This is a genomic window from Burkholderia lata (assembly GCF_902499335.1).
Classification (GTDB): domain Bacteria; phylum Pseudomonadota; class Gammaproteobacteria; order Burkholderiales; family Burkholderiaceae; genus Burkholderia; species Burkholderia lata_B.
Window position 1 is genome coordinate 1 of the sequence record NZ_CABVQK010000012.1, and the last position, 56,090, is coordinate 56,090.

Here is a 56,090-nt window from a genome sequence, read left to right on the forward strand (position 1 = left end):
TTTTTAAAGAGCATTCTGCGAGGAACTTCGTGTTTCTCAGCAGCGCTGCGTTTTCAGCAGCAGAGAAGCGAGATTATCAACCGTTTTTTCAAACTCGTCAACAACTTTTTTAACTACTTCGTTGCGACGACTGCGGTTTAATTTCGTGTGCGCTGAAGTCATTAAAACCGACATCAACAGCACCGCTTCCCTTTTTCTTCCCGCGCTGCGTTTCCGTTAGCGCGAAAGAGGCGTGATTCTAAGCACCCGCCCCCAACTCCGCAACCCCTTTTGTGAAATTATTTTGACATGCAGTGCCGGGGGACGCTGAGCCTCTCCATTGTTCATATATAAGCGACGCGGCAGAAGCAGTCTCGGTCGCCCGTGAACAGCCCCCGCCGCATCGAACGCAACCCTCCGTCGCTCACCGGCCCACCATCGCCCTCACCACGCCGTCCCGCCGAATCAGCCCGTGATACAGCGCGGCAGCAAAGTGCGCGAGGAACGTCGCGAAGAACAGATACGCCAGCACCCGGTGCGCGACCCGGAGCCACGCGAACGTCACCGGATCAGCCGCCACGATCGCCGGCAGCTGCACACCGTCGCCCAGCGTCACCGGATACCCGCCCGCCGACAGCATCGCCCACCCGATCAGGGGCATCGCGAGCATCAGCGCATACAGCACGAGATGCGACCCGTGCGCGGCAACCTTCTGCCACCACGGCAGATCCTCGGGCAACGCCGGCGGTTTCGACAGGATCCGCACCACGATCCGCACGCAAACCAGCACGAGCACGGCAATACCCAGAGGCTTGTGAATCGCCACCAGAAGCGCATGCCGCTCAGAAACGGACGCCACCATCCCCACCCCGATGAACAACATCGTGATGATCATCGCGGCCATCACCCAGTGCAGCACCCTCGCCGGCAAACCAAACGTCGTCGAAGCCTTCATCACCGTCCCTCCCCACTCAATCGCGCCACGCCTGCCACCCCGGCCTCTTCACTCGTCCTGCGCAGATACGAATCCGCATAAGCAGCCGACCGCGCCGCCAGCAACGGATCCCCTGACGCCTGAATCCCCTGCGGCAGCACCGTCGGGTCGTAATTCACATCTCGGCACGGCCCGCTGTCCTGCGCCTCCACGCGGTCGAGCACGAGCGTGCCCGCATCGATCGTCGTGCGCTGCGCGGGCCAGACCTTCGTCGCGTCGTCCACCGGATCGCCGGGCTCCGCCAGCGTGACCAGCAGCTTCCACTTCTGCGGACCGGCCGCGATGCGCTGCGTCACGTCCTGCTGCAGCACGTTCGGGTCCGCGGCCGTCGCGACGTTCCCGGCGCCGGCCGTCTGCTCCGGCACGACGCGCCACCGCACCGCCTGGCGCTTACCCGCCGCGTCGACGAAGTAGAACGCGTTCAATCCGTAATAGCTTTCGGTGACGTAGCTCGCGCTCGGCTTCGCACCTTTTATCCAATCGCGGAACGCGGCCGTCTCCGGGTGCGCGCCGAAAAACGCCTTCACCTTCGCAGGATCGGGCTTGCCTGTCTTCGGATCGGCCCGGGTCGCCAGCAATTGCGCGTAGAACGCCTGCGGCGTCGCCACCGGAAACACCGGCATCGCATTCATCCCGGTTCGCCATTGCTCGCCATCGGGCGCGGTGAGCTTCAGCGCGAGGCTGCGGATCGGCACGCTGCTGTCTGGCGCATACGGATTCCCGCCCGGCAACGCGAACCGCCCGACCACCGGCGTGCGCACCGCCTTGAAGAACGGCGCGACCGAATACGCGCTCGCGGCACCGTTGCCTTCGAAGTAACCGGTCACGCACACGCCCTTCGCGTGATTGCGCCGGAAGCCAGGGTGAATGCCGCCGCCGGCCGTCTGTAACGCATCGACGATCCGGTGCGGGGTCAGACGCGCCGGCGCGAACCACCCGCCGGCATACCCGAACGCCACGGCCACGCCGGCCACCGCGCCGCCGATCGCGGCCCAGCGCCACCACCCGCGCCCGGGCTCGCGCTGCGGCGAAGAAGAGGAAGAAGATCGCTCCATATATATGCTCCCGACCGTCAGGTCATTGTCGAACCCGCGTAGGACGCCACCCGCGCCGCTTTATTCCACGAAAAAATTTTTCCTATGCTGGTGGAATAAGCGGCGCCGACCGGCGTCTTACGCGACATCTCGACCCATTCGGCAACCGGCCCGGCCATGCCCTCCACCGCCCTCGACGACGAAGCACTACGCGAACTCATCCCCAGGCTGCGACGCTTCGCGCTCTGGCTCGCGCGCGACGTCCACGCGGCCGACGATCTCGTCCAGTCGACGCTCGAGCGCGCGCTGTCGCGCTGGTCGAGCCGCCGCGACGACGCGTCGCTGCGCAGCTGGCTCTTCACGATCCTGTACCGGCAGTTTCTTGACGGCAAACGCAGCGCGAAGCGCTACGCGTGGCTGCTTGGGCGTATCCGCGATGACGACGAAGCGCACTGGCCGTCCGCCGAACGCGAATTCGCGGCGCGCGCAACGCTCGAAGCATTCGGCCGGCTGTCCGACGAACAGCGCAGCCTGCTGCTGCTCGTCGCGGTCGAGGGCTTCACGTATCAGGAAGTCGCCGACCTGCTCGACATTCCGATCGGCACCGTGATGTCGCGGCTCTCCCGCGCGCGCCAGGCGCTGCGCCAGCTCAGCGACGGCGAGCTTCCCGCTCCTTCCTTGCGATTGATGAAGAAATGAACACCCCTCCGAACGAACACGACCTTCAGGCCTACGTCGACGGCCAGCTCGACGATGAAGCGCGCGCCGCGGTCGAGCGCTATCTCGCGCTGCATCCGGAGCGCGCGGAACAGGTCAGGCAATGGCAGCAGGATGCGCAGCGGTTGCGGGCCGCGCTCGAGAGCGTGCGGATGCCGGCGGATAATCCCGCGCTCGATCCGGCGGCGATTCGGGGACGGCGCGTGGAGCGCACGCGGATGCGGTTCGCGATGGCGGCTTCGTTCGTGTTCTGCGTCGGGCTGGGGACGTTCGGCGGATGGCAGGCGCGCGGGTGGAACGCGCCGCCGCCGATCGCGCCGATGAGCGATGCGGTCGAGGCTTACCGGATGATGGTGGTCGATCAGACGGCGAAGGTGGATTACCGGCCGACGGGTGCGGGAGATTTGCAGGGATGGCTCACCAGGCGCGTCAGCGCATCGGCGAAGCTGCCGGATTTGAGCGCGGCGGGGTTCAGGCCCGTAGGCGGACGGTTGTTCACGACGGACCATGGGGGCACGGCCGCGATGGTGCTCTATGAAGACGATGCCGGGCGAACGCTGAGCTTCTATCTCCGGTCGCCGGAAGCGACACATCGGCTGCTGCCGGCCGGGCAACGCGTGGATGGCGCGCTGCTGGCGCGGTATGGGTCGGTGAACGGGCTCAACTACGCGGTGGTCGGGCCGGCCGGGAGCCTCGGGGAAAAAGCAATCGCGCAGGCGCTCGATCAGCAGACGTGAGTGGTACGATGCGCGCCGCGCTGGCGGTCCCTGGTGGCCGCCAGAGGTCCGAATGGTGCGGCTTCGCCGGCTTGGGCGTGCTCACGTTCACCGCTTGAATGCACAGCGTTTCGAGTGACTTTCCAGGTCTGTTGTCCACACTGGGACTCCTCCTGCACCCTCACCCGTTAAACACACAGGGTTTCGAGTTGCTGCGAAACAGGATGTCCACATCGATCATGACGATGCTGCATGCGGTCATTGGTCGGCACGCTCACTTTTGTTGGGCACAGCGTTTCGGGTTGTTTGGGGCTGCGATATCCACACCCGGTGACGTACCGCGAACACCTGCACCGAATTCGATTACCCTCACCCGCTGGGTGCACAGGCTTTCGAGTACGTTGGATTCTCGATATCCACACGGCATTCAAGCACGACGGATCGTGCAAAAATTATTCGCGTCATCTGCCATAGCCCGGCAAAGCCCCGCCAGGCAAGGCACTCAGGCTGATTCGTGTGATCGAGTGCTAGGTGCTCACCGATTCAATGCACAGAGATTCGACTGGTTGGCGTGCGGGTTGTCCACATGCGACCATGTCGAGCCTGACCAAGGCCGCACGAAACGCGATGTCCGTTGCGCATGTGGCCACGTCGTGGCACCAGCGACCTTCCGTTCGGTCGCAAGCTCATGCGCCCGGATTCGCTCGTCACTCTCCGATATCGCCTGGATCCGCGCCCAGCTGGCAATTCCGACGCACGCTCACCAACCGGATGCACAGCGCGCCGAGTCGTTTTGCACCCCGGTTATCCACACACGAAGCCGAGCACCTTCGCCACCGCCGAAGTCACTCGGTCAGATAGACGTTGGTTTACGCCGGTGTGGCATCGTCACCTAGACCGCTGCGCCTCAACGTTTCGCGCAGACAGCTTCGACAAACCCGTTCGCCCGCATTCCACAGCTTGTCGAACGTCTGCTCGTCATCGAGCCTGAACGTCGACCCGTCGATCGAGACATCGGCCCCGAGCACCTTGCGCAGAAACGCTTCGCTGAACCAGTACTTCGGTTCGTGCTTCTTCGTGCGGTCCGTCACCTGTACGACATGGCAATCGCGGATCACGTCGATAGACAGATTCGCTGCTTCGATATCCGGCGACGTGCGCGTCGGCATGATCAACCCATGAAGCTCGCAACGCGCGAAGCCGTGCGGCCATTTGGCATCCGCCGCGACGACGGACGTGTCGAACGCCTGCGCCTCCGATGTCGGCTCACGCGGCGTTTCGCCGGATCGCACCAACAACTCGTCGACACACGTCGAACAGCCATACGCGCGCAAACGCTCGAGCGCCGCGATTTTCGGGAATGCCGTGACATGGGCGACGTTCCCGATAAACGACGCTTCGACATCGAGTTCGTCGAACTCGGTACGTAGCACCCACATTTCGCGGCTGTACTTCGGCCGGTCGAGCGAGACCTTGAGCAGCTCGCCGGGCGCGAACTGGCCGCGCGTCCGAACGCGTGCATGGACGCCCTTCGACGTCACTCTGACAACGTCGAACCCATGCCGATGGCAAACGATCGGTCCCATTACCGGCCCTCGCACTGCATTTTCTTCGGCATCGCCACGTATGTGGAAAACATCGATCGATCGTCGCTTCAATGCCGCTCGATCACGTATTGCGCCGGCCCGCGCCATGCGATCGAACGGTAATCCTTTCGAATGACGCCAATTTCCCGGTAATACTCGACGAGCGCTTGAGGGCTCCAGTCACGGCCAGCGGAAAATAACGCGTCCAGGTCGACAAGCGCGGCAACGAGAGCACGTCGATCATGATCGTGCGCTCCCAACGATCGCCTTGCTGTGCAAACCCGAGGCGCATCAGTACATCCGCGACAGCCGCCACGTCAGTTACGACAACCGCAACGTGGCCGGCAATATCCGTCACCAGTATCTCGTCGACGGGTACCTTCACTGATCCCCTCGTCCGGTTTCGTCCTCTGTCATCACTCTGCTTCTTTCGTGAGCCATCTAACGATCTCCGCGATGTCCTCGTCGGACAGCTTCCCGACGCGATCGACAAACACCCCGTAGTCGAGATCGAACTTCACGTTGAATCGCTCGCCTTTGTAGCGGCAACACAGAACCTCGGCTTCCGGTATCGACACGCGCTGCTCGAACACGATGTCGCGGGGATGCTGCTGCATCCGGTGTACGACGGCATCGATATCGAGTGCGTCGAGCCGGGTCAACGATGAATCGGTCATGAGTCGCGAGCCTGTGCGCCAGGCCCTCGTATCCTGGATGCCGGCGATTCTACAGACATGACGGCTCACGGATCGCTCGAGCGCTTCACAGCCTTCCGCTTCGTTCATCCAATCACTGCACGCAGTGCATATCCTGCCCGGATCACAGTCGACGGACTGTGCTTATCCAAAGGTGTTAACAGAGTTCGTATACATACGTAGTGATAGTTAACAAACCCTGTGCCTCACAGTGGATAACGTCCCTAACCCCATGAATTCTCGACAGGAAGCGGAATGCATAACCTTGGGTGAGCCACGTGAACAGCTTCGGGAAGCACAGAACAACTTTTCGTCGATTCACAGCCGCGCCGACATATCCTCAATCGTTCCACTGTGAATCCAGAGGCTTGCCGGATGGTTATCCAGAGGGCAATGTGGATAACATCACAGCACATCGACGCGTTTTGCTGTGATGCGAACAGGTGAAGCCAACGTTCCCGGCATCGCCAGGCAACATCGATCGTCGACCGCCGCGCACCCCGATTCAAAAAATTTTCACGAAGGGGCTTGTGCTCCTCAAAAACCCTCTCTATAATTCGCGGCTTCTTAGGCTCGTAGCTCAGTTGGTTAGAGCACCACCTTGACATGGTGGGGGTCGTTGGTTCGAATCCAATCGAGCCTACCAACGAACAAATGAAGGGGTCTGGCAGCACACATCGCCTACAGGCAATGCGGCTCGCCAACATACAAACGCCACGCGGCAACATCGCGTGGCGTTTTTCTTTTTCAGTCCGAAACAACGCATGTCGCCCCGATGTGTTGCGCGATCCACGGCATCGCATCCTTCCTCACCGACACCTCGATCAGCCATACAACGGGCACTGCGCCGCGCGTAGAATCGTGTGCGCATCGAAGCGGCTGTTCCGACCGTCGCCCGATCTCCAACGCATCAAAACAACAACGCGCGATCCGCGCGACCGAGAGAACACGATCATGTCCGACGTCACGACCGCCACATCATCCACGAGCAACGACGAAATCGCCGCCTACGTCGGCAAGAAAGCCGCATGGTTCGAGAGGAAGTGGGAAATCGCCGCGTCGCGAAAGAACCGGCAGACCTGGAACTGGGCGGCCTGTTTCCTGGGCCCGGTGTGGATGGCGTATCGATGCATGTACTGGCAGGCGGCAGCCGTCCTTGGCGCGACGCTCGCGGTCACGATGGTCGAGGTGCTGTTTTTCCCCAAATACTTCGAATCGACCACGTTCGACCCGGTCACCGTCGGGATCGCTGTCGCGCTCGGCTGGTGCGGGAACAGCCTCTACAAGACGCACATCGAACGCCAGATCGAAAAGCTGCGCCCGAACGCGACGTCTCGCGAATCGTTTCTCGCGCTGCTGGAGGCGCAGGGCGGCACGAACTGGCTCGCGGCGACCGGTTTCGCTATCGCGACGCCGTTGCTCGGCATGCTGATGATCCTGGTTCACACCGTCGTGGTCGGGAAGTACTGATCGCGAGAACGGGCGCCGGCGGCCGGCAAAGCGGGCAACGGGACGAAGAATAGGGCGCATCGCCACCGTGCATGCGCACCGCACCCGACGCGCGTTCCATCGTCGTCAATGCAGATGCTTCAACTTGTCAGGATTCCGCACGACATAGATCGCGACGATCTTGCCGTCCTCGATCTCGAGCGCGGTGGTCTGCAGCTCGCCGTCCGCTTCCTGCGTGACGAAACCCGGCAGCCCGTTGATGAACCCCGCACGCACGAGCTTCGACGCATGCGTGGCGAACAGCCCGGCCAGGTACTCGTGCACCTTCATCACGCGCTCGAAGCCGAACACCGGCGTGCCCGCGGCCGAACGCTTGCCGCCGCCGTCCGCATGCAGGCTCACGTCCTCGGCGAGCATTGCGCCAAGCGCGCGCATGTCGCCGCTGCGTGACGCTGCGAAAAACGCTTCCGCCAGTTCGATCCCGCGCTGTTTCTCGACATGGAAGCGCGGCCGTGCCTCGCGCACATGCGTGCGGGCCCGCGCGGCGAGCTGCCGGCACGCGGCCGGGTCGCGCTGGATCGTCGTGGCCACTTCGTCGAACTCGAGGCCGAATACGTCGTGAAGCAGGAACGCCGCGCGTTCGAGCGGCGAGAGCCGTTCGAGTGCAAGCATCAGCGGCAGCGTGACGTCTTCCTGTTCATCTTCCTCGACGACCGGCTCGGGCAGCCACGGGCCGATATAGGTCTCGCGCTGGTGCCGCGCGGACTTCAGCTGGTCGAGGCACATGCGCATCACCATGCGGCGCAGGAACGCCTCGGGTACGCGCACCTCGGTGCGGTCGACGTCCATCCAGCGGATGAACGCCTCCTGCACCATGTCCTCGGCATCCGCGACGGAGCCGAGCATCCGGTACGCGACGCGGATCAGCGTGCGGCGCAGCGGGTCGAAACTCGCGGCCGCGTCGGCCCGTTCTTCAGCGCTGCCGTTGGCCGGGTCGAGGTTCGACATCAGGCCACCATCTTCGCGGCGGCGGCCTTCGCGTCGGCCGGCTCGATCCACAGCCCGAAGCCGACCGCGAGCCGGTTCCAGCCGTTGATCACGTTGATCATCAGCGTGAGTTTCACCTGTTCCTCCTGGCTGAAGTGGTCGTTCAGCGCCGCGTAGGCTGCTTCGTGCGCCGCGTGACCCTCCGACAGCTGCGTGAGTGCCTCGGTCCAGCCGAGCGCCGCGCGTTCGCGGTCGGTGTAGCAGGGCGCTTCGCGCCATGCGGACAGCAGGTAGATGCGCTGCTCGGTCTCACCTTGCTCGCGTGCCTCGGCCGTGTGCATGTTAATGCAGTTCGCGCACGCGTTGATCTGCGATGCGCGGATCTTCACCAGCTCGATCAGCGTCGGCTCGAGGCTCTGCGCGACGGCGACCGAGACGGTCATCCAGTTCTTCATCAGGGCGGGTGCGGCGGCAAACGGATTGAGTTTCGCAGTCATGGTCCTTCTCCTTTCGTGTGGGTTCCGGTGATATGACGAGCGAGCCCCCCGCGTGTGTGACATCGACGCGAAATTTTTTTCGAAGCCGGCGAGCGGATCGGCGCGGAAGGCCGCCGGGCCAAGGCGGGCAGGGTGCTCGTCGAACGCAAAAACGCGGCGAGCATGCTTCGTGCGCCCGTGCTGGTCAGACGATTCCCCGTTCAGTCATGGTGACGATCAAGGCCGCGTGAGCGTCCGCGGCGTGCATCTCCGCACGAACCTCTATCCGCGCTGATGTCAGCAATTGGCAGGTGATCGGTTGCTTTCATTTACATTTATCTGCCGTTTCGTCCGTATCTCGATCAGCAGCATTCACATTTCTGGACCATACTGTTCTGCACGGGCAGATGAAGTGACGCCGCATTCGCGGCCCGGCGCGCGCGCCGGCTGCCCGACGACGCAGCAGCAGGTCGCACGTCAGCCGCGCGCATCACGCGCAAGGCTTTCCCTTTTCCGGCAACGCAACGCAGCGAATCGCGACGTGGACGGTAAACCGATGAGCCTCCATGCATCACAGCTTCAGCGCCGTTACCAGGACGTGCGCGCCCATAGCGTCGCATTGACCGCGACGCTGTCCGCCGAAGACCAGGCCGTGCAGTCGATGCCCGACGCCAGTCCGACGAAGTGGCACCTCGCGCATACGACCTGGTTCTTCGAAACCGTCGTGCTGATGCGCCGCGTGCCCGGCTACGCGCCGTTCGACGCCGCCTTCCAGTTCCTCTTCAATTCCTATTACGAAGCGCTCGGCCCGCGCCATCCGCGGCCGCAACGCGGGCTGCTCACGCGCCCGTCGCTCGACGAGGTGCATGCGTACCGGCAATACGTCGACGACGCGATGCTGCGCGCGCTGGCCGGCGCCGATGCGGCGCTGCTCGATACGATCGCGCCCGAGATCGTGCTCGGCCTGCATCACGAGCAGCAGCACCAGGAGCTGATCGTCACCGACATGCTGCACGCGTTCTCGTGCAACCCGCTGAAGCCGGCGTTTCGGCCGCGCAACGGGACGGACGCGGGCGCGATGGCCGCGGGTGACGCCGGCGCGCAGCACTGGCTGCACCAGCCGGGCGGGCTCGTCGAGATCGGCCACGACGGCGATGCGTTCTCGTTCGACAACGAACGGCCGCGCCATACGGCGCTCGTGCGGCCGTACGAGATCGCGAACCGCCTGGTGACGAATGCGGAATTCGCGGCGTTCGTCGCCGACGGCGGCTATACACGCCCCGAGTTCTGGCTGTCGGACGGCTGGGCCACGGTGCAGCGGGAAGGGTGGCAAGGGCCCGCGTACTGGATGCCCGACGACGACGATGCGGCCGCCACGCGCGTACGGCGCACGTTCGGCCTGCACGGCGTCGAACCGCTCGCACCCGATGCGCCGGTGTGCCACGTGAGCTTCTACGAAGCGGCCGCGTACGCGGAATGGGCCGGCGCGCGTCTGCCGACCGAATTCGAATGGGAAGCCGCGTTCGGCGCCGAAGGCATCCGGCAGATGCTCGGGCACGTGTGGCAATGGACACGCTCGTCCTACGAGCCGTATCCGGGCTTTCGGCCGCTTGCGGGTGTGGCTGCCGAATACAACGGCAAGTTCATGGTCGGCCAGCAGGTCCTGCGCGGCAGCAGCGTCGCGACGCCGCCCGGGCACGAACGGCCGACGTACCGCAATTTCTTTCCGCCGGCCGCGCGCTGGCAATTCACGGGAGTGCGACTTGCGCGAGACGTCTGACCAGACGGCCACGAGCGGTGGCCAGCAACCCGCCCGCGATTCGCGGCCGAGCGCGTTCGAGCGCGACCTGATCGACGGGCTGTCGCGCACGCCGCGCAGCATTCCGCCGAAATACTTCTACGATGCGGCCGGCTCCGCGCTGTTCGATCGCATCTGCGAGTTGCCCGAGTATTACCCGACCCGCACCGAGCTCGGCATCCTGCGCGATCGCGCGGCCGAGATCGTGCGGCGCGTCGGCCCGCATGCGGAACTCGTCGAATTCGGTGCGGGCTCGCTCGAGAAGATCCGCGTGCTGCTCGACGCGTTCGCGGGCAACTATGCGAACGCGCCGGCGCGCTACGTGCCGGTCGATATCTCGGCCGACTATCTGCACGACGCTGCCGCGCGGCTGCGTGCCGCGTATCCGTGGCTCGACGTCGCGCCGATCGCGGCCGACTACACGAAGGCAGAGCAACTGGCCGAGCTGACCGCGACACCGGCGCGGCGCATCGGCTTCTTTCCCGGTTCGACGATCGGCAACTTCTCGCCGGAAGAGGCCGATGCGTTCCTGCGCGATGCGGCGCGGCTGCTGCGTGGCGGCGGCTTGCTGGTCGGCGCGGATCTCGTGAAGGACGAGCGTACGCTGCACGACGCGTACAACGATGCGCAGGGCGTGACCGCGCAGTTCAACCTGAACCTGCTGGTGCGCGCGAACGCCGAGCTCGGCGCGGATTTCGACCTCGACGCGTTCTCGCATTGCGCGTTCTACGACCGCGCGCGGCAGCGCATCGAGATGCATCTCGTCAGCGACATCGCGCAGACCGTGCACGTGCGTGGCCACGCGTTCCGCTTCGATGCCGGCGAGCGCATCCACACGGAGAACTCGCACAAGTTCACGATCGACGGCTTCCATGCGATCGCGCGCCGCGCAGGATTCGCGCCCGATACAGTGTGGACCGACGCGGACAACCTGTTCAGCGTGTACTGGCTGCGCAGCGTCGACGATATCCGCGCGTGATGCCCGCGCTTGCGAACCGCTCGCTTACGGTGCGGGCGGTTCGCTTTCGGCGCATTCCAGTTCCCGTACATGCCGGCGCGCTCCGATCGCCCGGTTTCGTGCCGAACCGCCTTTTTTGCCGGCCCGATGCACCTCTGCAACGGTGCGTAGAATGCCGCCTCTTCCTTGTTCCGCAAGGCTTTACGGACGGCTGTAAACGTCCGTTACCTGTCTCGCATACCCGTTTCACCTGTGTCTGTGTCCGGTGCCTAGACTCCGAACCGTATTCACATGACGCACGACACGTGCAGGGAGTCGCGAGATGAACAAGAAACTCATTCTCGGTGCAGTTCTCGGTGTAGCGGCGCTGGCAGCTTCGGGCGTCGCATCGGCCCACGTCGACCTGTCGGTCGGCATCGGTGTACCCGCGTATGCGGCACCGGCGCCCGTCTACGTGGCACCGCCGCCGCCCGTCATGTACGCGCCGGTCGGCTATCGCGATGACGGTTGGCGCGGCGACGGCTGGCGTCAGCGCGAATGGCGCGAACACGAGTGGCGCCGCCGTGAATGGCGCGAGCACGAGTGGCACGATCGCGGCGGCTGGCGCGGCGGCCGCTGGGATTAAGCGGTTCGATTGATCACAACAAGAGGAGATTGAAAACATGATGCCCATTCGACACATCAGGCTGTGCGCCACCGCCGCCATCGTTGCGCTTGCCACCATCGGCAGCGCGCACGCGGCGGGCTGCATGAAGGGCGCGGTGGTCGGCGGTGTTGCCGGCCACTATGCGGGCCACCATGCGGTCGTCGGTGCGGTCGGCGGCTGTATCGTCGGCCATCACATGGCGAAGAAGCAGGCGCAGGAGCAGGCCGCGCAGCACAAGGCCGCCGCGCAGGGCATGCAGCCGGCGCAGTAAGCAGCGGCAGGGCGGTGGCCGGCGGTCGCTGCCCTCACCACTTTCAGCCTCCGCATTGATCTGATCAATGCAAAAACTGCTCATAGTTACGATTTATTACAACGTCGCGCGTTGGCCGGTCGGCACCTTTCTACAATCCGGATCATCTACACGACTCGGAGTTCAAGATGAAACAACGACGCTATCTGTCCGTCCTCGTGACGGCACTCCTCGCGTTCGGCGCGGCTTCGGCCTACGCGGCAGCCGGCGGTAACGGCGGCGGCCACGGTGCGGGCGGCGCCGGCGGCAATGCGGGCGGCATGTCCGGCGGCCACATGAGCGGCGCGGCGATGTCCAGTTCGAACGGCTTCAAGTCGGGCGATCGCGACAAGGGCCTGGCGCGCGCGGCCGACCGCTCCGACACGATCGCCGACCGCGCCGGCGTCCAGCCCGGCCACATGCATGCGCACACCGCGCACCGCAGCACGCACACGCACACGCATCACGCGATGCTCACGCGCAAGCAGTAACGCCACGCATCGCTCGCATATGAAAAAGGGCTGGGCCCCCGTGCGATACGGGAGCCCAGCCCTTCGACCATCCGACGGCGCGATCGCGCCTCAGCAGTTGCCTTTCTTCGCCTGCCCGGGCGGACAGAAACCGTTGCCGGGGCCGCCTTGCGGCGCGACCATGACAGGTTCGCCCGGTACGTAGACCGCACACCCGCCCAACATCCCCAATACACCCGCCGCCGTCAGCAGCGTCATCATCCTTTTTTTCACTTCGTTCTCCAGATAGGGGAAAGGGCCGTGCAGCCCTTTCCGGTCAGGCCGACAAGACGCGCGCGATGCGCGTCAGAAGCTGAAATTGACGTTGACCGGGTTCGTCGTCGCATTGACGTTCGTCGACTGCGTCGCGCCCGATGCGGCATCCGCCTCGATCGTGTACTGCCCCGCAGCCGTCGGCACGGCCGCCATCGCGACCGGCAGCGCGCCCGACCAGGTGCCGACGACCGGCGCGGCGGCCGGCAGCGACAGCGCATACGCACCGGTATCGAGGTTCGCGTTGACCGATGCGATCTCATACGGGTTCGCGTCGATCGTCTGCTGCGCGCGTACCGTTGCGTTCGCGCTTGCCGTGACCGTCCCGCCGACCGTATTCATCGTCGATGCGGGCAGTGCGATCGGCGTGCCCGACGTCGACACGGCCGTGTCGGTGTTCACGACCACCGGCACCGAGCGCACGATCCCCGACGCGACGTTGTTCTGCACGATCACGACGTCGTAGTTGCCCTGCGTCGAGCTCTGGATCAGCGGCGACAGCACGAACTTGCCGGAGCCGTTGGCGATCGTGCCGCGCACGATCTTGCCGCCCTGTTCGGCGTAGACGGTTGCGCCGGCCTGCGCCGGCGCGACATAGCCCGAGATCTCGCCGCTGACGACGGTCGGCGTGGCCGTGACGACGGGCTTCAGCGCATAGGCGCCGTTGCCGCGCTGCACGATCGACTTGCACGCGTTGAAGTCGAGCACGAGATCGACGAGCGTGTTCGGCTGGACCGTGAACGGCGTGATGATCTTGTAGCCGCTTTGCGTCGCGCTCGGCGTCGCGAGCGCCTGCTCGGCGCCGCCGGTCGGCACGACCGAATTCGCGAGCGTGTTGCCCTGGTTCTGCGCGAGCACGAGGCGGACTTGCTGGTACTGGCCGGCCGGAAGCGCGGTCTGGCCGAGATCGGCGAGCGCGCCGTTGGTCAGCGACAGCAGGTCGATCTTCTGCGGCGTCGCGAGCGTGATCGTGGACCAGCCCGCGTCGTTGTCGCCGGCGTTCGAACTGGCGTTCACGCGAACCTGCGACACGGTGACGAAGACATGGTCGAAGCCGCACGATGGCGCGTCGGTCATCGCGACGTGCAGCGTGCCGGTTTGCGGGCTGGAACCACCGTCGCCGCCGCCGCCGCAACCGGCGAGGACGAACGAGGCGACGGACACACAGGCGAATGCCTTGAACAGCGTATTCACGGAGACCCCTCCTTCGAATTTCTTATGTGGGTGCCCGGAGCATAGTGTCGGCCGCTCGGCCCAGTATGTGGAATTTGCAACGAACCGTAACGCGCCGAGTCCGGCCGAGCCGGGCATCGACCCGATGTACGGGAAATGAAAGAGGTGCGCGGCGCACATGAGGGACGTTGTGCGCCGCGAAAAAGTGGTCGGGCGAACGGCACGTGGCCGTTCGCCGGTCAGCGGATCAGCGAGTCGCGCCCGCGCGCTCGAACAGCGCGTCGACCTGGCGCGTACGCATGAACTGCGCGCCGTCGCCGTCCACCAGCGCCCGGAAATGCGCCTCACCGCACGCGAGCTTCGCACGCTCGTGCTCGCTCGGCACGTTGCCGTCCGCATTCGGCGTATCGACGACGAAGTACAGCCGCTCGCCGCCGTCCTGTTCCGCGAGCACGGCCCAGTCCGGGTGATAGCTGCCGAGCGGCGTCTGCACGCGGAACCACGCGGGCAGCTTCGCGTACAGCTTCACGCCGTCATGCGCCTCGAGCGCATCGGCGAACGCGCGTTCCGCGTCCGTCTCGCACACGACCGCCTCGTGGATCGACTTCTGCGCATCGGGCCGCAGGTTGCGCAGGTAGCCGGTCAGCGCCTCGCTCTCGAACGATTCGAGCGCATGCACATGGCGCTCGCCGAGCTTGCGGTACGCGATGCCCGCGACGAGCGCGTGGCGCTTGCAGCGGTTGATCGCATCGGCCGCGACCGCGATGAACTGCTGCGGATTCACGCGGAAATCCTCGAGCCGGCCGCTGTCGGCCAGGATCGTCGCCAGCGAACGGCGCGTGAGCTGCGTGCGGTCCTGCAGCTCGGTGAGCAGGTCGGGCAGCGGCAGCTCGCCTTCGTCGAGCAGCACCGTGCCGGCGCCCGCCACCTCGATCGCCTCGATGCCGGCCTTGCCGATATCGATCTCGGCCTTGCGCCACTGCAGCCGTGCGCGCGCGATGTCCGGCGCGCCGTGCAGCGCGGCCGCGCAGTCGCGCACGAGCTTCGCGTTGTCGAACTCGACGCGGTACACGGTGCGATGGCGGATGCGGTCCCACAACGCGCGGAAATCCTCGCCGAACACGACGGCCTTGCCCGACGCATCGCGCCGCAGCGCGATCGCGCGGCGCTCGTCCGCGTTGCGCACGGCAAAGCGGCCCGACAGCTTGCGCAGCGTCGCGACGATCGGCGCGCGCAGCATCTCGAATGCATCCGGCAGCACCAGCGCGCTCTGGCGCAGCGCATCCTTCAGCCGGTCGAGCACCTTGCCCTGCGCGTCGACGTAGCCTTGCTCGTGCAGGTGGTTCCACAGCACGCGCGACAGCTCGACGCCGAGCGCGTGCGCGGGCCCGTCGCCTTCCTGCACGGGCAGCGCCGCGAACTGGTGTTCCTCGACAATCCCGAAACGGATGCCCGTATCGGCCTCGATTTCCTTCTGCAGGTTCTCCGCGAACGACTCGTAGCGCTCGGTCGCGATCACGGTGAGCGTGTTCACGCCCGCATCGCGTACGCGTTCGCCGTCCTGGTCGACGGCGAGGCGCAGCCCGCGGCCGAGCGTCTGGCGGCGCTCGCGTTCGGTCTGGATGTCGCGCAGCGTGCAGATCTGGAACACGTTCGGGTTGTCCCAGCCTTCCTTCAGCGCGGAGTGCGAGAAGATGAACTTCAGCGGCGTGTCGAACGACAGCAGCGCTTCCTTCTCGCGCATGATGAGGCCGTACGCGCGTTCCGCGTTCTCGCGGGCCGCGGCGCTGCTTTCGCTCGTGTCGGTCCAGCCGCCCTTGCGGTCGATCGAGAAGTAGCCGTTGTGCGCGCGCCCGACTTCGAGCGCGACGTCGACGCCGTCGAACAGCGCACGGTAGGCCGGCACGCGCGCCGCACGCGCATATTCCTCTTCGAAGATCAGCGCGTAGTCGCCCTTCGCGGGCATCCCGTTCTCGTCGTAGCGGCGATAGCGCTCGACCGAATCGACGAAGAACAGCGACAGCACCTTCACGCCGCGTTCGGCCAGGCGCAGTTCCTTGTCCAGATGCTCGCGGATCGTGCGGCGGATCATCTCGCGCTGCACGGCTAGCGTGTCGATGTCGCCGAACGCCTCGCCGAGCGACAGGAACGCCTCGCCTTCCGGATGGCGCAGCTCGACGTATTCGGCACCCTTCACCGCATGGACTTCACCGATCCGCAGTCCCGCGTACAGCGCGCGCTTGGTCAGGCGTTCGAGATCGTCGCCGTCGGTGGCCGACACGATCTGGCGTTTCACGCCGGCCGTCGTCGCGACGTCGAGCTCGACGCGCGCGCTGATCGCGCCGCGCCGGTTCGACACGCCCACGAGCCGCACGTACGGCTTGTTGTGCGCATCCTCGACGATCGCCGACGCGATCTCGATCTGCTTGACCAGCTTGCGCTCGTACGCATCGACTGCATCGAGCCGGTACACCATGTGGTGACGGTCGACGTGCGTGGCCGAATAGCGCAGCGTGCAGAGCGGCGCCATCGCGGAAAGCGCTTCGCGGCCACGGCCTTCGAGCCCGCCGTCGACGCTCTGCGGCTCGTCGACGATCACGATCGGCCGCGTCGCGCGGATCAGGTCGATCGGCTTCTCGCCGCCGGTCTTCTCGCTGTCCTTGTAGAGATTGTTGATTTCCTTCTTGTTGATCGCGGCAACCGTCATCACCATGATCTGGATCGCCGCGCTCGCCGCGAAGTGGCGCACCTGGCCGAGCTTCGCGGAGTCGTACAGGAAGTAGTCGTACGGCACGCCCGCATACAGCGCGCGGAAGTGATCCTCGGTGATCGCGAGCGTCTTGTGCACACCCTCCTTGATCGCGATCGACGGCACGACGATCACGAACTTCGTGAAGCCGTAGCGGCGGTTCAGCTCGAAGATCGTGCGCAGGTACACGTAGGTCTTGCCGGTGCCGGTTTCCATCTCGACGGTGAAGTCGCGCGAGCCGGGCAGGCCGGACGGCGGCAGCCCGCCGCGCAGCTGCACGTCGGCGAGATTGCGCGCGAGCGCGTCATCGGTCAGCGACAGCCGGTTGCCGACGCCCTGTTCCGACACCGCGAAGCCGAGCGAGCCTTGCGCGGCGGCCGTCGTGCCGGGCGCGGCGTTCGCGAGCACGCTGAAGTCGCCGCGATACGATTCCTGGCCGCGAAACAGGTCGCAGACGGCGTCGATCGCCTCGCGCTGGTAGTCGAGATCCGCTTCGAAATGCAGCCGCATCACAGGCTCCGCACGCGCTTCACGCCGTGCTGTTCGAGCAGCGCGGCGAGATTGAGCTTCGCGACGTCGTCGACGAAGCCGCTGTCGCGGAACAGGCACGTGACGTCGCGCGTCGTGCCGGTCGCATCGAGCAGGTCGACGATGCCGTCGGCCAGTGGCCCCGCGTCATCGCGCGCGATGCGCGCATCGAAGCACGCGACGATCGAGCGGCCGATCAGGTGCACGGTCTTGCCCGCCACCTGGTGATGCTCGACCGGCGTGCACAGGTCGAGGCCGAGCTTGAGCGTCAGCTCGGCGAGCAGGTCGTCCTCGGTGCGGCCGGTCTTCACGTGCTCGACGGACGCGAAGAGAGCGTGGTCGAAGTCGTCGCGGCGCGGATCCCACTCGATCACGTTGGTCGTGTCGAGCCGGTACACGCGGAAGCCGAGGTCGCCATAGCTTTCCGGGTAGTCGCGCGCGACCTGCTGCGCGGCGCGGCGCAGGCGCTCCTTCGTGATTTCGGCGAGCGTCAGCGGCTTCTTGAGCTTCGTGCAGAAGTCGGCCGCGCTCTGCTGCGTCTTGTCGCGGCGGTCGAGCGCTTCGGGCAACTGCACGAGCACGTAGCGGCGCGCGCCGCCGTCGGTCGCATTCACCTGCATCACCGCGTGGCCGGTCGAGCCGGAGCCGGCGAAGCAGTCGAGCACGATGTCGTCGCCGCGCGTGCACCAGCCGATCACGGCCGCCGCGAAATCGACCGGCTTCGGCAGATCGAACGGGATGCCGAGCGTCTTCAGCAGCGCGTCGTCGGAGCCGGCGAACGGCAGCACCGACGGCACGTTCTCGTACATGTTCTCGTCGAGGTAGTAGATCCGCTGCGGCTGCGTGCTTTCATCCGCGCCGAATTCGATCTGGCCGCGCTCGATCAGCGCCTGCATCGTCGCGGGCGGATTGCGCCAGCCGCGCGCCGGCATCGCGCACGGCTTGCCGGTGACCGGGTGGATCAGCGGCGTGAAATACTCTTCCGGCGCCTTCTTCTTGTTCGGCCAGGCCATCGACACGAGGCGGTAGACGCGGCCTTCTTCCGACAGCCGGTCGTACATCACCTCGCCGCCGGACAGGTTGGTCTGCGCCTTCATCCACGCGCGGTACGCCTTCTGCGCATCCTTTGCGTTGCCGCTGCGGTACACGGCGTCGTGCGCGGCGTCGAGCATGCGCTGCGCGTTGCGCTTCGGGCGCTTGAGCGGCGCCTGTTCGAGCAGCGTCTCGGCGTTGCGCGCGAACAGCACCAGCGATTCGTGCTGGTACGCGACGCCGCGTGCGTCGCCCTTCGGGTTGCGCTTGTCCCACACGGCGACGCCGAGCTCGTTCTCCTCGCCGAAGATCTCGCGCAGCATCAGCACCAGCGCGTGCACTTCATGCTCGTCGATGTGCACGGCGATCAGCCCTTCGTCGGACAGCAGCGCGTGCGCGAGCTTCAGGCGCGGATACATCATGTTCAGCCAGTCGGTGTGGAACCGGCCGTTCGCCTCGGTGTTGGTGCTGCGCTTCACGCCGCCCTGGGTCTGCCCGGTCATCGCCAGGTAGTGGCGGATGCTGTCGCTGAAGTCGTCCGGATAGACGAAATCGCTGCCGGTGTTGTACGGCGGGTCGATGTAGACGAGCTTCACCTTGCCCGCGTAGCTCTTGTGCAGCAGCTTCATCACGTCGAGGTTGTCGCCCTCGATCACGAGATGGCGCGTGTCGTCCCACGCGACGCTGTCGTCGGGGCAGGGCCGCAGCGTGCCCGTCGACGGCGTGAGCGCGGCCTGGCGCGCGCTGCGCTTGCCATGCCAGTGGAAGCCGTAGCGCTCGTCGGCGTCGCCGACCGTGCGTTCGCCGATCAGCGCCTTCAGCACGTCGACGTCGACCGACGCGCCGCCGGGGCCTTCGGTCACGAGTTCGGGGAACAGCGCCTTCAGGCGCGCGACGTTGTCGGCGGTGAAATCCGTCGACATCGCCTGCGGGCTGGCCGCATCGAGTTTCTGCATCGTCTTTTCCATCGGAGCCCGGCCGCGCGCGCCAGGACGTCGGGCGCGCTCGCGGCACCGGCGGCAATGGCCGCCCGGGCAAACCCGAAACGCTATCGAGTCGACCGGCCGAGGTCAAGCGCCGATGTGGGCCGATCGTGCGGGCATCGGCCGCGATCGCCCGCCGGACGGGCCGCAAGCGGCTTCGGGCCGGTTGTCGCACGACCGGCCGGCGGGCGCCCCCGGACGCGCTCGGGAAAGGACGAAAAAAAGGGCACGGTCGGCGCCAAGCGCCGGCGTGCCCGCATGGAGAATCCCGGACGGAGGGTGCGGCGGGGCCCGTCGGGCCCCGTTTCAGGTCAGAAACGCGTGCGGATGCCCGACGTCAGTTCGAGCTGGTTCTTCGCGCCGAACGTCGACGACACCGTGTAGCCGCCGTGCAGCTTCATGTAGTCGCCGGCGAGGTAAACCTCGGTGCGCTTGCTCAGGTGATAGAACACCGACCCGTAGATCGTTTCCTTGAAGCCGTTGCTGACGCCGTTGGTCAGGCTGAACGCGCCGAGGTTGGCGTTCGGGACGAAGCCGTCCGAGTTGTTCGCGGCGTTCTTGACACGCATCTGCTGGTAGCCGAGCTCGTAGTCGAGCGCGCCCTTCGGGGCGATCTTCATCGACACCGTCCACGAATCGTCGTGGCGCTGGCCGAGCGAGCCCTGGTCGCCGTTGTAGCGGAAGTAGCCGGCATTCAGGCGCACGATGCTGAACGTGTAGTTGCCGCCGACCGAGAACGTCTGGTTCGTGAAGCCGCCGTTGTTCACGTGGTTGTAGAAGCCCGACACGTTGAACGGCCCGCCGTTGTAGCCGAGCGCGACCTGGTACGCGGAGCCGGTCGCGAACGCGGTCGAGTTGCTGAACTGGTAGCCGGCGCTCGCGAAGATGCCGTTGTTGAACAGCTTCTTCCACGCGATGCCGTTGTTGTAGCGCGTGCCGGTCGGGCCGGCCGCGTAGAAGATCATCTGCTTGAAGTTGTTCGAGTTGGTCCAGCCGCCTTCTTCGGTCGACAGCTTCGCGGAACCGTACGGGTCGCCGTAGATCGCGGCCGCGTCGCGCGCGATCGTGTTCTGGAAGCCGGCCGTCAGCTTGCCGAAGCGCTCGTCCTCGACGCCGACCCACGCGTCGCGGTCGAAGATCTGGCCGCTGTCTTCCATCTGGCCGTTCGCGACCACGAATTCGCTTTCGAGGCGGAAGATGATCTTCGTGCCGCCGCCGATGTCTTCTGCGCCGCGCAGGCCCCAGCGGCTGCCGCTGAACCACGGCTCGCCTTCGTTGCCCATGCCGATCACGTGATTGCCGTTAGCATCGGCGTGGGTCCGGTAGGTCGGAAAGCTCAGGTCCATCAGGCCGTAGAGCTGCACGCTCGATTGCGCATGCGCCTGGGTGCCGGCGCACAGGCCAGCCGCCGCGATGGAAAGGGCAAGGGTTTTTCGTTTCAAGATCGTCTCCTCCGAGCTGCCGCATTGAAATCTGGTCGTTGGCAGTACGTAATGTATGCCGATTCTTGCCGGCCACAGCGAGAGGGCCGACGCATAGCATCGTAGAGGGGGCAATCCTTCACGACGCTTTCCCGGACGCAAGAATCGGATCGGTGAAAACACCGAACGCGCAACAATCACGGATCGGGCAGGCGTGTGGAAACAGGCAAGCCGGGGGCGCCGGCATGCGTCGATGCCGTTTCGTGCTACGAATCGGTATTCAGGGCTCGCAAAGGAGCGTGTCAGTCCTGCGCACTCTTCATGCGCAGGATGTAACCCAGCCCGCGCAGCGTGATGATCTCGGCCGTGCTGCCCGCGAGATGCTTGCGCAGCCGGTGGATGTAGATGTCGATCGCGTCGGCGCTCGGCTCGTCGTCGAGCGCGAACACGCTGTCCATCAGCCGCGTCTTCGACACCGTCTTGTTCTGCTGCAGCATCAGCGTTTCGAGGATCGCGTGCTCGCGGCGGCGCAGCGTGAGCACCGTTTCGCCGCAGCGGAATTCGCGCGTGCTGAATGCATAGACGAGATCGCCGCACACGAGCTGCGTCGTGCCGACGCCGGCCTGCCGGCGGATCAGCGCGCGAATCCGCGCGACCAGCTCGCGCGATTCGAACGGCTTCACGACGTAGTCGTCGGCGCCCGCGCCGAAGCAGTCGACCTTGTCGTCGACCGAGCCGTGCGCGGTCAGCATCAGCACCGGCACGTTGTCGTTGCGGCGCCGCAGCCGCGCGAGCACCTCCTTGCCGCTGATGCCGGGCAGGCGCATGTCGAGCAGCACGGCGTCGTAGCGTTCGGTCTTCAGCACCGTATCGGCGCGCTCGCCGTCGCCGACGGAGTCGACCGCGAAATCCTCGCCGCGCAGCAGGTTCACGATCCAGTGCGCGAGTTCGGCGTTGTCTTCGACCAGCAGGAGTTTCATGACGGCGTTCTCTTCAATCGTACGCGGGCAGCCGTACAGTCACAACGATACCGCGATTGCCGGGCCCCGGCGCGAGCGACGCGCTGCCGCCGTGCGCCTGTGCGATCTCGCGGACGATCGCGAGCCCCAGGCCCGAGCCCTCGGTATCGGCCGACACGCGGTAGAACCGCTTGAATACGTGCGGCCGCGCTTCGGCCGGGATGCCCGGGCCGTTGTCGACCACGTCGAGCACGATCGCGTCGCCGTCGCGGCGGGCGGCCACCGTCACGCAGCCGCCGGGCTGCGTGTAGCGCACCGCGTTGTCGACGAGGTTCATCACCAGCGCGGTCAGCAGGCTGTCGCTGCCCGCGACGTCGAGCCGCTCGCCGAGATCGGCGCCCAGGTCGATATTGCGCCGCTGCGCAAGCACGATCGTTTCCTCCAGCACGCTCGACACCACGGCCGCGAGATCGACGCGATGGGTCAGCAGCGTCGACGGTGTCGCCTCCGCATGCGCGAGCAGCAGCAGCTTGTCGGTCACGTCGGCCATCTTGCGGCTGCTGCGCTGCATGCTGTCGAGCACCGATGCAAGCTCCGGATCGTCGTGCCCGCGCCGCTGCGCGTACTGGATCTGCGTGTCGAGCACCGCGATCGGCGTGCGCAACTGGTGCGCGGCATCCGCGATGAAGCGGCGCTGCGTGGTCGTGTGCGTGTTGAGCCGCGCGATGCACTGGTTGATCGCGTCGACGATCGGCCGCAGCTCGTTCTGCAGCCGCTCGGGACGGATCGGCTCCAGCTCCATCGGCCCGCGGTCGGCCACGTCGTCCTTCAGCTTCATCAGCGGGCGCATCTCGAAGGTGAGGCCGAGGTACACGAGCCCCATCGCGAGCATCAGCATCAGCGACAGGCGCACGAGCTGCGGCCGCCAGATCGTGGCGACCATCGCGCGATGCGAGCGCGTTGTCTTCGCGACGACCACCGTGACCGTCTCGACGTGCCCCTCGTCGTACAGCTGGCGATCGTAGGCCACCGCGCGCAGCGGCACGCCGTCGAGCGACGTGTCGTACAGCGTCGGCTCGATGCCGTGCCGCGCGGGCACATCGAGCGCCGGCGTGCCCGCGAGCAGGCGCTCGCGTCCGTCGACCACCTTGTAGAACACCGAGTCGCCCGACGGCGATTCGAAGATCTCCAGCGCGGCCGGCGGCACGTCGGCGACAGGCAGCCCGTTGCGCCACTCGATGTCCTCGCCGATCGTGCGCGCGGACGCGACGAGCGCGCTGTCCTGCACGAGCGCGGCCGTGGTCCGCGCGGTGTCGTACGACATCGCGCCGGCGATCAGCATGAACACCGCGAGCGGCAGCAGCAGCCACCACAGCAGCCGCCCGCGCAGGCTGTGCGCCATCCTGTTGCGCTCCTTCTCCGAAATGCCGAACCGCGCCGGGGGCGCCGGCGCGGTCGGGGGTGTCATGTCAGGCGTCCGTCTGCGGCGTTCAGAACGCCGCGGGGCGCCACTTCAGCAGCCGCTTCTCGAGCCACGTCAGCAGATAGTCGGCGGCCAGCGCGACCACGGCCAGCACGATCATCGCCGCAAACACGCCGCTTGCGTTGAACGCGCCCTGGGCGGTGGAGATTAGCAAACCGATGCCCTGCTTGGAACCCAGGAATTCGCCGACGACCGCGCCGACCAGCGCGAAGCCGAAGCTCACGTGCAGGCTGGCGAGAATCCAGCTCAGCGCGGACGGGATCACGACCGCCGTGGTGATCTGCCGGCGCGACGCGCCCAGGATCTGCGCATTCGCGATCAGGTAGCGGTCGGCTTCGCGCACGCCCTGGAACGCGTTGCCGAACACGACGAAGAACACCATCACGACGGCCAGCGCGATCTTCGACGCCATCCCGAGGCCCAGTGCGATCACGAAGATCGAGCCGAGCACGACGCGCGGAATCGAGTTCGCGATCTGGATGTACAGGCCGAACACGTCGGCCATCAGCTTGTTGCGGCCGAGCACGATCCCGCAGATCACGCCGGCAACCGAGCCGATCACGAAGCCGATGCCGGTTTCCTCGAGCGTGACCCACACCTGCGTGAGCAGCGGGCCTTGCGATGTGCCGTTCACGAACCAGTCCTGGATCTGTTCGAAGATCAGCGACGGCATCGAGAAGAAGAAGGGATCGATCCACTTGAGGCGTGCGGCGAGTTCCCACCCGCCCAGTACGATCACGAGTACGGCGATCCGCAGCGTGACGATCAGGTTGCGCCGGCGGCGCAGCCGGCGTTGCGCGGCGCGCTCGTCGTCCTCGAGCGTCGTCGCCGGAATGGCGGTGGGGGGAAGCGTCATGTCGGTCATGCTCCTGTCCTTGCGGTCCTTGCCTTGAGCGTATGCGTCAGCCGATCTGCACTTCTTCGCGCAGGTCGTGCCAGATGTCCTTGGAAATTTCGATGAAGCGCGCGTCGTAGCGAATCTCCGACGTGACGCGCGGGCGCGGCAGGTCGATCTCGTACACGCGCTTGAGCGTGGCAGGCCGCGCGGTCAGCACGAACACGCGGTCGGCGAGTGCGATCGCCTCCTCGAGATCGTGCGTGACGAACACGACCGAGCCCTTGTTCGCGGACCAGAGCTGCAGCAGCTCGTCCTGCATCAGCGTGCGCGTCTGCATGTCGAGCGCGGAGAACGGCTCGTCCATCAGCAGGATTTCCGGCTGGTTGATGAAGGTCTGCGCGAGTGCGACACGCTTCCTCATCCCGCCGGACAGCTGGTGCGGGTAGTGCTTCGTGAACTTGTCGAGGCCGACCTTGCGGATCCATTCCTCGGCCTGCGCGTACGCGACGTCCTTCGAGCGGCCGCGAAACAGCGGGCCCGCCGCGACGTTGTCGATCACGTTGCGCCACGGGAACACGGCGTCGGCCTGGAACACGAAGCCGATGCGCGGATCGATCCCGTCGACCGGGCGGCCCATCACGCGCACCTCGCCCGACACGGGCTTGAGCAGCCCGGTGATCATGTTCAGCGTCGTCGACTTGCCGCAGCCGGTCGGCCCGACGATCGCGATGAACTCGCCGCGCGCGACGCTCATGCTGAAGTCGCGCAGCGCGACGGTAGCCTTGCCTTCCGGCGAAATGAAGCGGCACGACACGTTGCGAAACTCGATCGCCGGTGTGCTCGGGGAGACTGCCTGGTTCATCGCTCTTTGTCCTGCGGGTGAGGAGGGCGTCGCATCGTGGCGACGCCGGGCCGGTCAACCGGGCCGGGACGGGGCACGCACGGCGGCGGGATCGCCGCCGCCGGCGCCGCTACCGATATCGCTTACTTCGCGTTCACGAAATCGTTCGTGAAGGTGCGCGCCAGATCGATATGCTTGCCCTTCACCGACGGGTTGAACGCCGACAGCACCTTCAGCACGGTCGCCGGGCCGTCGGCCGGCATCTTGCCGTCGGCGGTGTACATCGGCAGCGACGCCTTCAGCGCGCTCACGTACAGCGCCTTGTCCTTCTGGTAGTCGGCCGGCATCTTCGCGGCGATTTCGTCGGCGCTGTGCGTATGGATGAACTGCATCGTCTTCGCGAACGCGTGCGCGAGCTTGGTCGCTTCCGCCTTGTGCGAATCGGCCCAGGCCGACTGCACGTACAGGCTCGCGGCCGGGTAGGTGCCGCCGAGCGCCGCGCGCGTGCCTTCGACGGTGCGCATGTCGACCAGCACCTTCGCGTCGCCCATCTTCTCGAGCGCGGACACGGTCGGCTCGGTCGTCATCCCGGCGTCGATGCGGCCCTGCTTGATCGCAGCGATGAAGCTCGCGTCGGCGCCGACCGGCAGCATCGTGTACTGGGTCGACTGCACGCCGTGCTGCAACGCGAGGTATTGCGTGAGGAAGCTCGTCGACGAGCCGAGGCCCGTCACGCCGAGCGTCTTGCCCTTCGCGTCGGCCATCGACTTGAAGGTAGGCGCGGCCTTGGTCGACACCATCTCGACTTCGCCCGGCACCTGGCCGAACACGGCGATCGCCTTCACGTCCTTGCCCTTGCTCTGCAGGTCGATCGTGTGATCGTAGAAGCCCACGACGCCCTGCACGGCGCCCGCGAGCAGCTCGTTCTCCGCGTCGACGCCGGCCGGTTGCGACAGCAGCTCGACGTCGAGCCCTTCGGCCTTGAAGTAGCCGAGTTCCTGCGTGAGCCGCGCGGGCAGGTAGATGAGCTTCGCGATCCCGCCGACCATGATCGTGATCTTGCCGCCGTCGTCGGCGAAAGCGGGGTGAGCGGCAAGCGCGCAGCTCAGGCTGGCTGCAACGGCGAGGGTGCGCAGGATGGGTCGCATCGGGTCGTCTCCGTTCGTTGTAATCGTGGCGCGATGCTTGCTGCATCGTCACGACGAGTATAGGGAGGCGAAACCTTCCGCTACCTTTCGCGGGCGGGCGATTCCTTTAGGGGTTTTCCAGCAACGGAGGGCTGGAACAGGCGGGGAACGGGGGCGGGATGCGCTCAGCGCCAGCCGGTCAGCACGCGCCCCATCGCGTCGAGCCCCATGTCGAACAGGTGCGCCACGAACGGCACGAGGTTCGGGATCATCAGTTGCATGAGCAACAGCCCGACGAGCATCGTCACGGGAAAGCCGACCTGGAACACGCCGATCTGCGGCGCCGCGCGGTTCAGGATGCCGAGCGCGAGGTTCGCGATCAGCAGCGCCGCGACCACCGGCAGCGCGAGCAGCAGCCCCATCTCGAACACCGTCGTGCCGAACGCGGCGAGCGTGCGCCAGCCGGGCGCGTGCAGCAGGTCGGCCGACACCGGCAGCGACTGGAACGATGCGGTGAGCGCGGCGAACACCTGCAGGTGGCCGTCCACCGCGAGGAACGCGAGCATCGCGACCGCGTTCAGGAAGCGGCCCATCACGGGCGTCGCGCCGCTCGTGTGCGGATCGAAGAAGGTGGCGAAGCCGAGCCCCATCGACAGCCCGATGAAGTCGCCGGCCGCTTCGACGGCCGCGAACACGATCTGCATCGTGAAGCCCATCGCGACGCCGATCAGGAACTGCGTGACGAGGATCCAGATGCCCTGCGCGGAGAACACGGTGACGTCCGGCATCGCGCCGAGCGTGGGTGCGACGACCAGCGCCATGAACGCGGCGAGGCCGATCTTCACGCGGACGGGCACCGCCGCGTGGCCGACGACGGGCGCGGTCGCGACGAGCGCGAGCATCCGCACGAACGGCCACAGGAATGCCGTGAGCCAGCCGTTGAGCTGCGCGTAGGTGACCGAGAACATCGCCGCCGGGTGGTGCGCGCGGCTCAGCCGACGCCGAGCGTCGCGACGTGCAGCAGCGTCTGCCGCAGGTAGTCGAGCATCGTCGTCATCATCCACGGGCCGGCGATCACGAGCGTCGCGGCGACCGCGAGCAGCTTCGGGATGAACGACAGCGTCGCCTCGTTGATCTGCGTCGCGGCCTGGAACAGGCTCACGACGAGGCCGACCGCGAGCGCGACCAGCAACAGCGGGGCGGCCAGCAGCAGGCCGACCATCATCGCCTGGTGCGCCAGGGTCATCACTTGTTCGGGCGTCATCGTGCGATTCCTCCGCGGCTTACGTAAAGCTCTGCGCGAGCGAGCCGATCAGCAGCTGCCAGCCGTCGACCAGCACGAACAGCATCAGCTTGAACGGCAGCGACACGGTGGACGGCGACACCATCATCATCCCCATCGACATCAGCACGCTCGCGACGACCATGTCGATGATCAGGAACGGGATGAAGACCGTGAAGCCGATCTGGAAACCCGTCTTCAGCTCGCTCGTGACGAACGCCGGCACCAGCAGCGACAGCGGCACGTCCTCGGGGCCCTGCATCGGCGCGGCCTTCGAGATCTTCGCGAACAGCGCGAGATCGGTCTCGCGGGTCTGCTTCAGCATGAAGGTCTTGAACGGCGCGACGCCGCGCTGCACCGCCTGTTCCATCGGCATCGAACCGTCGGAGAACGGCTTGTAGCCGTCGTTGTACGCGCGGTCGAGCACGGGCGACATCACGAAGAAGGTGAGGAACATCGCGAGGCCGACGAGCACCTGGTTCGGCGGCGTCGTCGAGGTACCGAGCGCCTGGCGCAGCAGCGACAGCACGATGATGATGCGCGTGAAGCTCGTCATCATCAGCAGCATCGCCGGCAGGAACGACAGCATCGTGAGCAGCAGCATCGTCTGCACGCTCAGCGAATAGGTGGTGCCGCCGTGCGGGCCCGGGCTCGCATTGAACGCGGGCAGGCCGTTCGCCTGCGCATGGGCGAGTGCGGGGGCGAGGCAGAGGATCAGCACGGGCGCGAAGCGCGCCGCGCGATGCAGGAATGCGTGTTTCATCGGAATGCGGGGTCGGAAAGAGGGCGCGGCGCCATGTCAGCGGTCCTTGCCGCGACCGAGGCGCTTCGCGGCTTCGCCCGCGAGCGCGTCGCGAAACCGCGAGCCGAACGTGCCGGGCAGGCCGCCTTCGGACGGTGCGGCGCCGGCGGGTGCGTCGGTCGAGGCCGTAGTCACTGTCGCGGTGGCCGCTGCCGAACCGGCCGGCAGCGTATGCAGCAGTCGCACGTTGCCCGGCGCGACGCCGAGCACGAGCCAGGTGTCGCCGATCTCGACGATCGTCGCGCTTTCCTTCGCGCCGACCGCGACGCTCGACACGACCTTCAGCGGGCCGCCGCGGCGCGCGTGCTGGAAGCCGAAGCGGCGCGCGAGCCATGCGCATGCGAACACGAGACCGATCACGACCGCGAGCCCGACCAGTGTCTGCAGCACCGCGCCGATGCCGAGCGACGGCGCGGCCGAGCCGACCATCACGCTCGACGCGATCGCCCCGGCGTTGTTCACCGCGTTCATGTCGGCAGCACCGGCCGGCGTGCAGGCAAGCGACGCCGCAATGGCCGCGGCAGCCGCCGCCACGCTCGCGACGCGCACGCGGCGGCCGGGCGCGACTACGTTCACCGGTTCAGCTTCCGGATGCGTTCGGCCGGCGTGATGATGTCGGTCAGGCGGATACCGAACTTGTCGTTGACGACCACCACCTCGCCCTGCGCGATCAGGCAGCCGTTCACGAGTACGTCCATCGGCTCGCCGGCCATGCCGTCCAGCTCGACGACCGAACCCTGCGCGAGCTGCAGCAGGTTGCGGATCGCGATCTTCGTGCGGCCGAGCTCCACGGTCATCTTGACCGGGATGTCGAGGATCATCTCGATGTCGTTGTGCGTCGAGCTTGCCGCAGCCTTCGACAGCGGCTGGAACACGCCGGCGCCCGTCGCGCCCGCCTGCACCGGCTGCTGGTTCTGCTCGGCGAGCGCGGCCGCCCAGTCGTCCATGCCCGGATCTTCTTCCGCCGCGGCAGGTGCCGCCTGCGCGGCGGCGGCCGATGCCGCGAGGGCCGCGTCGGCCATCGCTTGTGCGTCGTCCTCGGGCGTCTGGTTCAGCTCACTCATATCCACCTTCCTTCATCGAATCGCCCGCGCTGATCATCTTCTGCACGCGCAACGCATATTGACCATTGAAAATTCCGTAGCCGCATTCCATCACCGGCACGCCGTCGACCTTCGCGGTGATCGTGTCCTCGATTTCCAGCGGCAGCACGTCACCCGCGCGCAGGTTCAGGATCTTCTCGAAGGTCGACGAGATCTCCGCGAGATTCGCGGTCAGCTCGACCTCGGCGGCCTGCACCTGCTGCGACAGCACGCGCACCCAGCGGCGGTCGACTTCGAGCGCCTCGCCCTGGATCGGCGACGCGAGCACGTCGCGGATCGGCTCGACCATCGAGTACGGCATGCAGATGTGCAGCGTGCCGCCGGTCGGCCCGAACTCGATCGAGAACTGCGTGACGATGACGATCTCGTTCGGCGTCGCGACGTTCGCGAACTGCGTGTGCATTTCCGAGCGCACGAATTCGAACTGCAGCGGCCGCACGCTCTTCCACGCGGTCGTGTAGTGCTCGAACACGAGGTTCAGCAGCTTGCCGATGATCCGCTGCTCGGTGGCCGTGAAGTCGCGGCCCTCGACGCGCGTGTGAAAGCGCCCGTCGCCGCCGAACAGGTTGTCGACGACGAAGAACACGAGGTTCGGGTCGAACACGAACAGCGACGTGCCGCGCAGCGGCTTCACGTGCACCAGGTTCAGGTTCGTCGGGATCGGCAGGTTGCGTGTGAACTCGCTGTACTTCTGCACCTTCACCTGGCTGACGGAGATTTCCGCCGTACGCCGCATGAAGTTGAAGATGCCGATCCGCAGCAGGCGCGCGAAGCGGTCGTTGATGATCTCGAGGCCGGGCATCCGGCCGCGGACGATCCGCTCCTGCGTCGCAATGTTGTAGGGGCGGACGCCCGATGTGTCGCGCTGCTCGTCGACTGAATCGGTTTCGCCCGTGACGCCCTTGAGGAGGGCATCGACCTCCTCCTGGGACATGAACTCCTGGTGACCCATACGCGCTCCTTTCGCGGCCGCGTTACTGGACGACGAACTCGGTGAACAGCACGTCGTCGACCTTCGCGCGCTGGTTGCCCGGCTGCGTCGGCTGCTCGATCAGTTCCCGCAGTTCCTTCGCGAGTGAACGTTTGCCGTCCGGCGTCGCGAGATCCTCGGGATGCTTGTTCGACAGCGCGAGCAGGATCCGGCTGCGGATCTCCGGCATCCGCGCGGTCAGTTGCTCCTGCGCCTTCGGGTCGGTGAGCTTCAGCGACAGGCCGACGCGCAGGTAGTGCTGCGCGCCGTCGTCGGACTGCAGGTTCACGGTCAGCGGGTCGAGCGGGAAGAACACCGGCGCGGCGAGCGGCGCCGGCTCGGCGGGCGCGCTCGCGTGGCCCACGCCTTCCTTGCTCAGGAACACGTACATGCCGCCGGCTGCGGCGGCCGCCGCGCCCAGCGCGATGACGGCGATGAGCGCGATGCGCTTGAACTTGCCGGACGAAGCCGGCTTGTCGGCGGTCGGGTTTGCGGTCGTGGAGGCCATGTGAATGCGTGCGTGATGTCTCGTAGCATGCATTGTTCGGCATCCGGGCCGAGCCCGATGGGCGGAAAAGAGGGGGGAATTGCGGCTATCTCAGCCGATTGTCGGCCGGGTGTCGGCCGGATGCAGGGAAAGTGGGGGCGGAAAGGGGCGGCGGGCCGGCGGCCGGAGCGTGCGGGGCCGGGAGGGGGCGCCGTTCCCGCCGCACGGAGCCAGCCGCCCCGATGGCGGCAGGCAAGATTTCACGGGGCCGCGCCGGCGCCTGGCGGGCGTCCGCCGCCCGGTCAGATCGGCAGCAGCGTCAGGAGCGGCGCGATCAGCACCATCGCGACACCCGCGATCATCATCGTGAGGCTCGACACGACGCCTTCCTCGCTGCCGATCTCGCGCGCCTTCGCGGTGCCCACGCCGTGGGCGGCCGCGCCGAACAGCGCACCGCGCGCGAGCCGCGTGCGCATCGGCACCAGCGCGAGCACCAGCTCGCCGAGCAGCATCCCGCAGATGCCGGTCGCGATCACGAAGAGGGCGGTGAGATCCTTCGGCGCGTGGATCTTGTCCGACACGGCGAGCGCGAACGGCGTCGACACCGAGCGCGTCATCAGCGAGCGCTGCAGCTCGGGCGACAGGTGCAACAGCTTCGCGAGCAGCAGCGACCCGCACACGCCCGCGGCGATCCCGACTGCCACGCCGACCGACAGGGACAGCCAGTGGCGGCGGATCAGGTCGCGATAGTCGTAGATCGGCACCGCGAACGCGATCGTCGCCGGGCCGAGCAGCCACATCAGCCAGCGCGTGTCGTGGAAGTAGACCGAATACGGGATGCCGGTCAGCAGGACGAGCAGCACCAGCACGCCCGGCACGAACACGAGCGGCGAGAACAGCAGCGTCTTCTTGTACGCGTAGAGCCGCTTCGACGCGAAATACAGCACGACCGTCAGCACGAAGCAGCCGAACGAGATCGCGGTGTTCGCCTGGTCGGCGGACAGGTTCGACAATGCGGCAAGCATGGCAGGCTCCGGCTCAGTGGGCGGACGCGGCGCTCAGGCGCGTGCGGCGGCGTTCGGCGAACACGCGCTGCGCGGCGAGCCGGCGCTCGAGCTTCGCGGCGAGGTCGACCGCGACGGCCACCGCGACCATCACGAACGCGGTGCCGGCGAGCATCACCAGCGCGATGCGCCAGCCGTCCTCGCGGAACAGCCCGCCGTACTGCACGGCCGCGACGGCGGCCGGCACGAAGAACAGCAGCATGTCGGACAGCAGCCAGTTCGCGCCGTCCTTCACCCATGCGGGCGCGACGCGGCCCGAGAACAGCAGCACGAGGAGCACCGCGAGGCCGATCACGCCGGACGGAATCGGCAGCCCGATCTTGCGCACGGCCCAGTCGACCGCCATCCACAGCGCGCCGAGCGCGGCGGCCTGAAGCGCGATCCGGCCCGTGCGCGCCATGCCGCCCGAAGCGGCGGGGCGGTCGGCGAGTGCGGCGGTCGGCTTGGTCATGGCAGGCTCCCTACAGATATTCCGTTGATGGTGTGAGTATAGGGTTTCCCCTAACCATAAATAAAATGACTTGTCTCTATCCTTGTCATTCCAATTCGGAATTCACCTTTGATCGCCGCACCATTTTGGGGAGACATCGATGGAATTGCGCGCGCTGCGGTACTTCGTCGAGGTGGTTCGCCAGCAGAGCTTCACGGCGGCCGCCGACAAGCTGTTCGTGACCCAGCCGACCATCAGCAAGATGGTGAAGGCGCTCGAGGACGAGATCGGTTCGCCGCTGCTGCTGCGCGACGGTCGGCAGATGGTGCTGACCGACGCGGGGCGGATCGTGTTCCAGCGCGGCCAGGACGTGCTCGCCGCGCAGGCGCAGCTGCAGTCGGAGCTGAACGACCTCGGCACGCTCGGGCGCGGCGAGCTGACGATCGGGATTCCGCCGCTCGGCGGCTCGCTGTTCACGCCGATCATCGCCGCGTACAAGCAGCGCTACCCGAACATCGAGCTGAAGCTGTTCGAGCAGGGCGCGCGGATGATCGAGGCCGCGCTGACGTCGGGTGAACTGGAGCTGGGCGGGCTGCTGGAGCCGGTCGACCCCGGCACCTTCGAGCGGCTGCCGATGGTGCGCGCGCCGCTGTGGCTCGTCGCGCCGCGCGAGTCGCGCTGGGAGGATCACGCGGCCGTGCCGCTCGCGGATCTGGCGCGCGAGTCGTTCGTGTTCTACGCGGAAAGCCTCGCGCTGCACGACGCGGTGCTGGACGCGTGCCGGCAGGTCGGGTTCACGCCGTCGATCGTGAGCCGCAGCGGCCACTGGGATTTCATGGCCGCGCTCGTGCATGCGGGCGTCGGCATCGCGCTGCTGCCCGAGCCGTATTGCCGGCGGCTCGACGCGGGCCAGTTCACGTGCCGGCCGATCGTCGAGCCCGAGATCACGTGGGCGATCGCACTCGGCTGGCTGAAGAAGGGGTATCTGTCGCACGCGGCGCGCGCGTGGCTTGAAGTGGCGCGGGCGACGCTGCCGATCGCGCCGGGTGACGACCTGGCGTTCGGCGGGTTGCGGGCGAGGGAGTGACGCCCGCCGAGGCGGGCGGTAAAGCGAACGAGGCGGGCGCAACGGCCCGCCGCCGCACGGTCAATGCCCCATCGCCGGCCCCGCGCCCTTCCTCGGCTTCGTGATCCACACGAGCGCCGCGAGCGCGCCGAACATGAACGCCGACAGCAGGAAGAAGTCGTTGGTCGCCATCATGAAGCCTTGCTGCGTGACGAGCTGGTTGAGTTGCGCATTGGCCGTCTGGCCGACGATGCCGAGCTGCGACAGCGCGCCCTGGTAGTCGGTCGTGCTCTGCGCATAGATGCTCACCGATTCCGACAGCCGCGCGTGGTGGTAGATCGCGTCGTTCTCCCAGAACGTCGAGCTGGCCGCGGTGCCGATCGCGCCGGACAGCGTGCGCAGGAAGTTCGACAGCCCCGACGCGCTCGCGAGCCGGTCGTCGGAGATGCTCGACAGCGTGATCGTCGTCATCGGCACGAAGAAGCAGGCCACGCCGATCCCCTGCACGAGCCGCGGCAGGATCACATGGTTGAACGGCACGTCGAGCGTAAACGTCGAGTTCCAGATCGACACGCCGGCGAACACGATGAACGCGAAGCTCGCGACCATCCGCAGGTCGAGCCGGTGCATGTTGCGGCCGATCAGCGGCGACAGCACGAGCGCGAGCAGCCCGACCGGTGCAGTGGCGAGGCCGGCCTTGCCGGCCGTGTAGCCCATCACCGTCTGCAGCCACAGCGGGAAGATCACGACCGAGCCGAAGAACGCCATGAAGCCGAACGAGATGATCATCGCGCCGAGCGCGAAGTTGCGGTCCTTGAAGAGCGACAGGTCGACCACCGGCTCCTTCTCGGTCGCCTCCCACACGAGCATGAACGCGAGCGACACGACCGCGATCAGCGCGAGCGCGACGATGAACGTCGAGTTGAACCAGTCGCGGTCCTTGCCGAGGTCGAGCATCATCTGCAGGCACGACACGCCGATCACGAGCAGCGCGAGGCCGACCGCGTCGATCCGCTGCTTCGTCGTCTTCGTCTCGCGGCCGCGCAGCAGGAAATACGCGCAGACCGCCGAGAAGATGCCGATCGGCAGGTTGATGTAGAAGATCCACGGCCATGTGTAGTTGTCGCTGATCCAGCCGCCCAGCAGCGGGCCGAAGATCGGCGCGACGATCACCGTCATCGCCCATAGCCCGAGCGCGAGCCCGCGCTTCGCGGGCGGGTAGCTGCGCATCAGGATCGTCTGCGACAGCGGCACCATCGGCCCCGACACGAGGCCCTGCAGCAGCCGGAACGCGATCAGCGTCTCGAAGTTGGTCGCGAAGCCGCACAGCGCCGACGCGATCGTGAACGCGAGCACCGACAGCGTGAACAGGCGCACCTCGCCGACCCGCCGCGCGAGCCAGCCGGTGAGCGGCACCGCGATCGCGGACGCGACCGAGTACGACGAGATCACCCAGGTGCCTTCGCTCGTTGCGACGCCGAGGCTGCCCGAGATGGTCGGCACCGCGACGTTCGCGATCGACGTGTCGAGCACTTCCATGAAGGTGCCGAGCGCGAGCCCGACGGTGAGCAGCGCGAGCGCTCCGCCGGACAGCGGCGCAGGAGCGGCAGCGGGGGAGGCGGCGGATGCCGTGGTGGCGGACATCGGAATCTCCTAGACGCGGCGCGCGCGACGCGCCGGCACAACGCACGGGTGTGCGCCGCAGCGCAGCCCGGCCGGGTGGAACGGATAAAGGAAAAAGGGGAGCACGTGCCCTGTCATCTTCTGCCCAGACAGATAAATAAGCGAACGTTTAACCTAGACATGGGGCCTCCGCGCACATCAGCAGTCCGCTTCGTCGTCGGGTTTCGGGCAACCGGTCGTACCGGGCCCGTTGGCGATGAAGCGCTGCAGCAGGCCGGTGAGCGTCGCGAGCTCGTCGGCCGAGAAACCGTCGAGCTGCGCGTTGAGCGCGGTCGCGATCAGCGACGGCAGCGCACGGGCGGCTTCGGCACCGCGTTCGGTCAGCGTCAGCTCGATCATCCGGCGGTCCTGCTCGCTGCGCGAGCGCGCGACCAGCCCCTTGCGTTCGAGGCGGTCGAGCATCCGCGTCATCGACCCGCTGTCGTACGACATCTTGCGGGACAGTTCGAACGGCGTGCGCGCATAGCCGCGCGACAGCAGCAGGATCACGCCGATCTGCTGCGCGGTGAGGTCGAGCGGCTCGAGCGCGCGGTCCATCCGCTCGACGAGCGCCTGCTTTGCCTTCGACAGGTAATAGCCGAGGCTCGTTTCCAGCGCGATGTTCTCGGGATCGTAGAGGCCGCCGGTCATGCGATTGCGTGCGCAGCAATAGTGCGTTTCAGATTTAGACGCGCCCAGTATCTTGAAAATTGATTGCTTAGTCAATATTATTTGAGGCAACCAGTTACGACGTGCATGTTGCACTGCCGGAGACTATGTTCTGACCGATTCGCCCGCGCTGCGGGCACCCCGAGGATGTTCGCGATGCTGTTCCTGAAAAATGCCGCCGGCGCGCTGCGCCGCAACCTGACCGATACCGCTCACCATGTGTTTTCCGGGCCGCACCGCGGCTGGAAGATCGCGCTGTACGTGGCGATGCTGGTGGTGCCCGGCGGCTCGCTCGCGGCGCTCGGGGTCGCCTGGTTCGATCATCGCCGGCAGCGCAACGCGAAAGACGGCGCTCGCCGCACGGGCCAGCCGGCCGCAACGGAGCCGTCGACATGGCGGTCCGCCGCCGAACCGCTCCCGCTGCCCGCGCGCTGCCACTGACATCGCGCGTCTCCCGCCTGCCTGACCGCTCCGGCCGAGCGCCGGGCGGGCCCCCCCGGCCGGTGTCGCACGCCCGGCTTCCTGTCAGCGAGCCGTAATGGCCGGTAAACCGGCCGCTCGCGCCGGTAACACATTCCTGTCCCCGCGCACCGTACCCTTGGGGCTGCGCAGCTTTCCCGCCGTCAGTTACCATTTGTCCGCCAGCGGCACGACGACCGCATCGCGCGACGCCGCTCGCCGGACGTCGCGCCCAGACAGGAAAAAACCATGCCGTACGCCTCCCTCCCGCGCGCCCTTCGCCCGCTGAGCGCCGCCGTCGCCGTCGCGACGGCCGTGCTGCTCGCCGGCTGCGCCGTCGGGCCCGACTATCACCGGCCCGACACGTCGATCCCCGCCGCGTACAAGGAAGCGCCGGCCGGCTGGAAGGTCGCGCAGCCCGCCGACCGCACCGACCGCGGCACGTGGTGGACGGTCTACAACGATCCGCAGCTCGACGCGCTGATCGGCAAGCTCAACACATCGAACCAGACCATCGCGCAATCGGCAGCCGCGTACCGGCAGGCGCGCGCGCTCGTCACCGAGGCGCGTGCCGCGTATTTCCCGACCGTCGGGTTGACCGCATCAGGCTCGCGCGCCCGCACACCGCGCACGTCGGTGTCGTCGGGTTCGTCGTCGAGTTTCAGCAGCGGCTCGTCCGGCTCGATCAACAACAGCTACAGCGTCGGCCTCGACGCGAGCTGGGAACCCGACCTGTGGGGCAAGGTGAGCCGTACCGTCAGCGCGCAGCGCGCCGGCGAAGCGGCCGCCGCGGCCGATCTCGCGAACGCGCGGCTGTCGCAGCAGGCGCTGCTCGCGCAGACCTATTTCCAGTTGCGCACGTCCGATGCACTGCAGAAGCTGCTCGACGACACCGTGAAGTCGTACGGACAGTCGCTGAAACTCACGCAGAACCAGTACGCGCAGGGCGTCGCCGCACGCGCGGACGTGATCCAGGCGCAGACGCAGCTGCAGAGCGCGCAGGCCGCGTCGATCGACAATGGTGTTGCCCGCGCGCAATACGAGCATGCGATCGCGACGCTGATCGGCGAACCGGCGTCCACCTTCTCGCTGCCGCCGAACCCGCTCGCGGCCGAGCCGCCGATCACGCCGGTCGACGTGCCGTCCGCGATCCTCGAGCGCCGGCCCGACATCGCGGCGGCCGAGCGCCGTGCGGCAGCCGCGAACGAGCAGATCGGCGTCGCGATCGCCGCGTTCTTCCCGACGCTCACGCTGTCGGCCACCGGCGGTGTGCAGAGCTCGGTGTGGTCGCAGCTGTTCACGCTGCCGGCGCGCTTCTGGACGGTCGGCCCGCAGCTCGCGGCCACGCTGTTCGACGCCGGGCTGCGCGCCGCGCAGACCGACGCCGCACGCGCGACCTACGACCAGGACGTCGCCGCGTACCGCCTCGCGGTGCTCACCGCGTTCCAGGACGTCGAGGACAACCTCGCGTCGCAACGCATCCTCGCGCAGGAAATCGACGTGCAGCGGCAGGCCGTCGACAGCGCCGAGCATTCGCTCGCGATCGTCACGAACCAGTACAAGGCCGGCACGGTCGCCTACCTGAACGTGCTGACCGCGCAGACCACCGCGTTCACTGCGCAGCAGAAGCTCGCGACGATCGCCGGGCAGCGGATGACGTCGTCGGTCGGGCTCGTGAAGGCGCTCGGCGGCGGCTGGAACGTATCGGAGATGGCGCGCGAGAACGGCGACGTGGCGGCTCCTGCGCCCGTGCCGGCGTCCGGTGCGGCCGCGCCCGCGGCCAACTCACCGTCGGTCGCCGCACCGCTCGCGCAGAAGTAGGAAGGAAAGGGCGACGCGCACGTCAGCGCTGCGCGTCGCCGAAGATCAGCGACACCTCGTTGTTGCCGAGCGGGTGGCCGAGCAGGTTCAGCAGCCCCGCGAGGTTCGCCTGCTGCTCGGGCGCCGAATGCGCGGTGCCGCGGAACGAGCCCTGGCCAGGGCCGAAGTTGCCGTGGCCGTCGAGGAACAGCGGGCCCTGCGTCGTCGACAGGTCGAGATCGGCGCCGGCCCCCTTCGCCTGCAGCACCGCGCGGTACGAACCGAGCGGCTTCACGCGCGATACGCGCGAACTCATCGAATCGATCGTCACCGTCAGCTGGCCGAACGCGTTGTTGCCGATCAGGCGCCAGTCGCTCCAGCCGAGCCGCACGTCGCCCTGCAGGTCGAGCGTGTTGAACGGCGTGCCGAGCCCGGCGAGCAGCGATGCGGGCACGGCCATCGTGCCTGCCGACAGTACCGCGCCGCGCCACGTCGCATCGAGCGTGACCGCATCGGGCATCGCCTCGGTCTGCCGCATGCGCATCTGCACGCGCCCGGTCAGCAGCGGCCAGAAGCCCGTGGTCCATTCGACCCGGCCCGGCAGCAGCGTCGCCGCGCTCTGGTCGGCCCCCGGCGCGAGCATCAGCGTGCCCGAACCGTGCCACAGCGACCCGTCCGGATCGACGAGATTCACATGCCCGCCGGTCGCGCGCGCGAACTGCGGCGCGATCCATGCGGCCGGCGCGAGTGCGACGAGCGTCACCGCCGTCGCCAGGCCACCCGCCAGTACCCACGGCAATGCGGTGGCGAGCCGCTTGATCCCCGGCCTCATCGGCCGACCGCCACTTGCGTCATCCACTGCGTCATTTCTGCGTAGACGGTTGCATCACGGCCGTCAGGTCGACCTGGCCATCGTCCTTCAGCGCGGTGGCATGCGCCTCGCCGACCTGCACCTTGAATTGCCGGCGTGCATCGTCGAGCCACTGCGTCCACGCCGGGAACGACACGTTCTTCATCTGGACCTGCACGCCGTTGCCGACGATCTGCACCTGCGCGCCCTGCAGTCCGTGATCGGACAGCGACGCGGTCAGCGCGTCCTTCAGCGCGAGGCCGGTCGGTGCCACGCCCTGCGCGGCGGCAGTCAGCGACTTCGCCTCGTTCGCCTGCGCGGTCATCTGCGCAAGCTCGCGGCGCATCGTCGGCAGCTCGCGCTGGATCCGCGCGCGGCCTTCCTGCGCGGGCGACCACAGCACCGAATACGCGATCGCGACCGCCAGTACGGCGCCGCCCCAGCCGAGCAGCATCTTTTCGCGCTGGGAGCGCTCGCCCCAGAACTGGGCCAGCGTCTGGTTCAGTTGTTCCGTCTTCATGAGCGGCTCCGGATCGTCCATTTGCCCGTATTGCTGTCGACTTCGCCGGACAGTCCGTTACGCGCGAGGCGCTGCGTGAAATCGGGATCGACCTTGACCTCCGGCTTGAAGCCGACGTCGAGCCGCCGGTCGTGATAGTCGAGCGACGCGATGCCGTTCAGCGGCAGCGCGCCCATCGAACGCGACAGCCCGCTCGACAGCGCGAGGAAATCGTTCGGCGACAGCTCGCCGGCCGCCAGGCGCAACTGGTCGAGCTGGCGCTGCATCTGCGCGGGCGGATCGAGCACCGTCGTCGTCTTCGGGAACGCGGACAGCAGCGTCTCGGTGATCTGCGCGGACAGCGCATCGCGCTCGCGCGACAGCTTCCACCAGTGCAGGTTCATCCCGACCACCGCCACGCCGAGCGTTGCCGCGACGAGGGCGAGCGGCACGCGCAGGCGCTTCACCGTCGCGCGGTCGAAGCGCCACGGCTGCGATTCGAATTCGAACTGGCACAGGTCGAACTTCTCGGTCAGCGCGCGCCGCGCGAACGCATCGAACGACAGCGGCGCGGCGCCCGGCAGCAACGGGCCGCCGTCGGTGCGTCCGACCGATGCCAGGCGAGGCTCCGCACCCGGTTCGCCGAGTTCGTACAGTTCGACGTCGCCGCCGCGCGCGAGCGCGGCCAGCGTGCCGGCCGCGCGCGACGCGGGCGCCGCGAAGCCTTCGCCGAGTGCACCGCGCGCGACCGCGAGTTCGAGGCGTGCCGCACCGGCCGCAACCGGCTGCGCGCCGGCCTCGACGAGCACCTGCTCAACCGATGCCGCGAGGCCAAGCACCGCGGCCACCGTCGCCGGGCGGGCCGGCGGTTCCTCGACTGCGTCCGCGGCAACCGCAGCGGCGTCGACTTCGCCGTCGGCCGGTGCGGCGGTCGCGGCTGCCGATGCATGCGGCGCCGGCAGGCAGCGGGTCGCGGGCACCGCGCTCAGGTGCCGGTGGCCGGCCGCCGTGAACGCGTCGCAGATCGTGCGGAACCATGCGCGATCGACGACGGCCAGCACGCGGCGCCCGTCGGGCAGCGCGTCCGGATCGAGCGCGATATGGCAGCCGAGCGGATCCTGGATCAGCTGATCCTCGACGATGTTGGGCAGCGCCTGGCGCAGCTTCGGCCCCTTCAGCGGCGGCACCGTCGCGGCCAGCAGCAGCACGTCGCGCGCGGCGACGATCAGCACCGTCGCATTCGCGCGCGGCAGCAGCGCGAGCGCGGCGCGGCCGGCGCGCTGCACATGGCCGGCCTTGTCGACGAGCGTGAACGGCAGCTCGGGCCACTGCCATTCCTGCAACGGCACGGCAGGCTCGCGCGGCGGCAAAGAAACAATCAACGTGCTCACAAGAGCTCCTCTCCCGATTGGCGTCGTTATAGCTGGTCGCGGATGCGCACGACCCGTGTCGAGTGCGTGGTCGGATCACGATACACGAGCGAGGTGCGATCGACCTCCGCGCGGTCGTGCTGGATCCGGCCATGCACGATGAAATAGCTCGAATTGACGTCGATGACGCTCGAGTCGAGCGTCACGTTCGGCGCACCGGCGCCGCGCAGCGCGAGCTGCACGTCGCCGACGTTGCGGAAAAACACGGTCTCGCGACGCGACACGAGCGCCTGCGCGGACGATACGCTCATCCCCGGCATCAGCGCCGCGATCACCTCGGCCGGCGCGGTGTTCATGTTCACGGGCGTCGTGGTCGGCAGCACGGTGACGAACGGGCGCAGCCGCGCGACCATCTCGGGCGTCACGCCGTCGATGTCGAGCAGGCTGTCGACGCCCGTCATCATCAGCGGCGCGGGCCCGCGGTCGCCGCCCGTCATGCCGGGATCGTCGGTGAAGCCGCCGCCGCCCTGCTGATCGGTCGCCACCGGCGCGGTGATAGGCGGCGCCGTGCCGCCACCCGGCAGCGTCGGCATCTGGAAACGCGTCGCCGAATTGAGCAGGCTCGCGCGCACCTGCAACGCGATGCGCTTCGCCAACGCGCCGTCGTATCCGAGCGTCGTCAGCAGGCGCTGGAACGCCTGGACCTGCGTGACGTTCAACTGCAGCACGCCGGGCGCCGGCGACGCCACGAGGTTGCGCAGGTTGAACTTCGCCTGGGCGTCCTCGATCGAGCCGGAGATATAGGTGTCTTCGCCGCCGTTGTCGTTGGGCGCGCCGATCCGGCCGAGGAAGTCCGACAGCTTCGTCTTCGCGATCGGCACGCCCCAGATCCCGCCGAGATACGTGATGCCGGGCGCCGTGTCGCCTTCGGAGCGCAGGATCATCCGCGTCCAGTCGAGCGCGCCGCGCGCGACCCACTGCGCCTGCGCGATCACGCGCTGGTTCTCGATGCGGCGAATCTGTACCTGCTGGCGCCACAGCATCCCCGAGACGAGGATCGCCGACAGCGCGACGACGAGCAGCGCGGTGATGATCGCCGCGCCGCGCTGGCGGCCGCGTGCCGGTACGCGACCGGCGGCACGGGCGGCAAGCCATGAGCGGTGAGGGCGCGCGCGCATCGTCATTCCCCGACGAGGAAGATGCGCGTGACCGGCACGCGCAGCGACGTCGCGCCGATGCTGACCTGCAGCCCCGTCACCGCGCGCGCAGGCGGCGCGTTGCCGATCTGCGGCACCTTGAGCGCATCGTTGTTCTGGGCAAGCGCTTCGTCGGCCGTCTGCAGGTTGGTGGTCCAGCCCACGCGCGGTACGTACAGCTTCGCGTCGATCGCGCCGACGCCGCCCATCAGCGCGACCCAGTTCCAGCCTTCGACGCTGCTGTCCTTCAGCATGCTGCGCAGCCGGTTCGCGTCGTCGATCGGCGGCGACGCATAGCGCACGACGCGCCCGCCGGCGATCCGGTAGCGGACCACCTGCAACCGCGGCGCGGCGCCCGGCACCTCGAGTTCGCGCACGATCTGCAGCGTATTGCCGGCGACACCGATCGCCGGCTGGCCGGCCTCGTCGTCGGTCGCGGCGAGCCGCGCGTCGATGCGCATCTGGTCGAACATCTGCGCGAACACGCGCTCGTCTTCCATCGCGGCCGCGACCTTGTCGCGACCGCGCATGATCTGGTCGAGCCCGCGCCACGCGAGGATCGCGACCACCGCGAGGATCGCGATCGCGATCATCAGCTCGATCAGCGTGAAGCCGCGGGCGGGGCGGGCGAGCGGGCGTCGCATCGGCGAATCAGAGCGGACGGCTGGTTTCATTCGCGACCACCGTCACCATCTGCGCGAGCACACCGGACCGCCCGGGCATGCTCACCGAAATCCGGACGCGCCGGAACACCGGGTTGGGCGTGGTGCTCACACGCTGCGTGCAGACGAGCTGCACGTTGCCTTGCGAGCAGTCGAAACTTTGTTCGCCGATCTCCGGCCACGCGTGCGTGAGCCGTATCTGCGCGAGCGCGTTGTCGGCGCTCCAGCCGGCGAGCAGCCGGCGATGAAGATCGGACGCGTTGGTCGCCATCGTGCCGACCGCGCGGATCGACGCGGCGAGCGCAACCGCGATGATCGCGAGCGCGACCAGCACTTCGATCATCGTGAAACCACGGCCCGAAGGAAGTCCCCTTGAGGGGCGCGATGAAGAAACGGAAGAGGGCAGGCGACGACGCATCGTCATTGCACCTCGTAGCGGCCGTTGCCGGTGCCGACGATCGTCGCGCTGCCGACGGCCGAATGCAGCGTCACGCGCACCGGCGTGTCGATGCTCTCGGTACCGAACACCACACGATTCGCATGCGTGTCGGACCCCGGATAGTCGATGTCGGCGCCCGTGACGCCACCGTCCCAGTCGCGCGGGCGCAGCAGGTCGTCGCGCAGCGTGCGCCAGCCGTCGGGCGAGCTCACGTCGAAACGAAAGCCGTGCGCGGTCGGCAGCCACGCGATCGGCCGGGCACGCACCTGCGCTTCGTCGCCGGCCGTCTCGAACAGCAGCGCGATACGCTGCGCTTCCTCGCGCAGGTCGGTGCGCGGATTGCGCGTGAGCGACAGCGACGCGAGCGACACGAGCAGCCCCGCGATCACGAGCACGACCAGCATTTCGAGTAGCGTGAAGCCGCGCGCGCGATGACGCCGCGCACCGTGCAACGCCTGCCCGCCGTCGGCCCGCGCCGGCACGGACGAAGCCGCGCCGCGACGCACACGGCGATCGCGGCCGCAGCGGAAGGTCGTGCGAATGGCGAGCATGAAGAACGGGAACGAAGCGTCGGGCCGGTCAGTGAGCGCTTATTGCCACGAACCGATGTCGGTGTCGTTGCCTTCGCCGCCTTCCTTGCCGTCGGCGCCGTAGCTGAACACGTCGATCTCGCCGTGCACGCCCGGGTTCAGGTACTTGTACCCGTTGCCCCACGGATCGTTCGGCAGGCGCTCGAGATAGCCGCCGTCCTTCCAGTTGTTCGGGATCGGATCGGTGGACGGCTTCTGGATCAGCGCGTTCAGGCCCTGATCCTGAGTCGGGTAGCGGCCGTTGTCGAGACGGTACAGCTTGAGCGCCTGCATGATCGTGCCGATGTCCTGCTTCGCGGCGATGCGGCGTGCCTCGTCCGGGCGGCTCATGATCTTCGGCACGATCAGCGCCGCCAGGATCCCGAGGATCGCGACCACCACCATGATCTCGATCAGCGTGAAACCGCGCTGACGACGCACGGCCGCGTTGCGGCGAGTGATCCACGTTTGCATGACTGACTACCTCTTTCCAAAAAATGTCGTTGGTTGAGTGACGCACCCGGCGCACCGGACGATTGCCTGACGGCAACCTTCCGAACCCGCGGGCGCGGAGCACGCATTGTAAGGCGCGCATTGCCGAGGGCTTTCACCCAACGCAAATTTCACATACATCCGTACAATAGCGCGCATGAACGCGCTCTCGATCCGGATCCTCTCCCTAGCCCTCTTCGCGGGTTTGTGCGCGACGGCCACCTACTGGGTCGTCACGCTGTCAGCCCGCGAAGCGCCGCTGCCCGCCGCCGCCGCGCGGCTGCCGATCCGCACCGAGGACGCCGCGGCGCTCTTCGGCGGTCAGCTCGACAAGAATCCCGTGCAGGACATTCACCTGTTCGGCATCCTTGCGCTCGACCACGGGGGTGCCGCGATCGTCGGTATCGGTGGCGAACCGCCGCGCGCCGTGTCGCTCGGCGCGGACGTCACGTCCGGCGCGAAGCTCGCCGAAGTCCGCCCCCGCTCGATCGTCGTCGAGCGCAACGGTGCCCGCACCGAAGTCCAGCTTCCCGCCAACACGCCGTCCCCGGCGATCTACGTACGCTGAAGCAGAAGGCGACGGCCCGACCAACGGTCAGGCCGTCACTGCACCATGTTGTTCAGCTCGATGATCGGCAGCATCACGGCCAGCACGATCACGAGCACGATGCCGCCCATCGCCAGGATCAGCAGCGGCTCGAGCAGGCTCGTCAGGAACATCGTGCGACGCTCGAGCTCGCGCGCCTCGCCTTCGGCCGCGCGATCCAGCATCGTCGTCACGTCACCCGTCGCTTCGCCTGAACGGATCAGGTGCACGAGCACCGGCGGAAACGTCTTCACGTTGTTCAGCGCGCGCGACAGCGCGGAGCCTTCGCGCACGCGTACGATCGCGTCGTCGATGTTCGCGCGCATCGCGCGGTTCGACAGCGTCTCGCCGGCCGCCTGCAACGCGCGCAGGATCGGCACGCCCGCCGCGGTGAGGATGCCGAGCGTGCTCGCGAAGCGCACCGTGTTGTAGCCGCGCACGAGCTTGCCCGCGAGCGGCGCGGTCAGCACCCAGCGGTCGAACGCGAGGCGCGGCCCGTCGCGTGACAGCGTCGCCTTCACGAACCACACGACGAGCACGACCGCGATCAGGATCGCCCACCACCAGTGCCGCACGAAATCCGACAGCGCCATCATCACGATCGTCAGCACGGGCAGCTGCTGCTTCGTGCTCGCGAACACGTTGACGACCTGCGGCACGACATAGCTCAGCAGGAACGTGACGATGCCGAATGCGATCAGCGTGACGATCCCCGGATACGTGAACGCGAGCAGGATCTTCTGCTTCAGCGCGTTGCTCTGCTCGATGTAGTCGGCCAGGCGCGACAGCACGATGCCGAGCTTGCCGGTGTGCTCGCCCGCCGCGACGAGCGCGCGGTAGATTTCCGGGAAGTCGCGCGGATGCTGGCCCAGCGCATTCGCGAGCGAATGGCCGCCGAGCACCTCGGCGCGGATCGCGGCCATCAGTTCGCGGATGTAGTCGCGCTCGGCCTGCTCGGTCAGCACGCCGAGCGCCTCGTCGAGCGGCAGCCCCGCGATCAGCAGGCTCGCGAGCTGGCGCGTGAGGATCGCCTGTTCGCGCTGCGACAGCTTGCGGCCGAACGCGAGCCGCTGCGACCGCGCCCCGCGCGTCGCGCTGGCGGCCGGCTCGACGACGAGCGGCGTAAGACCCTGCGTGCGCAGCTGACCGCGCGCGGCACGCGCGCTGTCGGCATCGATGACGCCTTTCTGCGCGCGGCCCGCCGCATCGATTGCTTCGAAACGGAATGCCGGCATCGCGCTATGCGCCTCCCGTCACGCGCAGCACTTCCTCGAGCGACGTCGCGCCGGACGCGAGCCAGCGCTCGGCGTCGTCGCGCAACGTGCGCATCCCTTCCGCACGGCCGGCGGCGAGAATCTCCGCGTCGGCCGCGTTGCGGTGGATCAGCGAGCGGATCGACTCGTCGACCAGCAGCAGTTCGTACACACCGCGCCGGCCCGAATAACCCGAATGCCCGCACTTGTCGCAGCCGACCGGATGCCACACGGTGCGGCCTTCTTCCTCGCGTTCTTCCTTGCAGACGGGGCAGAGCTGCCGCACGAGCCGCTGCGCGAGCACGCCGAGCAGCGACGACGCGAGCAGATACGGCTCGACGCCCATGTCGGTCAGACGCGTGACGGCCGACGCCGCATCGTTCGTGTGCAGCGTCGCGAGCACGAGGTGGCCCGTCAGCGATGCCTGCACCGCGATCTGCGCGGTTTCGAGGTCGCGGATTTCGCCGATCATGATCACGTCCGGATCCTGGCGCAGGATCGAGCGCAGCGCACGGGCAAAGGTCATCCCGATCCGCTCGTTCACCTGCGTCTGGCCGATGCCGCCGAGGTCGTATTCGATCGGGTCCTCGACGGTCATGATGTTGGTCGTCGCGGTTTCGAGCCGCGACATCGACGCATACAGCGTGGTCGTCTTGCCCGAACCCGTCGGGCCCGTGACGAGCACGATGCCGTGCGGGCGCGCGATCAGCTTGTCGAACTGGCTGAGCGTGTCGCGGCCCATCCCGAGCGCTTCGAGGTTCAGCCGCGCCGCATCCTTTTCCAGCAGACGCAGCACCGCTCGCTCGCCGTGCCCGGTCGGCAGCGTGGACACCCGCACGTCGACCGGCCGGCCGCCGACGCGCAGCGTGATGCGGCCGTCCTGCGGCAGGCGCTTCTCCGCGATGTCGAGCTGCGCCATGATCTTGATCCGCGAGATCAGCGCACCGTGCAGCGCCTTCTTCGGCCGCACGACGTCGCGCAGCGTGCCGTCGACGCGAAAGCGCACGACCGATGCGTTCTCGAACGGCTCGATGTGGATGTCCGACGCCTGTTCGCGCGCCGCTTGCGTGAGCAGCGCGTTGATCATCCGGATGATCGGCGCATCGTCTTCCGATTCGAGCAGATCCTCGACTTCGGGGATATCTTGCATCAGCCGCGACAGGTCGACTTCGCCTTCGACCTCGCCGACCACCTGCGCGGCGCTGCCGTCCTGGCGCGCGTACGCATGGTTGATCGCCTGCACGAGCTCGTCGGCCGGCACGCGATGCACGGAGATCGAGCCGAAGTTGCGCGCGATCTCCGCAAGCGCGGCGTCGCTCGTGCGTTCGCTGATCCACACCTCGAGCGTGTCGTCGAGCTGATGCGCGATCAGCACCTGGCCGCTCTTCGCGAAGCCGTACGGCAACAGGCGCGCGGCGAGCGGCGATGGCGGCTGCCGTTCGCCCGGCGCGCCGTCGTGGGCGGAAGAGGCGAGCACGTCGCTCACTGCGACGCTCCCGGCGCGGCCGTCAGCGGCCGTTGCGGTACCGTCTGCTGTGGCACGCTCAGCGGCTGCGCGGGCGTCGCTTCCGGCAACGGCTGGGCCGGCACGGGCACGACCTGGCGCTGCAGCTGCTGGCGACGCATCTTGTCGAGATCGAACAGGTTGCCGGCCGGCGTGCCACCCTGGCTCGGCCCCAGCGGCATCGGCGGGACGATCGGATCGTCCTTGTCGCGGATCACGTTGTTGTCCGACTTGTATGCACCCGTCACGCCCTGAATATAGTCGTAGCGGTTGGACGTGACTTCCTGCGCGGTGCTGCGATCGGAGATGATCACGGGGCGCAGGAACACCATCAGGTTGGTCTTCTGGCGCACCTTCGATTCCGAACGGAACAGCTGGCCGATCCACGGAATGTCGCCGAGCAGCGGCACCTTGCTGTTCGACACCTGGTAGTTGTCCTGCATCAAGCCGCCGAGCACGATGATCTCGCCGTTGTCCGCGAGAATCGTCGACTGGATCGAGCGCTTCGTGAAGGTCGGGCCGGTCTGCGCATTCGTCGTGCCGCTGACGACCGCCGAATCTTCCGTGTAGAGCTGCAGCTTCAGGATCCCGCCTTCGGTGATCTGCGGCTTCACGTGCAGCGTCAGGCCGACGTCGCGACGGTCGTAGGTATTGAACGCATTGCTCGTCGTGCCGCTCGTCAGGTTCGAATACGAGCCGGTCGCGATCGGCACGTTCTGGCCGACGACGATCTTCGCTTCCTCATTGTCGAGCGTGACCAGGTTCGGCGTCGACAACACGTTCGCGTCGCTCACGCCCGCGAAATACTGCAGCAGCGCACCGAGCCCCTGCACGCCGAACATGTTGTGCAGCCAGCCGATGTTGAGCCCTTGGCTCAGCGCTCCGAGATTGTTGGCCAGCCCGCCGCCGGTGACGCCGCCCGTGGTGCTGGTTACGCCCGCCGTCAGGTTGATGATGCTGTTGCCCAGGCCCAGCCCGGGGTTCAGGTTCGTGCCGCCGAGGAACTGGCCGCTCGCCACCTGCCACTGGATGCCGAGGTTGCCCTGCGTCGTCGAGTTCAGCTCGACGATCAGCGCTTCGATATAGACTTGCGCGCGCCGCGCATCGAGTTGGTCGATCACCGAGCGCAGGTTCCGGTAGACCGGATCCGACGCGGTGATGATCAGCGAGTTGGTCGCCGCATCGGCCTGGATCATCCCGCCCGGCTGGTTGTCGTCGCCCTTTTCCTTGTCGCCGCCGAGCAGGCCGGCGCTGCCGAGGCTGCCGCCGGACGACGAACCGCTGCCGTACGACGATGACGACGAACCGCCGAGGCCGCCCGACGGCAGCGGCGGGGTGCCGGACGTGCCGGTCGAGAAGTTGCCGCTCGACGACGAGCCGCCGCTCTGGTTGAAGCTGTTCGCATCGTTGGACGACGCCGACGAGCCGCTGTCGCTGCCGCTGCCCTTGCCGAGCATCCCGCGCAGCGTCTTCGCGAGCTTCACCGCATCCGCGTTGCGCAGCGGCACGACGTGCATGTTGCCGGGCACCGCGCTCGGCGCGTCGAGCTGCTGCACGAGCCGCTTCGCGGCCGCAAGGCGCGACGCGCTCGATGCGCGCAGCATCAGCGAGTTGGTCCGCGGGTCGGCCGTGACCGACACCTTCAGCGTCGCGTCGCTGTTGCCGATCGCGCCCGGGTCGAGCATTTTCTGCAGTTGCGCGGCAAGGTCGATCGCGTTCGCGTTGCGCAGCGGAACGATCTGCACCTGCGCGCCCGCGGCGCTGTCCACGCCCGAGATGATCTGCGCGATGCGCCGCACGTTGTCCGCGTAGTCAGTCACGACGATCGTGTTGTTCGCCGGGTAGGCCGTCACGGTGTTGTTCGGCGAGATCAGCGGCCGCAGCACGGGCAGCAGGTTGTTCGCCGATTCGTTGTGCAGCTCGAACACCTGCGTGATCACTTGATCGCCGCGCGCCTGCGGCGCATTGCCGACGTAGGTCGGCACGCCCTGCAGTTTCGCGTCGGCCTCGGGCACGACCTTCAGCACGCCGTGATCCTGCACGAGCGCGAAGCCCTGCATGCGCAGCGCCGACTGCAGCGTCTTCAGCGCCTGGTCTTCCGGCACCGGCCGTTCGGCGACGAGGTTGAGCTGCCCCTTCACGCGCGGGTCGACGATGATGGTCTTGCCGGTTGCGGCGCCGATCGCCTTGGCGACCTGGTCGATATCCGCATTCACGAAGTTGAGCGTGACCTGAGCGTAGGCGGCCTGCGAGACGATGATGCCGGCGACGATCAGGGTCGTGGCGACACGCCGCATAACGAAGCGATTTCTTGTCATGGATGAATGGGTCGATGCCGGCTCAGGCCACTTCCGGCGGTAGTGCTGGGATCCAAGTCCGAAAGAGGCGACATTAGCAGTTTTTCATGTCCGAAATATCACATTGATCCGAGGACTGTCTCACATACGACATGTATCGGGCGAACCGTATGCAATATGTAAGCTTTAACGCTATTCTCGGCATACCGGCCATCGCCCCCGTTTCATGAAGAACCGACACGGAAATGCGGTATAACCGGGCTGCCGTATTCCTGTATGTCGCAAGCTGACGGACTGTCGGTATGATACGGGCGGCACGATTCTTGTCGCATGAATAACAGGCACGGGTTTTCCCGACCCTCACGCATTTTCTTGTCGATTTCGCACCATGAACAGACGGTTCGTTTCGATTGCGTTAATCGCCGCCGGCGTGTGTTTCGCCAGCGCGAACGCTCGCGCGGACTGTTTCGACGAGGCCGCTAAATATCAGCAGGTCAATCCGCTGATCCTGCGCGCAATCGCGTGGCAGGAGTCGCGCAACCGCCCCGCCGCGCTGAACAAGAACACGAACGGCTCGGTCGACTACGGCCTGATGCAGATCAATTCGATCCACCTGCCGACGCTGTCGCGCTACGGGATCGGCCGCGACACGCTGATGGAACCGTGCAAGAACGTCTACATCGCCGCGTGGCATCTCAAACAGAAGATGAACCGCTACGGCAATACGTGGCAGGCGGTCGGCGCCTATCATTCGGAAACCCCGTCGCTGCGCGACAAGTACGCGCGGCAGATCGCCGGCATCCTGACGCAGTGGAAGCTGCTGCCGCCCGTGCAATGACGCGGCGGCGCAGCGCGGCCTGACGCCGTACCGGCCGGCCGGCGCGCGTTTGATGCACAATGCGGGCTCACGCCGCAATTTCGCCCGTCCGCGGGACGATCGCGCCCCGGAAGGGCGCCACGGCCGCTTTTTCAATTTTTCCGTTGGTGCATATCGCTATGAATCCGGCAATGAACCAGCCGTTGCCCGTCACCGTGCTGTCCGGCTTCCTCGGCGCCGGCAAGACCACGCTGCTCAATCACATCCTCGCGAACCGCGCGGGCCTGAAAGTCGCCGTGATCGTCAACGATCTCGCGGCGGTCAACATCGACGCATCGCTCGTACGCGACGCGCAGGCGCTGTCGCACGTCGAGGAACGCCTCGTCGAGATGTCGAACGGCTGCATCTGCTGCACGCTGCGCGACGACCTGCTCGTCGAGATCCGCACGCTCGCGTCCGAAGGCCGCTTCGACGCGATCATGATCGAATCGACCGGGATCGCGGAGCCGATGCCGATCGCCGAAACCTTCACGTTCGTCGACGACGACGGCACGTCGCTGTCGGCAATCGCGCGGCTCGACACGCTCGTCACCGTGGTCGACGCCTACAACTTCCTGCGCGACTACGGCTCGGACGACGCGCTCGCGACGCGCGGCATCGCCGCATCGGAAGAGGACGACCGCACGCTCGTCGAGCTGCTGATCGAGCAGATCGAATTCTGCGACGTGCTGGTGATCAACAAGGCCGACCTCGTCGCCGCGGACGACCTCGCACGCCTGCAGCACATCCTCGCGCGACTCAATCCGCGCGCGCACCAGGTCGTGTCGACGTTCGGCAACGTGCCGCTCGACGAAGTGCTGAACACGGGCCGCTTCGATTTCGACGAAGCCGCGAACGCACCGGGCTGGCTCGCGTCGCTCGATCACGATCACACGCATTGCGACGACCCGGACTGCCATGACGAACATCATGCGCACGTGCACGGCGAAGCCGACGAATTCGGCATCGGCAATTTTGTTTACCGCGCGCGCCGGCCGTTTCATCCGGCGCGACTCTGGGCGCTGCTGCACCAGGAGTGGCCGGGCGTGCTGCGCAGCAAGGGCTTCTTCTGGCTTGCGACGCGCAACGACATCGCGGGCTCGCTGTCGCAGGCGGGCGGCGTATGCCGGCATGGCCCGGCGGGTCTCTGGTGGGCCGCGCAGGATCGCGCGGAATGGCCGGACGACGACGAGCTGCTCGGTGAAATCCGCGCGGAATGGCACGGCGATCTCGACGATCGCGCAGTAGGCGATCGCCGGCAGGAACTCGTGCTGATCGGCATCGCGCTCGACGCGGATGCATGGCGCGAGAAGCTCGATGCGTGCCTGCTGACCGATGCGGAATTTGCACTCGGCGCGGCGGGATGGCATGCGTTCGACGATCCGTTCCCGGCGTGGGATGTCGATTCGCACGATGACGACGATCACGGCGACACGCAGATCGTGCACGCGTAACGCGTTGTAAGAACAACCGTTAAATCTTGCAAGAGGGGCGCGGACTGTGGCGAAAATGCCGCGCGCGCCCAACAAAAAACCCGCCGAAAGGCGGGTTTTTCTTGGAACAGGCGCTGGTTTAACGCTTGTTGACGGCGTCCTTGAACGCCTTGCCAGCCGTGAACTTGACCGTCTTGGCTGCCGGGATCTTGATGGTTTCGCCGGTCTTCGGGTTGCGGCCCGTACGTGCTGCGCGCTTGCCCGAACCGAAGCTGCCGAAGCCGATCAGCTGAACCGCATCACCCTTCGACACGGCCTTCTTGATGACTTCGAGCAGCGTGTCCAGCGTTTCGCCGGTTTGAGCCTTGCTGGCGCCCGTTTGGGCGGCGACGGCGTCGATCAGTTCCTGTTTGTTCATTAAGGTTCCTTTATCAGGTTAGGTTGACACGAACAGCGCGAACGCGCCGATTATACGTGCGCGAACCGTGCCGTCGAGAGTCAGACTCCGACGACACAGCGCCGAATCCTGGCCCGCGCGACGCGCCTTCCGGTTAGCCGGCGGCCACCCCGCGGTACGGCGTTGCTATGATAGCGCAGCGCAAACCCAATAACGACAAGGGTTTCAAAGATTTTCATCGGTATTTCGCCGAATGAATCATCGACTGCCCGTTTTTTGACCAGCGCCAACCGGACAGGATACGCAGCGCGGTCCGCCCGAGCGCCGCCCCGTTGGCTTTTTCCAACGACCGGACGGACGGCCCCGCGCAATCCCTTGCCAGGCTTGGCTGCCACGTTTTTTGTTTCGCATGACCGACCGACTTGTTCCCGCCACATTCGCGCTTCGCGACGACGGCACGCTCGTCTCGCCCGAGTTCGGCGATCTCCATCGCGGCACATCAGGTGCGCTTGCGCATCGCGTGTTCGTCGCCGGCAACGGGCTGCCGACGCGCTGGCAGGGCCGCCGCACGTTCACGATCGTCGCGACCGGATTCGGCGCGGGCGGCAGCTTCCTCGCGGCCTGGGCCGCGTGGCGCGACGATCCCGCGCGCTGCGAGCGGCTGCATTTTGTCGCAGTCGAACCGCATCCGTTCTCGCGCGACGACCTGCGCCGCGCAGCTTCGCATATCGTTGCGGACACAACCATGTCGGCGAATGTCGATGCACTTGCCGACGCATGGCCGATGCTCGTACCGGGCCTGCACCGGCTCGAATTCGACGAAGGGCGCGTGGTGCTCACGCTCGCGTTCGGCGATGCGATCGACATGCTGGGGAAGATCGTTGCGCGCGCCGACGCGTTCTGCGTCGACGGCTTCGCATCATCGAGCGACGCGGATCTCCGATCGACTGACGTGGTTCGCGCGCTCTCGAAAATCGCCGGCGAACACGCGACGTTTGCAGCACATGCGAATTCCGACGTGTTGAAACACGCACTCGGCAAATCGGGTTTCACGTATCGCGAGGCCGACGATCTGCTCGTCGGCGAATATGCGCCGCGCTGGCGCGCGCGCCGGCACGAGCCGCCGCTCGCGCTGCCTGTTGCGACACGTCGCGCGATCGTTATCGGTGCGGGCCTGGCGGGCTGCGCGGTCGTCGAACGCCTGGCCGCGCGCGGCTGGGAAGTCACGCTGATCGAGCGGCACGACCGGATCGCGAGCGAAGCGTCGGGCAATCCGGCCGGCGTATTCCATCCGCTGATGACACGCGACGACAATGTCGCGAGCCGGCTCACGCGCGGCGGCTTCCTGCACGCGATCGCGCGCTGGCGCGCACTCGAACGTGCGGGCCACGCATTCGCGCGCAGCACGCACGGGATGATCCATCTCGCGGAATCAGCCGAGGATTTCGCACGGATGCGCGATGCATTCGATGCGTTCGGCGCACCGTCCGACTTTGTGTCGCTGCTCGACGCCGATGCCGCGCGCGCCCATCTGAACCTGCCGGTCACGCAGGGCGGCCTGCTGTTTCCGCACGGCGGCGCCGTCTGGCCGGCCGGCCTTTGCGCGGCCCAATACGCGGCGGCCGGCGAGCGCGTGCGCTTGCTCGCTTCCACCCGCGTTGCACGACTCGAACGGCGGGGCGACGCATGGCATGCGCTCGACGACGCGGGCGGCACGCTGGCCGAAGCGCCCGTCGTCGTGCTCGCGAATGCCGGCGACGCCGCGCGTCTCGCCGGGCTGCAGCATGTCGCGCTGCAACCGGTGCGCGGCCAGCTCACGTTGCTGCCGCCCGGCACCACGGCGCCGCTGCCGTGCCCGACGATCGGCGACGGTTACGCGGTGCCGCTCGACGACGGTACGCTGCTGATCGGCGCGACGTTCGAACCCGACGATGTCGATCCCGCGATGCGCGCGGCCGGCCACCTCGAAAATATCGAGCGCGTACGGCATCTGCTGCCGGGCCTGATCGGCGACCTGCCGGATCCCGACACACTGCGCGGCCGCGTCGCGTTCCGCTGGGTCGTCGGCGACCGCCTGCCGCTGCTCGGCCCGCTCGCGGACGAAGCGGGTGCCGTCGCCAATGCACGCGCGCTCAGCGGTGCGCAGGCGCGCGACCTGCCGCGCCTGCCCGGGCTCTACGGCGCATTCGGCTTCGGCTCCCGCGGCCTCGTGTGGGCCGCGCTCGGCGCCGAACTAATTGCATCGCAACTCGAAGGCGAGCCGTGGCCGCTCGAGCGCGAACTCGCCGATGCCGTCGATCCCGCACGCTTCCTGATCCGCGTGTTGCGCGCGCGCCGCGTCGGCCAGGACGGCTGACCGCTCACCCGAGCGACTCACAGTTTCCAGACTTTTTCACGCAAGGTTATCCACTCGATGCTGTGGATAACCGCGCGGAATCCGCACGCACTTCGTGTGCAATCACAGTGGACGTAAACTGGGCAACTCGGCACAGCTGTGAGACGGTCCGAAAGTTGCTCAACTCAAACCTCTGTGCACGAACAGTCTGTGCAACGGGTTATGGGCGCTCCAACACCTTGATCTGTCGACGTAAACCGAAGTTATCCACAGAACTGTGCGTCCTTTGTTAACTTCTACTACGTATATATACAAGTAAACCTTTGAAACCAAAGACCTGCGGTGCCGCACAGCGCCGCGAGTCGATTCAATGGGTTCCAGACCGAAAAAGCTGTGGCACAATCGGTTTCCTTCGCGTTCATCCGGCCAGGCGCCGGACATGCTTCAATGGAACGGTCGGCACGATTTCGAATCTGAATCTTCGAGACTGCGCAGTCCGTTCACACACCAGGCCGACAATCCAGATCGGCAACCTGAACGACTTTCCGCCCTGTGGCGGAAAAGGCGGATCCCATGTCCCGCCGTCGTCGACACAACAATCACATTCGGGGCGATACCCAGCCGGCGCGCATCCATTTCTGACGCTTGATCCCGTGTCGCTGGCGGTCGCTTCCAAAGGAGAAGTCACCACGATGAAGTCGGCGTTCTCATTCCTGCCCAACTGGCCGCTCACGCCGGATGCCGTGTTCTGGGCCGGGCTCGCGTTGTTCGCGGCCGGCCTGTGTGGCGAGCTTTGCTATCGCGCATGGCGCCTGCCTCGCATCACCGGTTATGCGGTGATCGGCCTCATCGCCGGATCGTTCGGATTCGGCGTGATCGATGCAAGCACCGACGAAACCTCGCGGCTGCTGATCGACGTCGCGCTCGGCCTGCTGCTGTTCGAGCTCGGCAGCCGTCTCGACCTGCGCTGGATCCGGCGCAATCCGTGGCTCGTCGCATCGAGCCTGGCCGAAGCCACGCTGACGTTCGTGCTGGTGCTGTTCGTGATGCTCGCGCTCGGCGTATCGGGGATGGTCGCGCTGGTGCTGTCGGCGATCGCGATCGCGACATCGCCGTCGATGGTGATCCAGCTGAAGACCGAGCTGCGCGCGGAAGGGCAGGTGTCGCAACGCCTCATCACGCTCACCGCGCTCAACAGCGTCTATGCGATCGTGCTGACCAAGCTCGTGACGAGCTGGCTCCACCAGGAAGCGTACGGCAACGTGTTCGCGACGATCCTGCAGCCGCTCTACCTGATCGCCGGTTCGTTCATCGTCGC

Annotated in this window: 56 protein-coding genes and 1 tRNA gene (1 of these 57 running past the window's edge); 17 read left to right on the forward strand and 40 right to left on the reverse strand. The window is 67.0% G+C overall.

The features are described from left to right. Positions 1-403: 403 nt before the first annotated feature. The gene (locus tag BCO18175_RS27175; protein WP_174985673.1) at positions 404-934 is read right to left on the reverse strand and encodes a cytochrome b; all 531 of its coding nucleotides are present in this window, start codon (positions 932-934) and stop codon (positions 404-406) included. Continuing rightward, on the reverse strand, positions 934-2,028 hold the full coding sequence (locus BCO18175_RS27180; RefSeq protein ID WP_174985675.1) for a catalase family peroxidase: 1,095 nt from the start codon (positions 2,026-2,028) through the stop codon (positions 934-936). The genes BCO18175_RS27175 and BCO18175_RS27180 overlap by 1 nt, the downstream gene beginning before the upstream one ends. A gap of 156 nt (positions 2,029-2,184) precedes the next feature. Here BCO18175_RS27180 and BCO18175_RS27185 point away from each other — a divergent pair, with 156 nt between their 5' ends. Both BCO18175_RS27185 and BCO18175_RS27190 read left to right on the forward strand, forming a co-directional pair. Continuing rightward, on the forward strand, positions 2,185-2,706 hold the full coding sequence (locus BCO18175_RS27185) for a sigma-70 family RNA polymerase sigma factor (RefSeq protein WP_047851530.1): 522 nt from the start codon (positions 2,185-2,187) through the stop codon (positions 2,704-2,706). Beyond that, the gene (locus BCO18175_RS27190) at positions 2,703-3,461 is read left to right on the forward strand and encodes an anti-sigma factor family protein (RefSeq protein WP_174970766.1); all 759 of its coding nucleotides are present in this window, start codon (positions 2,703-2,705) and stop codon (positions 3,459-3,461) included. Before BCO18175_RS27185 ends, BCO18175_RS27190 begins: the two co-directional genes overlap by 4 nt. A gap of 848 nt (positions 3,462-4,309) precedes the next feature. Here the strand turns inward: BCO18175_RS27190 and BCO18175_RS27195 are convergent. The 3 genes from BCO18175_RS27195 to BCO18175_RS40665 are packed head-to-tail and all read right to left on the reverse strand — an operon-like array spanning position 4,310 to position 5,811. Further along, positions 4,310-5,098 carry a hypothetical protein gene (locus BCO18175_RS27195; RefSeq protein ID WP_174985677.1) on the reverse strand — a complete coding sequence of 263 codons (789 nt, stop codon included), beginning with the start codon at positions 5,096-5,098 and terminating at the stop codon, positions 4,310-4,312. 10 nt (positions 5,099-5,108) lie between these two features. Continuing rightward, positions 5,109-5,411, reverse strand: coding sequence for a hypothetical protein (locus BCO18175_RS27200; protein ID WP_254608177.1), 303 nt, complete (start codon positions 5,409-5,411; stop codon positions 5,109-5,111). A 31-nt stretch (positions 5,412-5,442) separates the two neighbouring features. After that, a complete protein-coding gene (locus BCO18175_RS40665) occupies positions 5,443-5,811 on the reverse strand; it encodes a hypothetical protein (protein ID WP_254608178.1) in 369 nt (122 codons plus the stop codon). A gap of 479 nt (positions 5,812-6,290) precedes the next feature. On the opposite strand from BCO18175_RS40665, the gene BCO18175_RS27210 reads away from it, so the two are divergent. Further along, positions 6,291-6,367, forward strand: a tRNA-Val gene (locus BCO18175_RS27210). A gap of 308 nt (positions 6,368-6,675) precedes the next feature. Beyond that, on the forward strand, positions 6,676-7,191 hold the full coding sequence (locus BCO18175_RS27215) for a DUF2628 domain-containing protein (protein WP_174985679.1): 516 nt from the start codon (positions 6,676-6,678) through the stop codon (positions 7,189-7,191). Between the two features lie 105 nt (positions 7,192-7,296). On the opposite strand, the gene BCO18175_RS27220 is transcribed toward BCO18175_RS27215, so the two are convergent. Together BCO18175_RS27220 and BCO18175_RS27225 are read right to left on the reverse strand one after the other, a co-directional pair. After that, complete coding sequence (locus BCO18175_RS27220) at positions 7,297-8,178, reverse strand: sigma-70 family RNA polymerase sigma factor (protein ID WP_174985681.1); 882 nt, start codon at positions 8,176-8,178, stop codon at positions 7,297-7,299. Further along, positions 8,178-8,654 carry a carboxymuconolactone decarboxylase family protein gene (locus tag BCO18175_RS27225; protein WP_174985683.1) on the reverse strand — a complete coding sequence of 159 codons (477 nt, stop codon included), beginning with the start codon at positions 8,652-8,654 and terminating at the stop codon, positions 8,178-8,180. Before BCO18175_RS27225 ends, BCO18175_RS27220 begins: the two co-directional genes overlap by 1 nt. Before the next feature lie 535 nt (positions 8,655-9,189). Between BCO18175_RS27225 and egtB the strand changes: the two genes are divergently transcribed. From egtB to BCO18175_RS27250, 5 genes are all read left to right on the forward strand, one after another. Next, a complete protein-coding gene (gene egtB, locus BCO18175_RS27230; RefSeq protein ID WP_174985685.1) occupies positions 9,190-10,413 on the forward strand; it encodes an ergothioneine biosynthesis protein EgtB in 1,224 nt (407 codons plus the stop codon). After that, the gene (egtD, locus tag BCO18175_RS27235; protein ID WP_174985687.1) at positions 10,397-11,410 is read left to right on the forward strand and encodes an L-histidine N(alpha)-methyltransferase; all 1,014 of its coding nucleotides are present in this window, start codon (positions 10,397-10,399) and stop codon (positions 11,408-11,410) included. Before egtB ends, egtD begins: the two co-directional genes overlap by 17 nt. 301 nt (positions 11,411-11,711) lie before the next feature. Further along, a complete protein-coding gene (locus BCO18175_RS27240; RefSeq protein ID WP_089449610.1) occupies positions 11,712-12,014 on the forward strand; it encodes a hypothetical protein in 303 nt (100 codons plus the stop codon). Between the two features lie 37 nt (positions 12,015-12,051). Further along, a complete protein-coding gene (locus BCO18175_RS27245) occupies positions 12,052-12,306 on the forward strand; it encodes a hypothetical protein (RefSeq protein WP_174970750.1) in 255 nt (84 codons plus the stop codon). A gap of 167 nt (positions 12,307-12,473) precedes the next feature. Next, complete coding sequence (locus BCO18175_RS27250) at positions 12,474-12,815, forward strand: hypothetical protein (protein ID WP_174985689.1); 342 nt, start codon at positions 12,474-12,476, stop codon at positions 12,813-12,815. Between the two features lie 90 nt (positions 12,816-12,905). Here BCO18175_RS27250 and BCO18175_RS27255 read toward each other — a convergent pair whose 3' ends face one another. The 19 genes from BCO18175_RS27255 to BCO18175_RS27345 all read right to left on the reverse strand — a co-directional run bounded on the left by BCO18175_RS27255 (position 12,906) and on the right by BCO18175_RS27345 (position 32,399). Further along, a complete protein-coding gene (locus BCO18175_RS27255; RefSeq protein WP_122944016.1) occupies positions 12,906-13,067 on the reverse strand; it encodes a hypothetical protein in 162 nt (53 codons plus the stop codon). Positions 13,068-13,139: 72 nt separating this feature from the next. After that, positions 13,140-14,300 (reverse strand): DUF4382 domain-containing protein, encoded by a 1,161-nt coding sequence (locus BCO18175_RS27260; RefSeq protein ID WP_254608179.1) that lies wholly within the window; start codon positions 14,298-14,300, stop codon positions 13,140-13,142. A 226-nt stretch (positions 14,301-14,526) separates the two neighbouring features. Further along, entirely contained in the window at positions 14,527-17,538 is a 3,012-nt protein-coding gene (locus BCO18175_RS27265) for a type III restriction-modification system endonuclease (protein ID WP_174985691.1), read from the reverse strand. Next, a complete protein-coding gene (locus BCO18175_RS27270; protein WP_174917345.1) occupies positions 17,538-19,556 on the reverse strand; it encodes a site-specific DNA-methyltransferase in 2,019 nt (672 codons plus the stop codon). Before BCO18175_RS27270 ends, BCO18175_RS27265 begins: the two co-directional genes overlap by 1 nt. Before the next feature lie 326 nt (positions 19,557-19,882). Beyond that, complete coding sequence (locus BCO18175_RS27275) at positions 19,883-21,013, reverse strand: porin (protein WP_174985693.1); 1,131 nt, start codon at positions 21,011-21,013, stop codon at positions 19,883-19,885. 281 nt (positions 21,014-21,294) lie between these two features. Then, complete coding sequence (locus BCO18175_RS27280) at positions 21,295-21,972, reverse strand: response regulator (protein WP_174985695.1); 678 nt, start codon at positions 21,970-21,972, stop codon at positions 21,295-21,297. Between the two features lie 13 nt (positions 21,973-21,985). Further along, on the reverse strand, positions 21,986-23,353 hold the full coding sequence (locus BCO18175_RS27285; RefSeq protein WP_174985992.1) for a sensor histidine kinase: 1,368 nt from the start codon (positions 23,351-23,353) through the stop codon (positions 21,986-21,988). An 88-nt stretch (positions 23,354-23,441) separates the two neighbouring features. Next, positions 23,442-24,299, reverse strand: coding sequence for an ABC transporter permease (locus tag BCO18175_RS27290; protein WP_122944022.1), 858 nt, complete (start codon positions 24,297-24,299; stop codon positions 23,442-23,444). A 37-nt stretch (positions 24,300-24,336) separates the two neighbouring features. Beyond that, positions 24,337-25,134 (reverse strand): ABC transporter ATP-binding protein, encoded by a 798-nt coding sequence (locus BCO18175_RS27295; RefSeq protein WP_122944023.1) that lies wholly within the window; start codon positions 25,132-25,134, stop codon positions 24,337-24,339. Between the two features lie 122 nt (positions 25,135-25,256). After that, positions 25,257-26,261: an ABC transporter substrate-binding protein gene (locus tag BCO18175_RS27300; protein ID WP_174985697.1), complete on the reverse strand. Its 1,005-nt coding sequence runs from the start codon at positions 26,259-26,261 to the stop codon at positions 25,257-25,259. A 164-nt stretch (positions 26,262-26,425) separates the two neighbouring features. Further along, complete coding sequence (gene fliR, locus BCO18175_RS27305) at positions 26,426-27,208, reverse strand: flagellar biosynthetic protein FliR (protein WP_174985699.1); 783 nt, start codon at positions 27,206-27,208, stop codon at positions 26,426-26,428. A gap of 23 nt (positions 27,209-27,231) precedes the next feature. Then, positions 27,232-27,504, reverse strand: a complete 273-nt coding sequence (gene fliQ, locus BCO18175_RS27310; RefSeq protein ID WP_069746335.1) for a flagellar biosynthesis protein FliQ — start codon at positions 27,502-27,504, stop codon at positions 27,232-27,234. A gap of 19 nt (positions 27,505-27,523) precedes the next feature. Further along, positions 27,524-28,285, reverse strand: coding sequence for a flagellar type III secretion system pore protein FliP (gene fliP, locus BCO18175_RS27315; protein ID WP_174970723.1), 762 nt, complete (start codon positions 28,283-28,285; stop codon positions 27,524-27,526). 36 nt (positions 28,286-28,321) lie between these two features. Further along, positions 28,322-28,900, reverse strand: a complete 579-nt coding sequence (gene fliO / locus BCO18175_RS27320; RefSeq protein ID WP_174985701.1) for a flagellar biosynthetic protein FliO — start codon at positions 28,898-28,900, stop codon at positions 28,322-28,324. Beyond that, positions 28,897-29,388 carry a flagellar motor switch protein FliN gene (gene fliN, locus BCO18175_RS27325; protein WP_011350466.1) on the reverse strand — a complete coding sequence of 164 codons (492 nt, stop codon included), beginning with the start codon at positions 29,386-29,388 and terminating at the stop codon, positions 28,897-28,899. The genes fliO and fliN overlap by 4 nt, the downstream gene beginning before the upstream one ends. Beyond that, complete coding sequence (gene fliM, locus BCO18175_RS27330; protein WP_059687930.1) at positions 29,381-30,379, reverse strand: flagellar motor switch protein FliM; 999 nt, start codon at positions 30,377-30,379, stop codon at positions 29,381-29,383. Before fliM ends, fliN begins: the two co-directional genes overlap by 8 nt. Positions 30,380-30,401: 22 nt before the next feature. Beyond that, a complete protein-coding gene (fliL, locus tag BCO18175_RS27335) occupies positions 30,402-30,938 on the reverse strand; it encodes a flagellar basal body-associated protein FliL (RefSeq protein ID WP_049097223.1) in 537 nt (178 codons plus the stop codon). 248 nt (positions 30,939-31,186) lie between these two features. Next, positions 31,187-31,909 carry an LrgB family protein gene (locus tag BCO18175_RS27340; protein WP_174970715.1) on the reverse strand — a complete coding sequence of 241 codons (723 nt, stop codon included), beginning with the start codon at positions 31,907-31,909 and terminating at the stop codon, positions 31,187-31,189. Positions 31,910-31,922: 13 nt separating this feature from the next. Further along, positions 31,923-32,399 (reverse strand): CidA/LrgA family protein, encoded by a 477-nt coding sequence (locus BCO18175_RS27345; protein WP_174985703.1) that lies wholly within the window; start codon positions 32,397-32,399, stop codon positions 31,923-31,925. A 139-nt stretch (positions 32,400-32,538) separates the two neighbouring features. Between BCO18175_RS27345 and BCO18175_RS27350 the strand changes: the two genes are divergently transcribed. Continuing rightward, positions 32,539-33,465: a LysR family transcriptional regulator gene (locus BCO18175_RS27350; RefSeq protein WP_011350471.1), complete on the forward strand. Its 927-nt coding sequence runs from the start codon at positions 32,539-32,541 to the stop codon at positions 33,463-33,465. Between the two features lie 60 nt (positions 33,466-33,525). On the opposite strand, the gene BCO18175_RS27355 is transcribed toward BCO18175_RS27350, so the two are convergent. Both BCO18175_RS27355 and BCO18175_RS27360 read right to left on the reverse strand, forming a co-directional pair. Beyond that, positions 33,526-35,088, reverse strand: a complete 1,563-nt coding sequence (locus BCO18175_RS27355) for a DHA2 family efflux MFS transporter permease subunit (protein WP_174985705.1) — start codon at positions 35,086-35,088, stop codon at positions 33,526-33,528. 177 nt (positions 35,089-35,265) lie between these two features. Further along, entirely contained in the window at positions 35,266-35,757 is a 492-nt protein-coding gene (locus BCO18175_RS27360; RefSeq protein WP_174917324.1) for a MarR family winged helix-turn-helix transcriptional regulator, read from the reverse strand. Positions 35,758-35,931: 174 nt separating this feature from the next. On the opposite strand from BCO18175_RS27360, the gene BCO18175_RS27365 reads away from it, so the two are divergent. Together BCO18175_RS27365 and BCO18175_RS27370 are read left to right on the forward strand one after the other, a co-directional pair. Next, a complete protein-coding gene (locus BCO18175_RS27365) occupies positions 35,932-36,216 on the forward strand; it encodes a multidrug ABC transporter ATPase (protein ID WP_174917323.1) in 285 nt (94 codons plus the stop codon). 267 nt (positions 36,217-36,483) lie between these two features. Further along, positions 36,484-38,055, forward strand: coding sequence for an efflux transporter outer membrane subunit (locus BCO18175_RS27370; protein WP_174985707.1), 1,572 nt, complete (start codon positions 36,484-36,486; stop codon positions 38,053-38,055). 22 nt (positions 38,056-38,077) lie between these two features. On the opposite strand, the gene BCO18175_RS27375 is transcribed toward BCO18175_RS27370, so the two are convergent. The 8 genes from BCO18175_RS27375 to gspG are packed head-to-tail and all read right to left on the reverse strand — an operon-like array spanning position 38,078 to position 44,093. Next, positions 38,078-38,866, reverse strand: a complete 789-nt coding sequence (locus BCO18175_RS27375) for a type II secretion system protein N (RefSeq protein ID WP_174970706.1) — start codon at positions 38,864-38,866, stop codon at positions 38,078-38,080. A gap of 31 nt (positions 38,867-38,897) precedes the next feature. After that, positions 38,898-39,404: a type II secretion system protein GspM gene (gspM, locus tag BCO18175_RS27380; protein ID WP_174985709.1), complete on the reverse strand. Its 507-nt coding sequence runs from the start codon at positions 39,402-39,404 to the stop codon at positions 38,898-38,900. Next, entirely contained in the window at positions 39,401-40,774 is a 1,374-nt protein-coding gene (gene gspL / locus BCO18175_RS27385; RefSeq protein WP_174985711.1) for a type II secretion system protein GspL, read from the reverse strand. The genes gspM and gspL overlap by 4 nt, the downstream gene beginning before the upstream one ends. Positions 40,775-40,800: 26 nt before the next feature. After that, complete coding sequence (gspK, locus tag BCO18175_RS27390; RefSeq protein ID WP_174985714.1) at positions 40,801-41,931, reverse strand: type II secretion system minor pseudopilin GspK; 1,131 nt, start codon at positions 41,929-41,931, stop codon at positions 40,801-40,803. 2 nt (positions 41,932-41,933) lie between these two features. Then, complete coding sequence (locus BCO18175_RS27395; RefSeq protein ID WP_174917317.1) at positions 41,934-42,593, reverse strand: PulJ/GspJ family protein; 660 nt, start codon at positions 42,591-42,593, stop codon at positions 41,934-41,936. A gap of 7 nt (positions 42,594-42,600) precedes the next feature. Continuing rightward, positions 42,601-43,029, reverse strand: coding sequence for a type II secretion system minor pseudopilin GspI (gene gspI / locus BCO18175_RS27400; protein WP_277403735.1), 429 nt, complete (start codon positions 43,027-43,029; stop codon positions 42,601-42,603). Between the two features lie 2 nt (positions 43,030-43,031). Beyond that, positions 43,032-43,601 (reverse strand): GspH/FimT family pseudopilin, encoded by a 570-nt coding sequence (locus tag BCO18175_RS27405; protein WP_174970694.1) that lies wholly within the window; start codon positions 43,599-43,601, stop codon positions 43,032-43,034. 39 nt (positions 43,602-43,640) lie between these two features. Next, positions 43,641-44,093, reverse strand: coding sequence for a type II secretion system major pseudopilin GspG (gspG, locus tag BCO18175_RS27410; RefSeq protein WP_011350483.1), 453 nt, complete (start codon positions 44,091-44,093; stop codon positions 43,641-43,643). A gap of 175 nt (positions 44,094-44,268) precedes the next feature. Between gspG and BCO18175_RS27415 the strand changes: the two genes are divergently transcribed. Then, positions 44,269-44,679: a general secretion pathway protein GspC gene (locus tag BCO18175_RS27415; RefSeq protein ID WP_174985716.1), complete on the forward strand. Its 411-nt coding sequence runs from the start codon at positions 44,269-44,271 to the stop codon at positions 44,677-44,679. Positions 44,680-44,714: 35 nt separating this feature from the next. Here BCO18175_RS27415 and gspF read toward each other — a convergent pair whose 3' ends face one another. The 3 genes from gspF to gspD are packed head-to-tail and all read right to left on the reverse strand — an operon-like array spanning position 44,715 to position 49,772. After that, positions 44,715-45,932, reverse strand: a complete 1,218-nt coding sequence (gspF, locus tag BCO18175_RS27420) for a type II secretion system inner membrane protein GspF (protein WP_174985718.1) — start codon at positions 45,930-45,932, stop codon at positions 44,715-44,717. 4 nt (positions 45,933-45,936) lie between these two features. Then, positions 45,937-47,436, reverse strand: coding sequence for a type II secretion system ATPase GspE (gspE, locus tag BCO18175_RS27425; protein ID WP_174985720.1), 1,500 nt, complete (start codon positions 47,434-47,436; stop codon positions 45,937-45,939). Next, positions 47,433-49,772 carry a type II secretion system secretin GspD gene (gspD, locus tag BCO18175_RS27430; RefSeq protein ID WP_174985722.1) on the reverse strand — a complete coding sequence of 780 codons (2,340 nt, stop codon included), beginning with the start codon at positions 49,770-49,772 and terminating at the stop codon, positions 47,433-47,435. The genes gspE and gspD overlap by 4 nt, the downstream gene beginning before the upstream one ends. A 367-nt stretch (positions 49,773-50,139) precedes the next feature. Here gspD and BCO18175_RS27435 point away from each other — a divergent pair, with 367 nt between their 5' ends. Both BCO18175_RS27435 and BCO18175_RS27440 read left to right on the forward strand, forming a co-directional pair. After that, on the forward strand, positions 50,140-50,589 hold the full coding sequence (locus tag BCO18175_RS27435) for a lytic transglycosylase domain-containing protein (protein WP_174917311.1): 450 nt from the start codon (positions 50,140-50,142) through the stop codon (positions 50,587-50,589). 158 nt (positions 50,590-50,747) lie between these two features. Then, positions 50,748-52,061: a GTP-binding protein gene (locus tag BCO18175_RS27440; RefSeq protein ID WP_174985724.1), complete on the forward strand. Its 1,314-nt coding sequence runs from the start codon at positions 50,748-50,750 to the stop codon at positions 52,059-52,061. 118 nt (positions 52,062-52,179) lie between these two features. Here the strand turns inward: BCO18175_RS27440 and BCO18175_RS27445 are convergent, their stop codons facing one another. Beyond that, positions 52,180-52,458 carry an HU family DNA-binding protein gene (locus tag BCO18175_RS27445; RefSeq protein WP_006401505.1) on the reverse strand — a complete coding sequence of 93 codons (279 nt, stop codon included), beginning with the start codon at positions 52,456-52,458 and terminating at the stop codon, positions 52,180-52,182. Positions 52,459-52,846: 388 nt separating this feature from the next. Here BCO18175_RS27445 and mnmC point away from each other — a divergent pair, with 388 nt between their 5' ends. Together mnmC and BCO18175_RS27455 are read left to right on the forward strand one after the other, a co-directional pair. Further along, the gene (gene mnmC / locus BCO18175_RS27450) at positions 52,847-54,793 is read left to right on the forward strand and encodes a bifunctional tRNA (5-methylaminomethyl-2-thiouridine)(34)-methyltransferase MnmD/FAD-dependent 5-carboxymethylaminomethyl-2-thiouridine(34) oxidoreductase MnmC (RefSeq protein WP_174985726.1); all 1,947 of its coding nucleotides are present in this window, start codon (positions 52,847-52,849) and stop codon (positions 54,791-54,793) included. A 671-nt stretch (positions 54,794-55,464) separates the two neighbouring features. Further along, positions 55,465-56,090, forward strand: the 5' portion of a protein-coding gene (locus tag BCO18175_RS27455) for a cation:proton antiporter (protein ID WP_174985728.1). Its footprint extends 589 nt past the window's final position; the window shows 626 of its 1,215 coding nt (coding positions 1-626); it begins with the start codon at positions 55,465-55,467; the stop codon falls past the right edge of the window.

Excerpts from the sequence above, each read along its gene's own strand:
- BCO18175_RS27175 (WP_174985673.1), bottom strand. The coding sequence starts at position 934 with ATGAAGGCTTCGACGACGTTTGGTTTGCCGGCGAGGGTGCTGCACTGG.
- BCO18175_RS27180 (WP_174985675.1), bottom strand. The coding sequence starts at position 2,028 with ATGGAGCGATCTTCTTCCTCTTCTTCGCCGCAGCGCGAGCCCGGGCGC.
- BCO18175_RS27185 (WP_047851530.1), top strand. The coding sequence starts at position 2,185 with ATGCCCTCCACCGCCCTCGACGACGAAGCACTACGCGAACTCATCCCC.
- BCO18175_RS27190 (WP_174970766.1), top strand. The coding sequence starts at position 2,703 with ATGAACACCCCTCCGAACGAACACGACCTTCAGGCCTACGTCGACGGC.
- BCO18175_RS40665 (WP_254608178.1), bottom strand. The coding sequence starts at position 5,811 with ATGAACGAAGCGGAAGGCTGTGAAGCGCTCGAGCGATCCGTGAGCCGT.
- BCO18175_RS27215 (WP_174985679.1), top strand. The coding sequence starts at position 6,676 with ATGTCCGACGTCACGACCGCCACATCATCCACGAGCAACGACGAAATC.
- BCO18175_RS27220 (WP_174985681.1), bottom strand. The coding sequence starts at position 8,178 with ATGTCGAACCTCGACCCGGCCAACGGCAGCGCTGAAGAACGGGCCGAC.
- BCO18175_RS27225 (WP_174985683.1), bottom strand. The coding sequence starts at position 8,654 with ATGACTGCGAAACTCAATCCGTTTGCCGCCGCACCCGCCCTGATGAAG.
- egtB (WP_174985685.1), top strand. The coding sequence starts at position 9,190 with ATGAGCCTCCATGCATCACAGCTTCAGCGCCGTTACCAGGACGTGCGC.
- BCO18175_RS27240 (WP_089449610.1), top strand. The coding sequence starts at position 11,712 with ATGAACAAGAAACTCATTCTCGGTGCAGTTCTCGGTGTAGCGGCGCTG.
- BCO18175_RS27245 (WP_174970750.1), top strand. The coding sequence starts at position 12,052 with ATGATGCCCATTCGACACATCAGGCTGTGCGCCACCGCCGCCATCGTT.
- BCO18175_RS27250 (WP_174985689.1), top strand. The coding sequence starts at position 12,474 with ATGAAACAACGACGCTATCTGTCCGTCCTCGTGACGGCACTCCTCGCG.
- BCO18175_RS27265 (WP_174985691.1), bottom strand. The coding sequence starts at position 17,538 with ATGCGGCTGCATTTCGAAGCGGATCTCGACTACCAGCGCGAGGCGATC.
- BCO18175_RS27270 (WP_174917345.1), bottom strand. The coding sequence starts at position 19,556 with ATGGAAAAGACGATGCAGAAACTCGATGCGGCCAGCCCGCAGGCGATG.
- BCO18175_RS27280 (WP_174985695.1), bottom strand. The coding sequence starts at position 21,972 with ATGAAACTCCTGCTGGTCGAAGACAACGCCGAACTCGCGCACTGGATC.
- BCO18175_RS27285 (WP_174985992.1), bottom strand. The coding sequence starts at position 23,353 with ATGGCGCACAGCCTGCGCGGGCGGCTGCTGTGGTGGCTGCTGCTGCCG.
- BCO18175_RS27290 (WP_122944022.1), bottom strand. The coding sequence starts at position 24,299 with ATGACCGACATGACGCTTCCCCCCACCGCCATTCCGGCGACGACGCTC.
- BCO18175_RS27295 (WP_122944023.1), bottom strand. The coding sequence starts at position 25,134 with ATGAACCAGGCAGTCTCCCCGAGCACACCGGCGATCGAGTTTCGCAAC.
- BCO18175_RS27300 (WP_174985697.1), bottom strand. The coding sequence starts at position 26,261 with ATGCGACCCATCCTGCGCACCCTCGCCGTTGCAGCCAGCCTGAGCTGC.
- fliR (WP_174985699.1), bottom strand. The coding sequence starts at position 27,208 with ATGTTCTCGGTCACCTACGCGCAGCTCAACGGCTGGCTCACGGCATTC.
- fliQ (WP_069746335.1), bottom strand. The coding sequence starts at position 27,504 with ATGACGCCCGAACAAGTGATGACCCTGGCGCACCAGGCGATGATGGTC.
- fliP (WP_174970723.1), bottom strand. The coding sequence starts at position 28,285 with ATGAAACACGCATTCCTGCATCGCGCGGCGCGCTTCGCGCCCGTGCTG.
- fliN (WP_011350466.1), bottom strand. The coding sequence starts at position 29,388 with ATGAGTGAGCTGAACCAGACGCCCGAGGACGACGCACAAGCGATGGCC.
- fliM (WP_059687930.1), bottom strand. The coding sequence starts at position 30,379 with ATGGGTCACCAGGAGTTCATGTCCCAGGAGGAGGTCGATGCCCTCCTC.
- fliL (WP_049097223.1), bottom strand. The coding sequence starts at position 30,938 with ATGCATGCTACGAGACATCACGCACGCATTCACATGGCCTCCACGACC.
- BCO18175_RS27340 (WP_174970715.1), bottom strand. The coding sequence starts at position 31,909 with ATGCTTGCCGCATTGTCGAACCTGTCCGCCGACCAGGCGAACACCGCG.
- BCO18175_RS27345 (WP_174985703.1), bottom strand. The coding sequence starts at position 32,399 with ATGACCAAGCCGACCGCCGCACTCGCCGACCGCCCCGCCGCTTCGGGC.
- BCO18175_RS27350 (WP_011350471.1), top strand. The coding sequence starts at position 32,539 with ATGGAATTGCGCGCGCTGCGGTACTTCGTCGAGGTGGTTCGCCAGCAG.
- BCO18175_RS27355 (WP_174985705.1), bottom strand. The coding sequence starts at position 35,088 with ATGTCCGCCACCACGGCATCCGCCGCCTCCCCCGCTGCCGCTCCTGCG.
- BCO18175_RS27360 (WP_174917324.1), bottom strand. The coding sequence starts at position 35,757 with ATGACCGGCGGCCTCTACGATCCCGAGAACATCGCGCTGGAAACGAGC.
- BCO18175_RS27365 (WP_174917323.1), top strand. The coding sequence starts at position 35,932 with ATGCTGTTCCTGAAAAATGCCGCCGGCGCGCTGCGCCGCAACCTGACC.
- BCO18175_RS27370 (WP_174985707.1), top strand. The coding sequence starts at position 36,484 with ATGCCGTACGCCTCCCTCCCGCGCGCCCTTCGCCCGCTGAGCGCCGCC.
- BCO18175_RS27375 (WP_174970706.1), bottom strand. The coding sequence starts at position 38,866 with ATGAGGCCGGGGATCAAGCGGCTCGCCACCGCATTGCCGTGGGTACTG.
- gspM (WP_174985709.1), bottom strand. The coding sequence starts at position 39,404 with ATGAAGACGGAACAACTGAACCAGACGCTGGCCCAGTTCTGGGGCGAG.
- gspK (WP_174985714.1), bottom strand. The coding sequence starts at position 41,931 with ATGCGCGCGCGCCCTCACCGCTCATGGCTTGCCGCCCGTGCCGCCGGT.
- BCO18175_RS27395 (WP_174917317.1), bottom strand. The coding sequence starts at position 42,593 with ATGCGACGCCCGCTCGCCCGCCCCGCCCGCGGCTTCACGCTGATCGAG.
- gspI (WP_277403735.1), bottom strand. The coding sequence starts at position 43,029 with ATGCGTCGTCGCCTGCCCTCTTCCGTTTCTTCATCGCGCCCCTCAAGG.
- BCO18175_RS27405 (WP_174970694.1), bottom strand. The coding sequence starts at position 43,601 with ATGCTCGCCATTCGCACGACCTTCCGCTGCGGCCGCGATCGCCGTGTG.
- gspG (WP_011350483.1), bottom strand. The coding sequence starts at position 44,093 with ATGCAAACGTGGATCACTCGCCGCAACGCGGCCGTGCGTCGTCAGCGC.
- BCO18175_RS27415 (WP_174985716.1), top strand. The coding sequence starts at position 44,269 with ATGAACGCGCTCTCGATCCGGATCCTCTCCCTAGCCCTCTTCGCGGGT.
- gspF (WP_174985718.1), bottom strand. The coding sequence starts at position 45,932 with ATGCCGGCATTCCGTTTCGAAGCAATCGATGCGGCGGGCCGCGCGCAG.
- gspD (WP_174985722.1), bottom strand. The coding sequence starts at position 49,772 with ATGACAAGAAATCGCTTCGTTATGCGGCGTGTCGCCACGACCCTGATC.
- BCO18175_RS27435 (WP_174917311.1), top strand. The coding sequence starts at position 50,140 with ATGAACAGACGGTTCGTTTCGATTGCGTTAATCGCCGCCGGCGTGTGT.
- BCO18175_RS27440 (WP_174985724.1), top strand. The coding sequence starts at position 50,748 with ATGAATCCGGCAATGAACCAGCCGTTGCCCGTCACCGTGCTGTCCGGC.
- BCO18175_RS27445 (WP_006401505.1), bottom strand. The coding sequence starts at position 52,458 with ATGAACAAACAGGAACTGATCGACGCCGTCGCCGCCCAAACGGGCGCC.
- mnmC (WP_174985726.1), top strand. The coding sequence starts at position 52,847 with ATGACCGACCGACTTGTTCCCGCCACATTCGCGCTTCGCGACGACGGC.